The sequence below is a fragment of the Halomonas sp. A3H3 genome (assembly GCF_000982975.1).
Lineage (GTDB): Bacteria > Pseudomonadota > Gammaproteobacteria > Pseudomonadales > Halomonadaceae > Vreelandella > Vreelandella titanicae.
Window position 1 is genome coordinate 1,645,349 of sequence record NZ_HG423343.1, and the last position, 57,671, is coordinate 1,703,019.

Annotated in this window: 47 protein-coding genes (2 of these 47 running past the window's edge); 9 read left to right on the plus strand and 38 right to left on the minus strand. The window is 54.4% G+C overall.

Annotated features, from left to right (window positions below; translation table 11 throughout):
- Both HALA3H3_RS07220 and HALA3H3_RS07225 read right to left on the minus strand, forming a co-directional pair.
- Nucleotides 1–2,735, minus strand: the 5' portion of a protein-coding gene (locus HALA3H3_RS07220; protein ID WP_022520902.1) for an AAA domain-containing protein. It extends 2,251 nt beyond the left edge of the window; only the first 2,735 of its 4,986 coding nucleotides appear in the window; its start codon is at nt 2,733–2,735; the stop codon falls past the left edge of the window.
- 299 nt (nt 2,736–3,034) lie between these two features.
- A complete protein-coding gene (locus HALA3H3_RS07225) occupies nt 3,035–6,502 on the minus strand; it encodes a class I SAM-dependent DNA methyltransferase (protein WP_022520903.1) in 3,468 nt (1,155 codons plus the stop codon).
- Nucleotides 6,503–6,977: 475 nt separating this feature from the next.
- On the opposite strand from HALA3H3_RS07225, the gene HALA3H3_RS07230 reads away from it, so the two are divergent.
- Nucleotides 6,978–7,199: an antitoxin Xre/MbcA/ParS toxin-binding domain-containing protein gene (locus HALA3H3_RS07230; protein WP_022520905.1), complete on the plus strand. Its 222-nt coding sequence runs from the start codon at nt 6,978–6,980 to the stop codon at nt 7,197–7,199.
- 138 nt (nt 7,200–7,337) lie between these two features.
- Here the strand turns inward: HALA3H3_RS07230 and HALA3H3_RS07235 are convergent, their stop codons facing one another.
- From HALA3H3_RS07235 to HALA3H3_RS07260, 6 genes are all read right to left on the minus strand, one after another.
- Nucleotides 7,338–7,751 carry a hypothetical protein gene (locus HALA3H3_RS07235; RefSeq protein ID WP_022520906.1) on the minus strand — a complete coding sequence of 138 codons (414 nt, stop codon included), beginning with the start codon at nt 7,749–7,751 and terminating at the stop codon, nt 7,338–7,340.
- The gene (locus tag HALA3H3_RS07240; protein WP_022520907.1) at nt 7,738–9,789 is read right to left on the minus strand and encodes a hypothetical protein; all 2,052 of its coding nucleotides are present in this window, start codon (nt 9,787–9,789) and stop codon (nt 7,738–7,740) included. The genes HALA3H3_RS07235 and HALA3H3_RS07240 overlap by 14 nt, the downstream gene beginning before the upstream one ends.
- Nucleotides 9,782–11,359, minus strand: coding sequence for a site-specific integrase (locus HALA3H3_RS07245; protein ID WP_022520908.1), 1,578 nt, complete (start codon nt 11,357–11,359; stop codon nt 9,782–9,784). The genes HALA3H3_RS07240 and HALA3H3_RS07245 overlap by 8 nt, the downstream gene beginning before the upstream one ends.
- Nucleotides 11,349–12,668, minus strand: coding sequence for a site-specific integrase (locus HALA3H3_RS07250; protein ID WP_022520909.1), 1,320 nt, complete (start codon nt 12,666–12,668; stop codon nt 11,349–11,351). Before HALA3H3_RS07250 ends, HALA3H3_RS07245 begins: the two co-directional genes overlap by 11 nt.
- Nucleotides 12,669–12,809: 141 nt before the next feature.
- Nucleotides 12,810–13,457, minus strand: coding sequence for a single-stranded DNA-binding protein (locus HALA3H3_RS07255; RefSeq protein ID WP_022520910.1), 648 nt, complete (start codon nt 13,455–13,457; stop codon nt 12,810–12,812).
- 72 nt (nt 13,458–13,529) lie between these two features.
- Complete coding sequence (locus HALA3H3_RS07260) at nt 13,530–14,909, minus strand: MFS transporter (protein ID WP_009288452.1); 1,380 nt, start codon at nt 14,907–14,909, stop codon at nt 13,530–13,532.
- A 193-nt stretch (nt 14,910–15,102) separates the two neighbouring features.
- On the opposite strand from HALA3H3_RS07260, the gene uvrA reads away from it, so the two are divergent.
- Nucleotides 15,103–17,949 (plus strand): excinuclease ABC subunit UvrA, encoded by a 2,847-nt coding sequence (uvrA, locus tag HALA3H3_RS07265; protein ID WP_022520911.1) that lies wholly within the window; start codon nt 15,103–15,105, stop codon nt 17,947–17,949.
- Nucleotides 17,950–18,103: 154 nt separating this feature from the next.
- A complete protein-coding gene (locus HALA3H3_RS07270) occupies nt 18,104–18,847 on the plus strand; it encodes a Crp/Fnr family transcriptional regulator (protein ID WP_022520912.1) in 744 nt (247 codons plus the stop codon).
- Between the two features lie 5 nt (nt 18,848–18,852).
- On the opposite strand, the gene HALA3H3_RS07275 is transcribed toward HALA3H3_RS07270, so the two are convergent.
- Nucleotides 18,853–19,647, minus strand: a complete 795-nt coding sequence (locus HALA3H3_RS07275) for a hypothetical protein (protein ID WP_022520913.1) — start codon at nt 19,645–19,647, stop codon at nt 18,853–18,855.
- A 57-nt stretch (nt 19,648–19,704) separates the two neighbouring features.
- Complete coding sequence (locus HALA3H3_RS07280; RefSeq protein ID WP_022520914.1) at nt 19,705–21,816, minus strand: adenosylcobalamin-dependent ribonucleoside-diphosphate reductase; 2,112 nt, start codon at nt 21,814–21,816, stop codon at nt 19,705–19,707.
- A 197-nt stretch (nt 21,817–22,013) separates the two neighbouring features.
- Between HALA3H3_RS07280 and HALA3H3_RS07285 the strand changes: the two genes are divergently transcribed.
- A complete protein-coding gene (locus tag HALA3H3_RS07285; RefSeq protein ID WP_009288449.1) occupies nt 22,014–22,616 on the plus strand; it encodes a hypothetical protein in 603 nt (200 codons plus the stop codon).
- A gap of 8 nt (nt 22,617–22,624) precedes the next feature.
- On the opposite strand, the gene HALA3H3_RS07290 is transcribed toward HALA3H3_RS07285, so the two are convergent.
- From HALA3H3_RS07290 to HALA3H3_RS07420, 27 genes are all read right to left on the minus strand, one after another.
- Entirely contained in the window at nt 22,625–24,631 is a 2,007-nt protein-coding gene (locus HALA3H3_RS07290; RefSeq protein ID WP_082116828.1) for a sensor domain-containing diguanylate cyclase, read from the minus strand.
- A 23-nt stretch (nt 24,632–24,654) separates the two neighbouring features.
- Nucleotides 24,655–25,329: an OmpA/MotB family protein gene (locus HALA3H3_RS07295; protein WP_022520916.1), complete on the minus strand. Its 675-nt coding sequence runs from the start codon at nt 25,327–25,329 to the stop codon at nt 24,655–24,657.
- 5 nt (nt 25,330–25,334) lie between these two features.
- Nucleotides 25,335–26,156, minus strand: coding sequence for a motility protein A (locus HALA3H3_RS07300; protein WP_022520917.1), 822 nt, complete (start codon nt 26,154–26,156; stop codon nt 25,335–25,337).
- 40 nt (nt 26,157–26,196) lie between these two features.
- Nucleotides 26,197–26,898: an RNA polymerase sigma factor FliA gene (locus HALA3H3_RS07305; protein WP_009288446.1), complete on the minus strand. Its 702-nt coding sequence runs from the start codon at nt 26,896–26,898 to the stop codon at nt 26,197–26,199.
- A 26-nt stretch (nt 26,899–26,924) separates the two neighbouring features.
- A complete protein-coding gene (locus tag HALA3H3_RS07310; RefSeq protein ID WP_022520918.1) occupies nt 26,925–27,356 on the minus strand; it encodes a flagellar protein FlhE in 432 nt (143 codons plus the stop codon).
- A gap of 25 nt (nt 27,357–27,381) precedes the next feature.
- Entirely contained in the window at nt 27,382–27,954 is a 573-nt protein-coding gene (locus HALA3H3_RS07315) for a C15 family peptidase (RefSeq protein WP_022520919.1), read from the minus strand.
- Complete coding sequence (gene flhF, locus HALA3H3_RS07320) at nt 27,951–30,134, minus strand: flagellar biosynthesis protein FlhF (RefSeq protein ID WP_022520920.1); 2,184 nt, start codon at nt 30,132–30,134, stop codon at nt 27,951–27,953. The genes HALA3H3_RS07315 and flhF overlap by 4 nt, the downstream gene beginning before the upstream one ends.
- Before the next feature lie 58 nt (nt 30,135–30,192).
- The gene (gene flhA, locus HALA3H3_RS07325; RefSeq protein WP_022520921.1) at nt 30,193–32,280 is read right to left on the minus strand and encodes a flagellar biosynthesis protein FlhA; all 2,088 of its coding nucleotides are present in this window, start codon (nt 32,278–32,280) and stop codon (nt 30,193–30,195) included.
- Nucleotides 32,277–33,443: a flagellar biosynthesis protein FlhB gene (flhB, locus tag HALA3H3_RS07330; RefSeq protein ID WP_022520922.1), complete on the minus strand. Its 1,167-nt coding sequence runs from the start codon at nt 33,441–33,443 to the stop codon at nt 32,277–32,279. Before flhB ends, flhA begins: the two co-directional genes overlap by 4 nt.
- A 104-nt stretch (nt 33,444–33,547) precedes the next feature.
- Nucleotides 33,548–34,243 carry a protein phosphatase CheZ gene (gene cheZ, locus HALA3H3_RS07335; RefSeq protein ID WP_009288441.1) on the minus strand — a complete coding sequence of 232 codons (696 nt, stop codon included), beginning with the start codon at nt 34,241–34,243 and terminating at the stop codon, nt 33,548–33,550.
- 41 nt (nt 34,244–34,284) lie between these two features.
- Complete coding sequence (gene cheY, locus HALA3H3_RS07340) at nt 34,285–34,674, minus strand: chemotaxis response regulator CheY (protein ID WP_022520923.1); 390 nt, start codon at nt 34,672–34,674, stop codon at nt 34,285–34,287.
- 102 nt (nt 34,675–34,776) lie between these two features.
- Nucleotides 34,777–36,474: a methyl-accepting chemotaxis protein gene (locus HALA3H3_RS07345; RefSeq protein ID WP_022520924.1), complete on the minus strand. Its 1,698-nt coding sequence runs from the start codon at nt 36,472–36,474 to the stop codon at nt 34,777–34,779.
- A gap of 59 nt (nt 36,475–36,533) precedes the next feature.
- The gene (locus HALA3H3_RS07350; RefSeq protein WP_009288439.1) at nt 36,534–37,595 is read right to left on the minus strand and encodes a protein-glutamate methylesterase/protein-glutamine glutaminase; all 1,062 of its coding nucleotides are present in this window, start codon (nt 37,593–37,595) and stop codon (nt 36,534–36,536) included.
- Nucleotides 37,596–37,686: 91 nt separating this feature from the next.
- Complete coding sequence (locus HALA3H3_RS07355) at nt 37,687–38,559, minus strand: CheR family methyltransferase (RefSeq protein WP_022520925.1); 873 nt, start codon at nt 38,557–38,559, stop codon at nt 37,687–37,689.
- The gene (locus HALA3H3_RS07360; RefSeq protein WP_022520926.1) at nt 38,556–40,703 is read right to left on the minus strand and encodes a methyl-accepting chemotaxis protein; all 2,148 of its coding nucleotides are present in this window, start codon (nt 40,701–40,703) and stop codon (nt 38,556–38,558) included. The genes HALA3H3_RS07355 and HALA3H3_RS07360 overlap by 4 nt, the downstream gene beginning before the upstream one ends.
- A gap of 60 nt (nt 40,704–40,763) precedes the next feature.
- Nucleotides 40,764–42,026, minus strand: coding sequence for a methyl-accepting chemotaxis protein (locus HALA3H3_RS07365; RefSeq protein WP_236557216.1), 1,263 nt, complete (start codon nt 42,024–42,026; stop codon nt 40,764–40,766).
- Between the two features lie 132 nt (nt 42,027–42,158).
- Entirely contained in the window at nt 42,159–42,656 is a 498-nt protein-coding gene (gene cheW, locus HALA3H3_RS07370; RefSeq protein WP_009288435.1) for a chemotaxis protein CheW, read from the minus strand.
- Entirely contained in the window at nt 42,653–44,749 is a 2,097-nt protein-coding gene (cheA, locus tag HALA3H3_RS07375; RefSeq protein WP_022520928.1) for a chemotaxis protein CheA, read from the minus strand. Before cheA ends, cheW begins: the two co-directional genes overlap by 4 nt.
- A gap of 42 nt (nt 44,750–44,791) precedes the next feature.
- The gene (gene motB / locus HALA3H3_RS07380; protein WP_022520929.1) at nt 44,792–45,739 is read right to left on the minus strand and encodes a flagellar motor protein MotB; all 948 of its coding nucleotides are present in this window, start codon (nt 45,737–45,739) and stop codon (nt 44,792–44,794) included.
- Nucleotides 45,736–46,605 carry a flagellar motor stator protein MotA gene (gene motA / locus HALA3H3_RS07385; RefSeq protein ID WP_022520930.1) on the minus strand — a complete coding sequence of 290 codons (870 nt, stop codon included), beginning with the start codon at nt 46,603–46,605 and terminating at the stop codon, nt 45,736–45,738. Before motA ends, motB begins: the two co-directional genes overlap by 4 nt.
- Nucleotides 46,606–46,851: 246 nt before the next feature.
- Nucleotides 46,852–47,394: a flagellar transcriptional regulator FlhC gene (gene flhC / locus HALA3H3_RS07390; protein WP_009288432.1), complete on the minus strand. Its 543-nt coding sequence runs from the start codon at nt 47,392–47,394 to the stop codon at nt 46,852–46,854.
- Nucleotides 47,391–47,723 (minus strand): flagellar transcriptional regulator FlhD, encoded by a 333-nt coding sequence (flhD, locus tag HALA3H3_RS07395; RefSeq protein ID WP_022520931.1) that lies wholly within the window; start codon nt 47,721–47,723, stop codon nt 47,391–47,393. The genes flhC and flhD overlap by 4 nt, the downstream gene beginning before the upstream one ends.
- A gap of 106 nt (nt 47,724–47,829) precedes the next feature.
- Nucleotides 47,830–48,123, minus strand: coding sequence for an EscU/YscU/HrcU family type III secretion system export apparatus switch protein (locus HALA3H3_RS07400; RefSeq protein WP_022520932.1), 294 nt, complete (start codon nt 48,121–48,123; stop codon nt 47,830–47,832).
- Nucleotides 48,107–49,522, minus strand: coding sequence for a flagellar hook-length control protein FliK (gene fliK, locus HALA3H3_RS07405; protein ID WP_022520933.1), 1,416 nt, complete (start codon nt 49,520–49,522; stop codon nt 48,107–48,109). The genes HALA3H3_RS07400 and fliK overlap by 17 nt, the downstream gene beginning before the upstream one ends.
- Nucleotides 49,519–49,929 (minus strand): flagellar protein FliT, encoded by a 411-nt coding sequence (gene fliT / locus HALA3H3_RS07410; RefSeq protein ID WP_022520934.1) that lies wholly within the window; start codon nt 49,927–49,929, stop codon nt 49,519–49,521. The genes fliK and fliT overlap by 4 nt, the downstream gene beginning before the upstream one ends.
- A 7-nt stretch (nt 49,930–49,936) precedes the next feature.
- Nucleotides 49,937–50,353 carry a flagellar export chaperone FliS gene (gene fliS, locus HALA3H3_RS07415; RefSeq protein WP_022520935.1) on the minus strand — a complete coding sequence of 139 codons (417 nt, stop codon included), beginning with the start codon at nt 50,351–50,353 and terminating at the stop codon, nt 49,937–49,939.
- Nucleotides 50,354–50,545: 192 nt separating this feature from the next.
- Nucleotides 50,546–52,234 carry an HD domain-containing phosphohydrolase gene (locus HALA3H3_RS07420; RefSeq protein ID WP_022520936.1) on the minus strand — a complete coding sequence of 563 codons (1,689 nt, stop codon included), beginning with the start codon at nt 52,232–52,234 and terminating at the stop codon, nt 50,546–50,548.
- A gap of 332 nt (nt 52,235–52,566) precedes the next feature.
- Between HALA3H3_RS07420 and HALA3H3_RS07425 the strand changes: the two genes are divergently transcribed.
- On the plus strand, nt 52,567–52,950 hold the full coding sequence (locus HALA3H3_RS07425) for a flagellar protein FlaG (protein ID WP_022520938.1): 384 nt from the start codon (nt 52,567–52,569) through the stop codon (nt 52,948–52,950).
- A gap of 31 nt (nt 52,951–52,981) precedes the next feature.
- Here the strand turns inward: HALA3H3_RS07425 and fliE are convergent, their stop codons facing one another.
- On the minus strand, nt 52,982–53,314 hold the full coding sequence (gene fliE, locus HALA3H3_RS07430) for a flagellar hook-basal body complex protein FliE (RefSeq protein WP_022520939.1): 333 nt from the start codon (nt 53,312–53,314) through the stop codon (nt 52,982–52,984).
- Between the two features lie 255 nt (nt 53,315–53,569).
- On the opposite strand from fliE, the gene fliF reads away from it, so the two are divergent.
- The 4 genes in view from fliF to fliI are tightly spaced (at most 11 nt apart) and all read left to right on the plus strand, a layout consistent with a single transcriptional unit that may run on beyond the window.
- Entirely contained in the window at nt 53,570–55,342 is a 1,773-nt protein-coding gene (fliF, locus tag HALA3H3_RS07435) for a flagellar basal-body MS-ring/collar protein FliF (RefSeq protein WP_022520940.1), read from the plus strand.
- Complete coding sequence (fliG, locus tag HALA3H3_RS07440; RefSeq protein WP_022520941.1) at nt 55,335–56,342, plus strand: flagellar motor switch protein FliG; 1,008 nt, start codon at nt 55,335–55,337, stop codon at nt 56,340–56,342. The genes fliF and fliG overlap by 8 nt, the downstream gene beginning before the upstream one ends.
- Nucleotides 56,335–57,108: a flagellar assembly protein FliH gene (locus HALA3H3_RS07445; RefSeq protein ID WP_022520942.1), complete on the plus strand. Its 774-nt coding sequence runs from the start codon at nt 56,335–56,337 to the stop codon at nt 57,106–57,108. Before fliG ends, HALA3H3_RS07445 begins: the two co-directional genes overlap by 8 nt.
- 11 nt (nt 57,109–57,119) lie before the next feature.
- Nucleotides 57,120–57,671: the 5' portion of a flagellar protein export ATPase FliI gene (gene fliI, locus HALA3H3_RS07450; RefSeq protein ID WP_022520943.1), read on the plus strand. It continues 843 nt past the right edge of the window; the window shows 552 of its 1,395 coding nt (coding positions 1–552); its start codon is at nt 57,120–57,122; the stop codon falls past the right edge of the window.

Below are 57,671 nucleotides of genomic sequence, written 5' to 3' on the forward strand. Positions count from 1 at the left end.
TCCATGAGTGCATGCCAGATATGATGAGGCTTGACAGTCTGTTCTACACATTTCTGTAGCGTGTCATCCTCAGCCAGTTCCTTCTCTTCGGTACCGAACATGTCTTCAAGCAGATCCAGAACCGCATCCTGGCTCATCATAAATTCGATGAAGGAATTAGGTTTGTCGGTCGGCATAAAGCCGCGCTCAACGGAGATTGGTGTGGTAAAGCTGTACTGAGCCCGCTGGGCTGCATTGGCGTAATCGTTGAGCCCCGAGTCAGTGATCCAGGCACCTGAGATGTTTCGGTTTTCAGGATTGAGGAGCACGTGCAACTTTTTGTAATGCGCCGTAATAACACAGAACAGCTCGAGCTTATTCTTGGATGAGATGCTGACGCTAAGGTGATACTCCAGCCCCTCCTCCTGCAACAGGCTAGCCTGTGCTGGGAGCTGCATGTCCTGATGGATTAGACGAAGTGGTGGCTCTGATATCTTTGGGGGCGCCGACAGGTGCTCAAGCTCAGCTTTGAGGCAATCACGCAACAGTACGAGATCGACGGGGATGCCCTCTGGCTGTTGGGAGGCGGCCTGGAGCTCTGCTCGTAGCTCGCGTGAGATAGAATCGCCGAATAGTTCTTCCACCATGCGGTACACTGCGAACTTATCGCGACCGAAGCCATCGGTAGAAGCAGGATTAGACGGGCCATATTCGGTGTTGTAGGGGTCAGATGTGTCTCCGTAGTCTAACGCGTCGATCAACAGCATCTGCGGAGCCGGCTTGCTTTCTTGATCAACCTTACCTGCACCATCTCGCACGAGAATATTTCCGGGATGCAGGTCGCCATGGGAAAAATCGCTACTGTGGATCTGGATGATCAGTTCGCAAACTGCAAGAGCACAGTGGAGCTTGTCTTCTCTGGCAATCAGCGTTTTAGCATGCTCATCCCATGTCGTGCCCTCTTCATAGCGAGTCAAAATGAAAAGCCCAGAACCTTCGCCAAACATGCCGTACTGCATCACGCCTGAGATAGGCAGATCAGCATCAATCGAATTTTCAATACGGCGGCGTAAACGCAACAGCCTTCTATTCGTGCCTGGATTCTTAAGGTCTATGGCAGCTTTCTGCCAAAACTTGAGCAACCCTTTCTCACCATTGACCATGCAGGGGTAGACAATTTTTTCTCCGAACAATGGCGGAGCCTCGCCAGGGATAGGGGGGAAATGGCTCATAAGCGCAAATGGGCTCAAATCACGTTTTATGAAATTGCCCTTAGCCAACTCCTGAATGACCGTTTGCGCGTCATCGTAGGGTTCGTCCTTGCCCAGAGAGATTGCGTTGAACTCTGCGTGCATTTCGGCAGCGTTAGCGAAGCGGTTCTGATGTTCTAGATCCATCGCCTTGGAAAAGAAGTCGTTCAGTTTTCCTTCAAAAGGGTCGTTTTCGATTGGCTGCCAGATGGCCACACCTTCATCAACTTCCATTTTATGCTCGGGGAAGCAGATCTTATGGGCAATGATCGCCAGCAAATAGACGTCTTGGGCGAAGGGGTTTCGTATGTCGCCCTCGCTGCCGTAAACGTCCTCTGGAATCATCGAATACGAACTTTTGAGGTGCGTGCTTAGATCCTTAACTGTGCCCTTCTCAGGCAAGAATGACGCATGGAAACCGCTTGCCAGGATGTAGGCACTGTCCTCGGCGTACCAGAGGTTATGTGGCTGGATATCCCGGTGCGCAGCACCCATGCTGTGTAACTCAGCAAACGGAGAGAGTAGTGCACGCACAATATCCAGCTTCTGCTCAGGGCTCCACTTATGGGCATTGAGAGTAATGTAATCGCTTAGGCGACGAGTGTTGTTTTTGACCTCGTACATGGCCACGCAGTCGGCTGCGATGTTGTCCTCGTCAGGTGGGTCGAGAGGACGTAGCATATAGTGCTGCAGGGGGCTATTGGTTGCAGAAGCCATCCTATAAAGATGGTCTTCGCGAGTGACGATCTTTTCCCAGATGCTATCCTCGCGGTTAAGGATGCCCAGTACTGTCAGATCCCAACGGCGAATCATTGCGCGTTGGGCATGGAATTTCTCATGTTTCGCGGGATACTCGGCGAATAGATTGTTCTCATGTTGGTAATCGGGGAGTTCTGACGCCTCGTAGCCCTTCACTTTAAAGCTAGCGGGCTCTACCCGGCTACCTCGAAAGAAGTTGTCGAAGTGCTTTCTATTGGCCTCATCGTTGGGGCGAAGCCGATTAACGGAGTCAAATTTGACATTCTGAGGGCCAGTAATGATGGCATTGTACCCGTCGATATCGCGGATACTCATGAACTCATCTAAGGTATGAACGAAGTTGCGCTCGCCGGCTGGCAAGTTTTTCGGAGTTGCCTCACCACACAACACTACATGGGCTTCGACATAGGGGGTGTAGCCCAAAGAGTGATGTAGATATTCTCGGAGGATGTTTACTAATCGGTATCCCTGGTCTCGTTTAGTATGGTAAGGACTCTTGGAACGGAACCTCCCGTTAATGTACCAATTGCCATCGTAAGAGGTCAGCTCGCCCCGCCAGTTCTTCAGTTCTACAACCAAAACTCGATCATGAGTGATAATGATCAGGTCGAATTCCATCGAGCCTTGGGAGTCTGTAATCAAAACTGAAGCGTAGGCGTACCATGAGTTACGTAGCTCAGCCTCCATTCGACTGACCGCTTTCGTTTCACTGCCGTGCAAACCCAAACCCTTGACAATAATCTTCATACTGCTCCCTCTTACTCTATCTGGAGGCAGGGCGCTTTGAAGCAGCAACCCCTTGCCTGTCGCAACTCAAAGACTTAAGTCTTAAAGGATATTTTCGGCCCTCAGCTTCTTCAGTAATCCATTCCGGTGACCACGGTTGCCCGTCAGACTCCTCTTCAATCACAGTCAGTAGATTCCAGTAATGTTTATCCCTATTACTTTCGAGCCATAGACAAGTAATCTCAGCCCCTTGGGGGACTGGATATGGCCGGAGATAGGAATTTTGGCCGCTGCTCTGTTGTTGTATATCGGACACTAAATCACCCTATGGCAAACCAAGTATCAGTCTCGTGCTCATGCTCAGCGCGTCCCACAGCGGCAAGCGAAAGCAGTCCTTCCTCAACGGACTTCCGCGGTTTCCGCTTGAACAGCTCGGCCAAACTCTCGACAGTATGGGGGCGCACGGCCAAAGCCTCGCGTAGCACTTTAAGCTGTTCGGGCACTGCCTTCGGGAAGGTCGCCTTACCTTTGGCGACCGACGCAGCAGTCTTGGGCGCCTCGGCCTGCTCGGTGGCCAGCTCGACGCCTACCTGGGTGGCACCCGGCGCCTGGTAATCCGGGCGCACCCAGCGCACCTGGCCTTGGGCCTCCTCGGCAGCACGTTGTTTATTGAGTGCCACCAGGCGCATCAGTAGTTCTTCCTCTGCTTCGGCCTGGTCGGTGGGCTTGTCGGGCAGCGGTGTGGTGGCCCCAGGGCGGCCCACCAGCGTATCGGCAAGACTCGCCCATCCGTATGCCTCAAAGACGGCGCGGTCGAGTTCGTCATGAAGCTCGCGCAGCAGAGAGACCAGTCCCTGCTGGTGGATCGTCCTGTCCTTGTCGGCCAGCGCCTCACCAGCACGCAATTTCTCCAACACGTTGTACATGCTAGTCAGCGTCAGGGATGGATGAGCCGCCTGCTGCTTCTTGCGGTGTGCGTCAATTCGCTCGGCTAGTGCTCCTATATTGGAGGACTGTTCAGCGTTGAGGATCGGGAAGGGAAAGGCATCAAAGCAGCTGTTTTTGTTGTATACCGGGCGATCTTCAAGAGTAGCCCCGGCAGCTAAAGCCCAAAGAACATGGACCCGGCTAGACATCACACCAAACCACTGAGCATCATCAAGCGCAATGGCAATCAGCTTGTCATCTGGAACGACATCAGAAGACAGGAAAGTGAAAAACCTATGTTTTGAAGTTTGCACCGTAGCAATATAGCGACGCTTCCCGATAACCCCTTCACGAATATCAGGGCGGGAGCGAGCGAACATCCACCATTTTTCCCTGATAGCTTTGTCTTTCTTTTGTTCGCGTACAGGTTTTACTCTATCAAATAGCCATTGCCAAGTTTCGGGATAGAGGGCCTTTAGTTCGTCCTCTTCCAGTCCAAAAGTATCGAGCACATATATACCACGGGGCTTGCTCGTCAGGTCACGGCCATTCCGATAAGGGCGCATCAAGGCACCACCATCAAGCTTCTCACCCTGTTCACAAGTGACCAGAAAACCTTCACCGTGAGGAATCATGCCACGATTGCTAATCAGGCTATTCGCATTCAAAGCCTGAGCACTGGCTACATTTGCCCCAATGGCGAGGTTGGAGAACAGTTTTCCAAATCGGCTATTCAGCATTACCGAACGGCTACCATCTTCAACCCCTGACTCCGAGACGACCTGGCACAATTCCCCCGAAGCCTCACCGGCAACGCCTACCGTCATCGCGATGCGCACGGCGGCACCGTCGTTACCATCCACCCAAGGGTGATCAGGCACCGCAAAGGCTAGTGAGAGCGGTCTCTTGGCATCGCCCAAGTGGGGCTCCAGGACACGGCGATTGAAGGCCTGTCGCAGGCTGTTGGTGGTGATGAACCCGAAACGTTGTGCCTGGATATGACGTACAGTCTCAGCGGCAATGTGCCACCAGTACATTACGAAGTCGGCGGACTCAGGGACTGCACCTTTGTAGACCGCTCTGACAGCATCAACATAGCCATCACCAAGCGCGATGCGGAGCCGCTTATTCCCAATAAACGGCGGGTTACCGATGATGTAATCAGCCTCCGGCCACTCGGCACGGCGTGGGTTGTGATAGCGGTAGACATTGGTCCGACTAGTCTCGTCAGGGATCAGCTCGCCGGTGGTCTGGCTCACCTTCATGGCAATGCCGTCCCAGATAGTCACTGGCTCGCCATTCTCGTCCAACTCCGGCTCGCGGCAGTCGTACTCAATCAGAGCGTCACGGCACTCGATGTTATGGAAGTCGCGCAGGATCGGTTCAGGCAGGTCGAGGCGGTCGTTTAGGCGGTAGTGCCACTGCAAGTAGCCGATCCACAAGACCAGTTCGGCGATCGCCGCGGCCCTCGGATTGAGCTCCAAACCCAGGAACTGGTGCGGGTCAACGGTCAGGCCCTCGGTCTCAAGCATGCCCTGGCCCTGGCTCTGCTCGGCGATGAAGCCCAACACCTCGCCTTCTAAGCGCTTCATGTGCTCCAGAGAAACGTATAGGAAATTAGCGGAGCCACAGGCCGGGTCGAGCACCCGTATCTGGCACAGCTGATAGTGGAAAGCTCGAAGCTCTTGCAGTGCTTTATCACGCTTTTTCTGACGTAACAGTGTCTCCGCTGCCGCCCGTACGTCGCCCCACTGCTCACGCAGCGGTTCGATCAAGGTTGGCATCACCAGGCGTTCGACGTAAGCACGCGGGGTATAATGAGCGCCCAGCTTGTGGCGCTCCCGTGGATCCAATGCGCGTTCTAGCAAAGTCCCGAAGATCGCTGGCTCTACGAAGCGCCAATCGGCTTTGGCAGCATCGATCAACAACTGAATCTGCTCGACGGTGAGGGGGATGGGGTCGATGCCCTTAAACAGCCCGCCGTTAAAGCGCTTGATGGTTTGCATCAGACGTTCGCTGTAGCCCCCAGCGTTCATGGTCTCCCACAGCCCCTTCACGGCATGGGGAAAAGCCTCGGGGTTTCGATCCTTTATATCGACTAGCAGGTCATGAAATGAACCCTTAGGCAGCAGCTCTACGTCCTCAGCGAACATAGTGAATAGGCAACGCTTGAGGAAGTTAGCTACCCGCTCCACATCAAAACCATCCTGTTCTAGGGACTTGGCCAGTTGGGCCAGAGTTGCACTCACCTGTTTGGTAACCCGCGCCGCGTGCTTGCTGGGGTCCAGGCTATGTGGATCGAGCCACAACCTGCGCAGGCGATCCTGCACCTCGGGTCGATGCAGGTCGTCTAGGCGGATCTCATGGCGCCGTGGATCAGGATAGGCGACGTAGTTGCCACCTGTGCGCGAGAACTCTGAGAACAGGTAGATCGCGTTGCCTACGTCGACCACCACCACGAAGGGTGGGCGGCCGTGCTCCACCTCTTCCAATGGCAGGCCTCGCACATAGCGCTCAGCCTGGCTCACCGCCGCATTGATAGCGTTCTGGTGGCTCTGAGTGGCCAGCGTCTTACCGGTCTGCTTGCCCTCGAGCACGAAGCAGTCGCGGCGGTAGAGGTCGATATACCGCTTCTCGGTAGTGGAGTCTGCACGCTGCGGGGCGATGAAGCGCTCATACACATAGGCATTGTGTGCGTTCTCTGCCTTGCCAGGATCAGGCAGCGGCAGCTGCAGCAGCTCACATAGCTCGCGCATGAACGACTGAAAATTGGCCCGTTCGCTACCGGCATTGCCCTTCCAGCGGGCAACAAACTCGGTCACGACGACGGGATCGGCGATCGGTTTAACAGTGGCATCCATGCGGATAGCTCCCCGGCAAAGCAAATTATCATTTACCGATATGCTACCACCTTGAGCCCTGTAGGTTGGACCTCTATGCGAGCGAATGCTTACTGCAGAGTCCTTTAATCGGCGACAGATACTACCTAGCTGTCACCAGCCTGATTTACAGATTGAAATGGGAATGTTCATTTCTGTCTATAAGTCACGCCATATCAATTACTTGAATGAATATCAACTAAATCACTAAGGCTCTCACATACTTCAAAAGGCAGGTCAACACTTCCCTTTAGGCTTACTTGCTCGCCAATCGGTGACAAATACTACCTGGCTGCCACCAGCATTGAGGTCAGATAAAGACACCCTCGTAATTCGACTTTATCCAGTGTTATTGAGACAGTCGGCATAGAAATTAAGAATTCCCCTCCCCTAACACGTACCTTGCTAAGCTGAACATACTGGCTTCGAGCTATTTCTATGAATTCAAGGTGAAACAATGCCACGCAAACTGAACAAGCTGCAGGAAAGTGCAAAACAGGAGGTGGTATTAAAAGAAATTGAGCTCTGGTCTGGATCCCGACCAGAAGCGCTCAACTGGTATCATACTTATCCTATAGCTGCATTAGGCGGGCTAACTGCCCAGGAGCTAGTGACACAAGGACGTACTCATGAGGTACTGGAATACCTCAGGCATATCCGGGATGGCGGGTACGCATAAACACCTGATTTAATATCTTAAGATTCTTTTTTTAATAGGTATGCTCAAACTCGCCTTCATAAATGCCTTGGAAGTATGTCGAAATATAAAACCATCAAAACTTACGGTTTTTTTAATCTCTCAAAGAGAGGATTTTCACTAGGTACGGTTTACCTTAGGCAATGGAATATCGAAATTAAGTGAATTCATGCGTACATTGTGGGCATATGCATTATATTGCCAACGTCTAAATTGATCCAATAATAGATTATTCGTCTCTTCTAACCGTTTGACCTCTGCTTCAAGTGAGGCAATTCTCTTCATAGCAGCTTCAATATTATAATCGTGTGGCAAACAATCCCTGGCTTCTCTAAGATCCTGTTGACGCTGTTGAAAAGCCTGTTTGATAGCTGGATATTGATACATTGTGTGTTTCGAAATCGACTCAACACCCAGCACCTTCGCCACACGCGCACAAAAAAGCGACCACGTTAGTTTCCCTTCCCAGCGATCAAGCTCACGAAGAATCTTTGGTAACGTGCTACGTGTCACTATTTTCTTAGGCATCTTCATACCCCAATAACGCCTGAAATATCTTGGGTTCAATAACTGGCTCCCTATCAGGGCCCAACTCATCACCTAAAATTCTCAATGTTCGCTCAACGGCGGAAGGATCATGCTCATCTGGGATTCTTGCCAAAGAACCGTCAGCCACTTCTGGATGCTCGAGTGTTATACGCATAGCGCGGACATGAGCTAGCTTCCATTTGTGATTGTCCACCCAACGGTCAGCACCAAAAATACCGTCTTCATGAGCTAGCTGCGCACGATCCAACAGAGATTGTGTCTGTTCTTCAAGTAGTTTTATCCGATCAAGGGTGACATGATCCCCTTTAACACACACATGTTCCTTGCAGGTCATACATTCCATCTGCTTCTGACAAGGGGCCATTGCGTAGTCATGTGTACACATACCATAAAGGGTTGCCTTAGCCGTCCCCAACCGATCCACACCTAATTCTTGATAGGTCACGGGGGCCTTTCCCCTGAACCGCTCGAGAACGCTTGGCTTCTCGCCGTAAAGCAGCTCTTGTGCCGTTTTTAGCTTTTCCTCTGGCGTTCGGTGATCATAGTGTCGATTGTCGCTAACTCGTGCACGTCCTGCCCACTGGGCTAGTGTATAGTCATCCATTCCGGCACGTTCCGACATGGTACTCAACCAATGCCGTAATTGATGGCTCGTTAAACCAATCGGCGAGCCATCGGCTTCTTTGAGTCCAAACCTCTCAAACAAGGAATAACGATCGCGCACCTTCATGCGACTATTAACTTCATTGGCTGTAGGAAGACGCCAGGAAAAAGGTTTCGTCTGAAACCTCTGATGAAGTTCATTTTCACGATGGAGACATAGCATATCCCACACCAAAGTCGTCTTCTGTCCATCAGAATATGGCCAGTCACTACCGCAATAGATCTCAGCCATAAAGTCTGCTAACCGCCCATACGTTACTTCCTCAGATATAACAAGCTTAGAGAGCCACTTCTGAGAGCCAATACAGGACCACCGGGGCGCACCATGTTTATCTCTAATGTTACCTTTAGGCTTGATCGCTATGATGCGACATACTTCCTCTGGTGACAGCCGGACCTCCCTAGAGCGCTCAGGCAACACATCCTGTCCTGTTTCAGCCATGACTCGTCCAGGGTGATCATATGCAAACTTCGCAGCCTTGCGCGCTGGCTCGCCAATCTCTCTGAGACGACCTACTGCCTCCTCAACCACTCCTTGCATGGCTGGCACGACCCACTTCTTCATGGCCCCTTTGCCTTTCGCCGCGTGCCAGCGAAGAAACATCTGTGATGTGCCCTGATCATCTTCTTCCCAACCGATACAATCCACAGGCAGCGCGAGCACCTCAGAAACTCGGTTAGGCGCAACCATGAGAAGCACCATGATGCTGGAAAAGTATCGCGACTCTACATCATCTGCTTTCGAAAATAGGTCAGCCACCATGAGCATTGCCTGATGAGTGGGCAACTTCGATGAACGGTGTTTTCCACCGCCATCATCAAGGGATTCAGTCAGAATCTTAGGTTTCTTGAAAGGAGATTGCCACTGGGGAAAAGAGGGCACCAATCTATGTCGGATACAGAACTCGCAAACATGCTGTATCTTCAGGCCTGTTTTATGCCATACATCAGCATTAGAAAAGAACTCCCGACACTTTTCCGCACTAACATCCAGGACAACTTGACTCAGATGAGAAATATCCGCCTCTCCATGCACTTCAAGTAAAGCTGCTTCAAGGCAGCGAAGCGCATGCAACGAATACATGACGGATACAACTGGCCGATGACTAAAAGTATAACGAATATAGGCTTTGGCAAACTGCTTAAAAGGGTCAGCCATTGGAGTATAGGAATATGTTCCAAGCGGCGCTGTCTTCGTCGCAAACACCGCAACCGTCTTGCCCTGCTTCCAACGATCACTGTCCCATGCCCCCCTCTCGGAAAAGGCGGTTAGTCTCTCCCTTGCCAAACAAATGAAGTCCGCCAGATTTTGCTTCGCATCCACTTCCGCGCGAGGATAAAATTGAAAGACTTCAGCCATCCGCCCTCTCCGTCACTGACTCATTTAATGAACTACTTTGCTGCGACTGATCACACATAGAGACGCAATGCTCAACAGCCAGGATTAGCTGATCGTTTGCCTGTACAATCAGCTCGTCACACCCCGCTTCCCGAGTGCGGTGCTTCTCCTCATAAAGCTCCTTGAGAACTTCTCTATGCGGACCTTCGACCCAAGGCTGAAAATGATGACAGGTATAACAGGCTCGATATCCACTGGCACAAAAACCATAGTGGCCACATGTGCCAACTGCCTGCTGTTGATGATTCGGCACACGACTTCCAGGATCGTTGCCACGAATGGCCTCTCGCTCTGACCAGACCAAGGTTCCCATACACGCCTGAGCGAATGGAGCCAGCTTCGCTCCTACGTACTCATCAATAATGGCGGCCTCTTGCGCAGTGTTCTCACAGTAGACCCGCACATTCTGGATATCCGAATGATCCAATAATTCGGCAATCACGTACGCTCCAAAGCCGTCACGCCGTAGTTTCGTACCTCGGGTATGGCGAAAACGTACCGCCGATAGGCGAATGAACTCACCAGTGCGTTCTGATCGAGCTCGAGACAATCTCGCCAGGCTTTGAAGCCCCCTCGCAAGGGACCCAACGGTCACATGGAGCGCGTCGGGCCGCTCCCCCGTTAGCAGATCAGCAACGTCAGAGGCACAGGTTACGGACGCCAAGGTTTCGTGATTGATAAAAACTGGTATTTCATTCCTCAGATGCGGTTCCAGTTTTCCCCCTACCGCTCTCTCTACGTTCGATAGAGAGAGGTGATATTGGTGATTGAGCACTTGATACAAGTCTTCAATGACCGCCAGCGTCCGATAAGCATGCCGAAACCCACCACCTCGTTGCTTGGCACGCGGAACGCGGATCTTGTACTGAGGTATGCCTCGCGAAGTTTCCTTTAGGAGGTCTTTGCCGCGCAGAGCCGCAATCTGTACTGGCCTCCTTGCTGTCATGGCAAGCGTCAACAAATAGGCATAGTCACGAAAGCTGATCTGCTCACAGGCCGCAGCCATGTTGGCCCAATCCAAGAGAGATTGAATTTCCAGGTCGGTGAGCGGGCCCGTTTCGGGGCAAGCCACCAGTACTGCCTTGCCTTTATCATTGCCTTTGATACGCCACTGCTGCAATAACTCCGCAACTTCTGTAGGGACACCTGGGAAACCATAATCATGCCAGGCCAGCAAAAACCCCTTAAGCCCTCCAAGGTACCATTGTTTTTCCTCCCCTAGGTCCGCACGCCAATTCATAAGCGCTTCAGCCGAAATAGAAAGCGCCCCAGTATCACGAAGAAAACGATTAAATCTGGTAGCCATGTTTACCGTATGTTTAGCCGACAACTCTTCCGCATATCTTTTTAGTGCAGACCGAAAACCATGCTGTGTTGGCTCTGGAAGCTCAGAGGCTCTTCCCAAATAAATAATCACGTCTTTATTCAACTGCCAATGATCATCATCTGGAGAAAACGTATAGCCATCCTTGGATATAGACTTCTTCGCACCTGATATCTCTCGAGGCCAGCCTTCTGCGTTACTCCTCATGCTTACTCCTCGAAAGATCCATCGTATTTAAGCCTGTTTGTAGTTCGCGAATTGCTCTATCGGCTGTTTCTCGAATATGACGCTGATTGTAGGCGGCGCCAGACTCTCGGCTTCGGTGGCCATTCAGGGCTGCGCGAATGTCCAACTCTCGCGCCTCACTGATGGGCTCCAGATTTACATATTTGGCAGCGCCGCTACGCGCCTTTTTGTTGTGATCATCGATTCGCAGCGACAGCTCATAGTTGAAGTGATGCCGAAATGCATGTGGATGGATAGCAACAAAGTCAGGATCGACTCTACGCATCTTGCGCATGATCTGGGTACCGAGGGCAGCGGCAGACAATGGTTTGCCGTATCCCGGTCCTTTCTGATGAGACACTATCAAGTACGGATGTCTTCGAGCCTGCGGAATGCTTGCGCGTACATTCAAGATGTAGTCCTGGATCTGGTCTGCTAGAGCTCTAGGAATCGGTAGGGCCCGTTCTTTAGTCTTCGGCACCCCCTGGTAGGGACGAGAGTCTAGGACATCGTCTTGGTTGCGGCGCAGCCAGACCAGTGGCTCATTCCCGAGCTCAAGGTGGTCGATTCGTAGGCTCAAAAGCTCACCACGCCGCATACCCGTATACCTTAGCAGCCCGAACAGTATGGCGTTGCGCAGCCTGACGCCAGAATCGCGGAAAGGATTATGAGGATGGTCGATTGCCGAGACGGCTATGAATCGCTCGATCAGGTCTGAGGGAGGGGACTTCTCATGTGGGTCCCCGTCAGCGTACCCGATCAAGCCACGAGGCCGATGTTTACGGATGCTCTTGGCCATCTGCTGGATCGCGTCAGTATCGCGAGCACTGTGCTTATGCTGCGTCAGCACGGTAGCCAGAAACTCGAGATACTCGGCCACGGTAGTCATGCGGTTGAAGTGGTGTGAGGCGCAGACAGACGCTTGTGTACCGCTTTGCCCCACGTGCGCTTCAATGAACGCATGAACCGACGCAGAACCATTTCTCGGTTTCGCGGGCCTCAGATCACGTATGTCGCGTTTCATGAAATCACGGAGGGATAGAATATCGGGGAGGGACAAAAAACGAGACTGAGTGAATTCAGCGATCAGATCTCTTTGGCTGTGGGCCTCCCACAGAAGTAGCACGAGGATATCAGCGAGTTTGTTTCTGATCGTATTGACCGCAGCTCCCGCGTTACGCAGACGCACCGTAGCGAACAGCGTGGGATAGAACATCGGGATACCAGAGTCATCTAGCAGGAATGGGACACGTTCTCCCCCTCCAAGTATTCTGATCGTGAGCGTCGGCATGGGGCCCCTATTCTCTACGTTTTTCTCAGTATATGACTAATAAACCTTTTGTCTACTTTTTTATCATTAAAAAAAAGGGCAAACCAATGAAAAATCAGTGGCTTGCCCATCATATTCGCTACCATATTCCAGAGGTATTGGCTAGAACGGGATCTCATCGTCGAAGTCGTCGAAGTTACCCGGATCCGGAGCGCCGTAGCTGCTGTTCTGCTGGTTGGGCGGTGGAGCTTGGTTGCCCTGGTGCGGTGCTGGCTGAGCGGGCCGTGGTGGCTGTTGTGGGCTCTGCCCGCCAGGGTAGTTATTTCCGCCTTGAGGCGCACCACCCTGAGGGGGATAGCCGCCTTGGTGATTAGCAGCAGGATTATTTTGAGCCGGCGCATTCTGGGGGGCGTTCTGAGGAGCGTTCTGGGAATAGTTATTTTGCGGAGCGCCACCGCCCTGGTAATCACCGCTACGGCCATCAAGCATCTGCATATCGTTGGCAACGATTTCCGTCGAGTAGCGATCTTGCCCATTCTGATCCTGCCACTTACGGGTTTGCAGGCGCCCTTCAATATAGACTTTGGAGCCTTTTTTCAGGTACTGCTGGGCGATCTCAGCGGTTTTATTGAACATCACCACGCGGTGCCATTCGGTGCGCTCTTGGCGTTGACCGCTTTGGCGATCCATCCAGGTATCAGTGGTGGCCAGGTTTAGGTTGGCCACAGCGGTGCCGCTGGGAGTGAAACGCACCTCTGGATCCTGCCCGAGGTTGCCAATCAGAATGACTTTGTTAATGCCGCGAGCCATAAGGCGCTCCTTTAATAGCTGTCATGTAGAGTTTATTGCCAACCGCCGCCACACTTCATCGGCACGGCTGGATTAAGATTTGGGGGGTGCCATGAGCTTGTTCAACGCCGCCTGATCGAGCTGCTGGCGATTCACCTTTAAATAGACCAAACGCTCTTCTGGCACCACCATTACGTCTTCGACGCCGACCACATCGGCTAAGTGTTCCATCAACAGGTCGAGCGCATCTGCCTGAGTCTCGTGTAGCGCCACCACTTCGCTGGAGAGCGGGGGCGGCGCGGGCATCCGCCACATGGCGATCCACCAGCATAGCGCAAGCCCAGCACAGCCAATAAAAACCGCGTTGAGGCCACCGTAATGCGCCAGTAAACCGCCTAGCGTACCGCCTAAAAAAGCGCCTAAAAATTGGCTGGTGGAGTAGACCCCCATCGCGGTACCTTTGGCGCCCGCCGGGGCCAACTTACTGAGCATGGAAGGTAGCGTCGCTTCCAGCAAGTTAAAGCCAGTGAAGAACACAAACAGCCATACAAACAACCAGTAGCTTGGCGAGAGTGGCAACCCCAGCCCGGCCAAACTAATCACAATAGCGCCGATCGCAACCAAGCACATCAAACGCATGCGCTGCTGCTTCTCGGCCACAATTATCAGCGGCACCATGGCCACAAACGATAGCGCCATAATGCCAAGATATGCCAGCCCGTGATACTCAATCGCTACACCGGCGTCTAGCAGGCGAAAAGGTACCGCGACAAATATCGCCATCAGCACTAAATGCAGGGCAAAAATCGACATATCCAGCCGCCATAAATCGGGGCGGGTGATGACACTTTTAAACTGCTGGCGATCCATGCCCACATCGCGGTGACGTCGCCGCCGCGGCGCGGCAGGCACCCAGCGCCATAGCACCAGCAGCCCCACCAGCGTTAGTAGCGAGGTAAACCAGAAGACCCCAGCCAGCCCAGCCCAGGCGGCAAGCCATGGCCCCAGCACCATCGCAATCGCAAACGAAACGCCAATAGAGAGCCCAATGGTGGCCATAGCGGCGGTGCGCACTTCTTCACGGGTTTGATCCGCCAGCAGCGCCATAATCGCCGCGGCAACGGCACCGCCACCCTGCAGCGCTCGCCCGGCAATCACACCAATAATGGTATCGGATAGAGCGGCGACCACGCTGCCGAGTGCAAATATCAATAGCCCCATGGCAATCACCCGCTTACGACCAATGCGGTCAGAGAGTAAGCCAAACGGGATTTGCAGCGTTGCCTGGGTTAAACCATAAATCCCCAGCGCCACGCCCACGAGTAGCGGGGTCGAACCCTCAAGGGTGTCGGCATACAGCGCCAACACCGGCAGCACCATAAACAGACCCAGCATGCGCGATGCATAAAGCCCGGCCAAACCACTGATCGCACGTCGTTCAGAGGCCAGCAATAGTGCGGAAACCTTGCGCATAATGCCCTTTTATATGGTGGTTAAGCATGTGGTGAGTCAGTGTGGATTGTGACAATCCTCTATTCTAGCGGTTTGGGCTGGCGCTGGAAACGTCGCGAGTTGCCGCAGGTTATCTTGGGTTATGAAAGCGGTTTTGCCGGGAGGGTGCCGACAAACGTATAATCACGCTTTTGCCGCGCGATTCGAGGTGTTGATGGACAGCATTCTGGTCAGGGGTGCCCGCACCCACAACCTCAAGCAGATCGATGTGGAGCTGCCCCGTAACAAGCTGATTGTGATTACCGGCCTCTCCGGCTCGGGTAAATCGTCGTTAGCATTCGACACCCTTTACGCCGAGGGGCAGCGCCGCTACGTGGAATCGCTCTCCACTTATGCGCGCCAGTTCCTGTCGATGATGGAAAAGCCCGATGTGGATCACATCGAAGGGCTGTCACCTGCGATCTCCATTGAGCAGAAGTCCACTTCCCACAACCCGCGCTCGACCGTGGGCACCATCACCGAAATTTACGACTACCTGCGTCTGCTGTTTGCCCGTGCCGGGACGCCCCGCTGCCCAGAACATGGCGAAGACTTGGAAGCCCAGACCATCTCGCAGATGGTCGACCAAGTCATGAACCTCGCCGAAGGCACCAAGCTGATGCTGCTGGCGCCGGTAGTCAAAGGCCGCAAAGGCGAACATTTACAGTTATTAGCCGAGCTGCGCGCCCAGGGCTTCGTACGCGCCCTGGTCGATGGCCAAGTGCTGGAACTGGACGACATCGCACCACTGGATAAGCGCAAAAAGCACGATATCAGCGTCGTCGTTGACCGCTTCAAAGTGCGCGACGACCTTGCCCAACGTTTGGCGGAGTCCTTTGAAACCGCGCTGAACCTCGCCGACGGCACCGCCATGATTCACTTTATGGACGGTGAACGCGACGATATTGCCTTTTCATCGCGCTTTGCCTGCCCGGTGTGCGGCTACTCGCTGGCGGAACTTGAGCCACGCATGTTCTCGTTCAACAATCCTGCGGGCGCCTGCCCTACCTGCGACGGGCTAGGCGTACAGCAGTACTTCGACCCGGACAAGCTCATCAGCCACCCGGAGCTATCGCTTGCCGAAGGCGTGATCAAAGGCTGGGATCGGCGCAATATTTACTACTTCACCCAGCTCCAGGCACTGGCCAAGCACTACGGCTTTGAGCTGGAAACGCCCTGGCAAGAGCTCGCCCGCCACGAGCGGGAGGTTATCTTAAACGGCAGCGGCGACGAACAGATACCGTTTGTGTACGTGGGTGATCGCGGCCGTAAAGTGACCCGCGAACACGCTTTCGAGGGCGTACTGCCCAATATGCAGCGCCGCTATCGGGAAACCGAATCCAATATGGTGCGCGATGACCTGGTCAAATACATCGCCGTACAGCCCTGCGCCACCTGTAATGGCTCGCGCCTGCGTAAAGAGTCACGCCATGTTTACGTGGATGATCACAATATCGCCGAGATTGTGCGCTTTCCGATTGGTGAGGCGTGGCGCTACTTTGCCGACCTAAGCCTGCCAGGACGCAAAGGTGAGATCGCCGATAAAATCGTCCATGAGATTCACGCCCGGCTAGAGTTTCTGGTCAACGTGGGGCTGGACTATCTCAACCTGGAGCGCAGTGCCGATACCCTTTCCGGCGGTGAAGCCCAGCGTATCCGTTTAGCCAGCCAAATCGGCGCAGGCCTGGTCGGGGTCATGTATATTCTCGATGAGCCGTCGATTGGCTTGCATCAGCGCGACAACGACCGACTGCTGAAAACCCTTGAGCGACTGCGTGACTTAGGCAATACCGTGATTGTGGTAGAGCACGATGAAGACGCTATTCGCGCCGCCGACCACGTGCTGGATATCGGCCCAGGTGCGGGTGTGCACGGCGGTGAAATCGTTGCCCAGGGCACCCCGCAAGACGTGATGGACAACCACAACTCGCTGACCGGCCAATACTTATCTGGCTCCCGGGAAATTGCCGTGCCGCCCTACCGCATACCCGGCAATCCAGAAAAGCAGCTGATTGTGCGCGGCGCTACCGGCAATAACCTGCAGAACGTCACCCTTAGCCTGCCGCTGGGGCTGTTTATCGCCATCACCGGCGTTTCCGGCTCAGGTAAATCGACGTTGATCAACGGCACCTTGATGCCGATTGCGGCGCGCGAATTAAATCGCGCGACAACATTGACCGCCGCGCCCTATGAGAAGATCGAGGGGCTCGACCAGCTTGATAAAGTCATCGATATCGACCAGAGCCCGATTGGTCGCACGCCACGCTCCAACCCGGCCACCTATACGGGTATTTTTACGCCGATTCGCGAGCTGTTTGCGGGCACCCAAGAAGCGCGTTCCCGGGGCTATAAGCCCGGTCGTTTTAGTTTTAACGTCAAGGGTGGGCGCTGCGAGGCGTGCCAGGGCGAAGGCATGATCAAGGTAGAGATGCACTTTCTGCCGGATATCTACGTGCCCTGCGATGTCTGTAAGGGCAAACGCTACAACCGCGAAACCCTGGACATTCATTACAAGGGTAAAACCATCCACGAAGTGCTGGCCATGACGGTGGAAGACGCCCTGGAGTTCTTTAGCCCAGTGCCCGCCATTGCACGTCGCCTGCAAACCTTGCTAGATGTAGGCCTTTCCTACATTCGCTTAGGGCAGAGCGCCACCACCCTTTCCGGTGGCGAAGCGCAGCGGGTTAAACTCGCCCGTGAATTGGCCAAGCGTGATACCGGCAAAACGCTGTATATCTTGGATGAGCCCACCACCGGCCTGCACTTTGAGGATATTCGCCAACTGCTGACGGTACTTCACCGTCTGCGCGATCACGGCAATACCATCGTGGTGATTGAGCACAACCTGGATGTGATCAAAACCGCCGACTGGATTGTCGATCTTGGCCCCGAAGGGGGTTCAGGTGGCGGACAGATCATCGCCGAGGGCACGCCGGAACAGCTCGCCAAACAGGACGTTTCGCATACCGGCCGCTTCTTAGCGCCGCTGCTCGCGCGAGGCAAGCGTGCAACGAAGCGTTGACGCTGGTTTTCGAGGGGTGAGCGCTGCTCACCCCAGGCTAAATAGGTACGCTAGTTAGCCTATTTGGGCGACGCAGTAGATGGCCACATCGTTTATAGTGGCGGGCAGATAATCGTTAGCAGTATTATCCAATCCTGTGCTGGAGGGATACGTCGTGGGTCAGGAAAACAGCTGTATTATTAAGCACTTCAATCACTACTGCTCATTAAGCGATGATGAGAAGGGATTGCTCATGGCGCTAGAGGAGAGCCCAACCAATATTAAGTCGGGCACGCTACTCTGGGAGATGGGCGATGCGGCCAATGAGTTTTGCACGCTAAAAAGTGGTTGGGCCTACTCCTACCGTCACTTAGAGAATGGTGACCGACAGATTCTCGAAGTGTTTTTGCCGGGCGATATCATCGGGTTGCGCGAGTTTGCCTTCTCGCAGCGGCTTGAAAATGTGCGCATGATTGATGATGGCGTGATTTGTCATTTCCCGCATAAACGTATGCTGGAAATATTTCGCCAGTCGCTGCCTCTCACCTCGGTGATGTTTGCCATTGGCAGCCGTCAGCAGGCGCTGCTCACTGAGCGCCTCGTCACTCTGGCCAGACGCAGTGCACGTAAGAAAATGGCGCATTTTCTGTATGAAATGTATTTAAGGCTGCGCCAAACCAACCCGGATATTAGCAACCAGTTCCGCCTGCCGCTCTCACAGGAGCAGTTAGCCGATGTGCTCGGGCTAAGCCCGGTACACGTTAGCCGCACCTTTACGGCGCTTAGTGAAGACGGCCTAGTATTTCGCGACCGCCACCATGTCACCATTCCAGACTTATCCGCGCTATGCACCGAAGGTGAATTTGACGATTGCTACCTCACCGACAATGTCCGGCCACTGTTAGGCGATTCCGCCTGAGAAAACTAACCACACTTTGACCAGCCGCAGCCAGCATAGCAGGTCGGGCAGCCATCCATCATGATCAGCTCACCGCGGCACTCGGGGCAGTTACCCACTATGGCTGGGCCACTGCCTTCAGGCTTTTTTCCCTTCGTCGCCTTATCACCGCCAATCGACTCCACCGCGCCTGTTTCAATGGGTGCATCATTAGCTTCGTCTTCAGCACCGGGCTGCCAAGCGTGGCCGTGAGCCATACGATGAGCATAACGCTCTACCAGCTTTTCAACCGGCACCTGGTTGCCATCCCGATCTAGAAAACCGCGGCGATAAAGAATCTGCTGAATCGACCAGGCAATCGCCGCCACTTCCGAATCGTGGAACATTGGCTTATTCCAACGGTTCATACCACAGCGTACCAAGCCTTTGTCCCAGGCCACTTTGCGTAGATCCGCCACCGCTTGGGTGACGTAACCACCGCGGGCCGCCAGCGAAAGGCTGCGCATGGTCGCGGTGATCCACTGGTGCTCGCTGGAGAGCTGCCCTGACGGAAAAAAGAACTCCACCGGGCGCTCAATCACCACGCGCTTACTGCCAATCACGCCTTCCACTGGCATAAACGACACCAGCAAATAGACTTTTTTACGCCCTTCCGCGCCTACGTATGAAATCTTTTCAGACACGGCTTCCAAAGTGCCTTCCGGACGGGAAGGTATACGTACCGTTAGCGGATCTTCATCTTGTAGCTCAGGAACGGGAACGGCCTGCTCCTGCTGCTTGATACGGTAACCAACAATTTTTGAGGTAATTTCTACAGCCATGGTGTTCTCCACTTAGCAAAGGTGTGCGTTTTTAAACAGATGGCGCTTAACGCGGCATCACCATTTGCCGTAGGTGCCTTCTTTTAAGCCATCAAAGAGGTTGGCAGCGTTATGCTCTTCACCGTCGTAAATCACCTTCTCATCCCCGGCTAGTTCGAGGGTTTCACCGTTTTCCAGTTCAAATACGTAGGTCGTGTTTTTAAGATCATCTTCCCGCACGAGCACGCCCTGGAAAGCTTCGGGATTAAAGCGGAAAGTAGTGCAGCCTTTTAAGCGGCTTTCATAAGCCTGCAAATAGAGGTTCTGGAACTGTTCAAAGGGGAACTCGGTAGGCACATTGACCGTTTTCGAGATCGCTGAATCCACCCAGTGCTGGGCGGCGGCCTGAACGGCAACGTGCTGTTCGGGAGATATCGCATCGGCGGTGACGAAGTAGTCAGGCAGGTCGCTGTCCACCGCATCAGATGCAATAAAGTGACGGTAGGCGGCCAGTTCAAAGGAGACGACTTCGACCTGCTCTTTGGTCTTCTTGCCCGACTGAATAATATTGCGGAAATAGCGGTGCGAGAAGGAGGGTTCGATACCGTTGGAGGCATTGTTACCCATCGACAGGCTGATCGTGCCGGTCGGCGCGATCGAGCTGTGGTGGGTGAAGCGCGCACCGTGCTCGGCTAGCTGTGACACAAGCTCCGGCTCCAGCTCGGCCACTTGGGCCATGTACTGACTATAACGGGCGTGTAGGATACGCCCCGGCACTTGATCGCCCACTTCGTAGCCATCTTTGGCCAACTGAGGCCGCTCGCGCAACATTTTGGGAGTAATGGTGTGCTCCTGCTCAAGCACCGGCGCCATGCCTTTCTCTTGGGAGAGCTCCAGCGCCTGCTTCCAACCCTCTATCGCTAAGTGCCGGCTCACCTCATCAGTGAACACCAACGACTGCTTAGAACCGTAAGGGATTTTGAGCATGGTGAGCGTTGAGCCTAAGCCCAAAAAGCCCATACCGTGACGGCGCTTGGCTTCTATTTCACGCTGCTGCTGGGGCAGCGGCAAACCGGCAATCTCGACCACGTTATCGAGCATACGCGTGAAGATCGCGACCACTTTGCGGTAGCGTTCCCAATCAAAGCGCGGCTCGGCGCCGAAGGGGTCGATCACGAACTTGGTTAGGTTGACAGAACCTAGCAGGCAGGCGCCTTCTGGCGGCAAGGGTTGTTCGCCACAGGGATTCGTCGCACGGATATCTTCGCAGAACCAGTTATTGTTCATGCGGTTAACCTGGTCGATCAGGATAAAGCCAGGCTCGGCGTAGTCATAGGTGGAGGACATAATGGTGTCCCACAACTCCCGCGCTTTAATCACTTCGACAATGCGGCAGGCGACGCGGCCTTCGGCATCGACCGTGTAGCCCTCTTCAACTACCGGCCAGTCACGGTAGATCAAGTCTTCCGCTTTGACATCCTCTTTCTCACCGGGGTGCAGCGGAAAAGCCAGCGGCCAGTCAGCATTGTTCTTGACCGCTTCCATAAATTCGTCGGTGATCAGCAAGCTGAGGTTAAACTGTCGTAGGCGCCCCGCTTCGCGCTTGGCCTGAATAAACTCGCGCACATCTGGGTGGCCCACATCGAAAGTACCCATCTGAGCACCACGCCGACCACCAGCAGAGGCGACGGTGAAGCACATCTTGTCGTAGATATCCATAAACGCCAGTGGGCCGTTGGTGCCCGCGCCAGCGCCGAATACGAACGCGCCCTTATGACGCAGCGTCGAGAAGTCGTAGCCGATACCCGCCCCGGATTTCAGCGTCATACCCGCATCAACCACTGAGTCGAGGATATCGCGCATGGAGTCACGAATGGTGCGGGAGACAGTGCAGTTAATCAGGCTCACCGCAGGCTTGTAGGCCTCAGCCCCCGCGTTGGAGAGAATACGACCGGCAGGAATCGCGCCGTTTTCCAACGCCCAGCGAAATTTGGGCAACCACTCTTCCGCTTTATCTCCCTCCACCGCTGCCAGGGCACGAGCAACCCGTTCAAACGTAGCACCAACGTCCTGATCAACGGGTTGGCTATGACGATCCTTAAGACGGTATTTGGCGTCCCATATTTCCCGCGAGGGGGCCTGCATAGGGACATCGTTAGAGGTCTTCATAGCCTTGGCAGCGGTGCTCATGTCGCAAAACTCCTTCACAGCGAGGGTGAATTATAGCGCTCAAATAGGGCGATTATACGTAGCATCGAAGTGAAGTATAGACGTGACCTCCCACCATATGAGGCACTTTTTTTAATTTTTTCTACCATATATAGGAAAATCAGCGCGTTACTATTTTGCCAATCCCAAACACGATATAGACTGGGGTTTTGGGTTAAATGGCTTTGATCATGTCCGCAACTCACTTCCTGCGCTCTCCATCCCAGTATCTTTGCACGCTCACGTTTACCGTTGTGGCGATAGCGACCATGTGGATGGTCGCTACGCCCGTCGCTAACGCGACCACCTTCAATACTGACGATGTGGCCACCCACGACCATTGGCAGTCAATGACGCTCTCACTGGGGGGCGAACGCCACTATCGGGCGGTAGAAACCCACAGCTACTCGGATGCGACGCTGAGCTTGAATGCCACCTCGGGCGTTTGCGATTTACCCTGGCTGGAGATGCGCGTCACCCTTGAGCAGCAGCAGGGAGAGAGCCGTACAGTAAACCTGGTGCCCACTCGGCTGCGCATCGATGAGCGGCCCGTTATCGACACCATGGCGGAATTTATCACTGAGCGCGGCGATGACGGGTTTTATGCTCACTTTTATTTAAGTGACTTGGCATCACTGATGGCCGACATGCGCCAGGGGGAGCAGCTATTTCTCGGCTTCGACCAGGACGAGCGCGAGCCGTGGTATATGACCTTTAGCCTAAAAGGCGCCGATGCGGCGATCAACCGGATGCTCACCCAGTGTGAAGGTAGTGGCACCTAAAGGTTTGCTTAAATCAGCACCACAGGCTCAAGCGCCATTTCAACGCGGTTGCGTCCGCCATGCTTAGCGCGGTACATGGCGTCATCAGCCCGGGAGATAAGGGTTTTACAGCTGTCACCCGGCTGCCAAACGGCGACACCGATACTCACTGTAACCGTTTGCTCAACGCCCTCTATACGCAGCTCTTCTACCAGCGAGCGCAGCCGCTCAGCCAGGCCAGTGGCGGCATCAACATCGGAATGAGTCGCCAGCACAATAAACTCTTCGCCTCCCCAACGGCCCAGGTGGTCGCAGCCACGCAGCGAGCTTTCCACTAAGCGCGCCAGGGCCACCAGCACATCGTCACCCACGCTATGGCCGTGAGCATCGTTGATCTGCTTAAAGTTATCCACATCGAACAGTAGCAAGGCAAAAGCGGCCGCATAGCGCCTGGCAGCCACCAGCTCTGCATTGATCGCTTCTTCGATGCGGTAACGGTTCCACACCTTGGTTAGAGGATCGAAATGGGCTAATTGCTCAAGACGTTGGTTGGCTTCGGCAAGGGCTTTGCGTTCGTGCTCCAGGTGCATATTCAGTGAGCTAATTTCATAGGCAGAAATCGCCAGCGTCAGGTCTTCCCCCAAGTCTACCGCCGCTAAGCGCTCTACCCGCAGCCACGCTTCACTTCTGCCGACTACCTCTTCAGACCAAGCAACCGATGGAGCCAATATCACGGCCGGTTTAGGGTTGGTTGTAGGCTGCATCGCCCAATACAGCGTTTCCACCTGCTCGGGGCGAAAAAAAATCAGCCAGGCGCGCTGGGTCGAACTCATTGGCAGCGGCACTGCTAGAGCCCCACACTGCTCGGGCATGGCTAGCGAAGCGGTTAACGTCTCTTTGCCGATTTCGCGCGTGCACCAAGGGCCGCTATGTACATGAGTTCTTTCCAGGCGCAGCACAAACTGGCTTATCGCTTCTGGAGTCGGCGTCACACCCGCTTGATAAGCGCCACCATTCACCCACAGCACCACGCCATGGGCGCGAAACAGCTTCATCCAGATAGCCGCCTGCTCATGAAGTAATTGTTGGGGACTTTGCGGCTCGCTGCGCGCTCGCGCACTGAGCACCAGACTATCCTGAACCCGTTGTAGGTAGCGGGCTTCTTGACGCGCCCGTAGCAGCAGCATGCGTTGGGTGGCCATTTGTACGAGGGTGCGAACAGCATCACGCACGGGGGGCTCAACCGAATGCGGCACAGGTGAGTGGCAAAACACTAGCCCCCATAAGCCGGTATCCCCCTGAATGGCTAAACTGAATGAGCCCCGCACGCCCAGACGGTTTAAATAGCGCTGCCGTTCTGGCGCAGGTGCGCGTAAAAAACTACCGTTAAGGCTCGCTCCCGGGACGGCGGGGATCAGCGTTTCAGTAGGAGCATTAACGTCTTCAATTAACCGTACAGGGGAGTGTTGGTAACTTTTGCGCAAGGCGACAGGGAAGTCGCTGGCAGGAAAGCGTTGACCCAACAGCGAGGGCAGCCGTTTTCCCAATGCTTCTGCGACCATCAAACCATGCCAATCGCTATCGAAATGGCACACGGTGACACGATCATGACCGGTGAGCTGTTGAACAGCGTTAACCAGGCAGTCGAGGAGTTCTTGCTGATGCGTCGCTTCAACCAAATGCCTCAGCCGCTCAGTCACCGTACCCAGCAGACGACGCTTACTACGGGGGTTGAGTGGCTCAATCTCGACAATGACCTGCTCACCCGCTCGATAAGCGTGGATTTGAAAACGTGCGTGTCGGTGCTTGGAACGCATAAACACTAAAGGGCCAGGGAGCCGCTGCTGCCCCTGCAATTCACGACGCACCCGCTGACTTAGCCGTTTCCCCAACACGCAGGCTAGCGTAAGCTGCCCATGTTCAGGGCGCTCAAAACCAATTAAGCGGGTTAAGTTAGTACTAGTAGTTTGGATGCAGCGACAATCGGCATCGACTACCAGCAGGGCTCCAAACGACTGCAATCGCGGGTGGTACATGGACACAAACGTGGCCTCGCAATCTATTCACCCTCGACCTGCTGCCTTAGCAACAACTCTACGCGACGGTTGGCAGCTCGGCCCTCCGCCGTTGCGTTCGGTTCCATGGGTTGGGTGTCGGCATAACCGACGGCCCGCATACGAGAGATATTGAATCCTTGGCGCTCTAAATGCCTCACCACAGCGATAGCCCGCGCTGATGAAAGCTCCCAATTAGAGGGGAAGCGGGCCGTTGAAATAGGCACGCTGTCGGTGTGGCCTTCTACCGAAATCTGACCGTCAAAACGGGTCAGCACATCGATAAGGCTTTCTACCACCTCTTGCCCACGGGAAGTCAGTACAGCTTGACCGCTGGGAAATAAAAGGCTGGTATCAATACGTAACGTGACCCCTTCACTCCCTTGCGAAACACTGACACCGGGGATGTCGAGCCCATCAAACTGCGGCTGAACCCCTGAATGGCGGGGCTGAATACCAGTGGCTAGAGACGCCAGCGGCAATGATGATACAGCGCTAGCCGAGCGCATGAAAGCAGTATCAGCCGCCTCACCGCCTCCCGGCGGTGTCAGTGAAAGCAGCAGCACAAAGAGCGTGATTAGCAGCGTCAGCACATCCAAATAGCTGGTTAGCCAACCCTCGTCACCATCGCCTGGCGACGGCGTCATTTCCAGTGCGTGGCGCGTATCACGGTCAAGCATCTGGCCTACCCCTTCGCCGCCGCACTAACCGACGAATCAGGCCTTGGTTTGACGCTGTTATCACGGATCTCATCGTGATAGTTAGCTACAAACGAGTTGAGGGTCTCTTCAATAAACGACGGCAGGCGGCGCTTGGTAATCAGCGAAATACCTTCCAGCACCATGTTCATGGTAATCAGCCGCTCTTCGGTGCGGCGCTCGAGTTTCACCGCAATCGGCTTAAACACCAAGTTGGCGAGTAAAATGCCGTAGAAGGTGGTGAGCAGGGCCACCGCCATGCGCGGGCCGATCACCTGCAGGTCGCCTGCGTCCATGACTTCCAGCATATTGACCAGCCCCACCAGGGTGCCGATCATGCCAAATGCGGGTGCGTAGGTGGCCATGGTACGGAATATTTGTGCCTCGGCATGCTCACGCGCTTTAAGACGGGCAATGCGCCAACGCAGCATGTCAAAAATTTCATCCTCTTTGGTGTTGGCAATGACCAGTTGGATCCCGGTACGCAAAAACGGGTTTCGGGTATGCTCCAACTCGCGCTCGACCGCACGTACATCGCCCTTAAACCAGAGTCGCGACATATCCACCAATTCGCGGATATCGTCACGCATATAGGTATTTTCGCGCCGGAATACCAAGCCCACCAACCGTACGACGCGGAGCACCTCTTTCAGCGGATAGCTGATAAAGGTTGCCGCTAGGGTACCGGTCACCACAATGGCCAAACCCGGCAAATTGATAAAACTTTCAGGGGACTCTGCGGTGAAAAACAGCACGCTCACCAACAGTAGTATGCTGGCAAATATGCCTATCAGCGTCGAAGGGTTCATCCACGGCTCCTTGCCGGTCACAAGTGAGTAAAAAGAGGTGTTATGCCGAGTCGTGTAAACGCGCGCGTAAGCGGCTGACGGCTTGGCTGTGCAGTTGTGAAACGCGTGACTCCGTGACGCCCAACACAGCCCCTACTTCCTTAAGGTTGAGTTCTTCTTGGTAGTACAGCGCCATTAGCAGCTTTTCACGCTCTGGCAGCGCTTCAATTGCCTCAATCAACGTTTGTCGTTGCTGGCCGTCTAGCAACTGCTCGAACGGTGAATTAGCCAATTCATTATTGCTAGGCTCGCCACCGTCGGCCACCAGCTCTTCAAACGGCAACAGTTGACCACTGTTGGTGTCGTTGAGGAGCTGCTGATACTCACTCAACGGCATTTCAAGGTGTTGGGCGATTTCGTTCTCTTCTGGTGCCCGTCCGAGCTGTTGCTCTAATTGACGAACGGCACTGTCAACCGCTCGCGCTGAGCGGCGCACGCTGCGGGGCAACCAGTCGCGGGTACGTAATTCATCCATCATTGCACCGCGAATACGCTGACTGGCAAACGTCGCGAACGTTGCCCCCTGGGTGGCATCGAAGCGCCCCAGCGCTTCCAGCAGCCCTACCATCCCGGCTTGAATAAGGTCGTCGAGCTCAATACTGGCTGGCAAACGGACCTGAAGCGTCAAGGCCTGACGTCGTACCAGTGGCATGTATTGCGTCAACAGCTCACTCTGTTTGATCCTGCCTTGTGCTGTGTACATCCTCTCGCCTCGCGTCTATCCAGCCTTCACTGATAGTTCACAATCATTTGCAGCCCCTGGACACGAACAGGCCGCTGCCCCGGACGTAAAGCGAAGCGAAAATGCAACGGCGCATCCGCGGCAAACCCCGCCAGGGCAGTGGTAGTCCCCCGCATGCCAGCTAACGCAACGCACTGCTCAGGATGGCACAGCCAAGCGTTTAATAACGCACCAGGGGGATATTGAAACTGCCAATGAATACGCCCGAGCTGTGCTGACTCCACATTGTTAGCAGCAGCAGGTGGGGTAGCGTTTTGGCTAGCGCTTGACCGATCACTCATCGCTACCATCAGACCTGGTATCTGGCTGCTCCAGCTACCGGGTGTCGCCTGGGCGTTTCCCGTTACCCCTGCTAGTAGACACCCTGTCAGCAGTACTGGGCTCAGTAGCAGTCTCCCTCTTAATAGCCAGCTTAGCATGCTTGGTCTCCTCGGCAGAGTGCGCTCATCGTGCAAGTACCAACAGCTCCATATTTAAGTAGTAATCAGCTGCCTCACGCAAGTTATTGAGCAACCCTTGACGCGGCAAGTGCGGCTCGTGGAGCGCCAGCAAACGGCGCGGCCCGCCACGCTCATGTAGTTGACGCAAGGTACGGAACATGGAAGCAAAGGTATCGGCATCGCTACTGATCCACAGTGCCCAACGGCTGTATTGATCGCAAAGTTGGGCTAGGTCGGCCGTTTCGGCCATGACGATATGAATATCCCAATCCTCAGGATCACCGGCCCAGCTTCGACCTAACGTCGACCACTGCCCTAATCGTGCTTTAACCTTGTTCACCTGGGCTGCACCACTACCCGGTAGTCCGACCACAATAAGCGGAATTTTGGGCCGGTGCGCTACCACCGTTGCTGGCTCTTCCACCGCTGCAGCTGTCGGCTTTAACAGAGAGCTAGGCTGTTCAGATTCCGGCACGTGTTCTGCCGCCGCAACATCAACTGTACCCTCAGCTTGCTGCTGTTGGCGCTGCAGGTTTGCCCACTTGCGTAGACCCGATGCTTGATCCTGTTCGCTCACGCCACGCCCTCTCGACTAACACTGCCCATTTGACGAATCGCATCTCGTGCCATAAAGGCGTAGACCAGTGCATCAAGCATGCCGGTATCGCGGCGGCGACGGCTGTTGCCTAATAGGTTGAGCAGATCGCCACGCAGCGTCTGCGCCTCCTCATCATCAGCAACATCGAGATGCCCGGCGACCGATGCCACACCGCTGGCCATCAATAGGCGAACTTCAGCATTTAGATCCCCGCTATCGGCCTCTTTTAACTGCTGCCACGCGCGACGCGTCAAGGCGGCCAAGCCTTCGCTTTGCAGCTGGGTTAACAGCAGTGAGAGCACCTCTGCTCCTAGCCGAGCGGGGGTAAGCCAGTAGCGGCGCGCCACTACTTTGGCGCTTTCCGGATCGCGAACTTCACCGAACCAGGCGAGTAGCGCCGTGCCGCTGGCGTCCTCGACTTCGGCGTAGGCAGTCCACAGTTGCACCGATTGGCCACGAAAACGCACGCCCACATGGTGCGTTAGCACACTGTCACTAAATAGCTGGCGGATAGATTGACGTTCGTGGTGAAAGCGTAACCGATGACTGGGGGCCACTTGGCTGACCCAGGTCAAGTGCTCGGCTTCCAGCCACGCTAGTGCATCCGGTTCAGGGAAGCGCGGTAGTAAGTGCACCGCAACGCCGCTCGATGCCGACAGAGCGGCTAAGCGTGGCTGCCACCCTGCGGCGTGGCGATGCTGCAGCCAGGGTAGCGCCAGCCAGGCACCATCCGTGTCCAGGCCAATGTCCGGCATTGCCCAGTCGCAGCCGCGCTCATTGCGCCGCGGAAACCACGCCATCCCTAAGGTGGTCTTTGCCGCTGGATAACCGGCAAGTAATGCATCCAAATGTGTTTCCTGCAAACGACTAGGCAGCGAAGCTAGGTTCCAGATCTCTTCTAATTCCGCAAACCCCGTGACGCGTTGGCGCAACCTCGCCAGTAGCGACGACAAACGACGCCCTTGGCCCAGGACATCCCGCGACCAGCGCGGCATTCCCATCGGCGCATCGGCACTTTGCACCCGTTCACGCTGAGGTGTCGCGGTACTCAGCGCTTGATCCACTAGCGCATCGGGGGCGGCAAGGGCCATATCTTCGGGCACCTGCTGGCCATTAGAGCCAAACAGTACGCGCATCCCGTGACGCATAATAATATCTAACACTGGAGCCAGACGTCCCGCCTCATCCTGTTTGGTGATAATACAGTCATCTAACTCTGCGCCCGCCGCCCGCGCGGCCTGACGGTAGCGCAGCACCACTTCTTCGAGGGTTTCCGGTTGGCTGGCAGCATTGAGTAGCAGCACCAAACGTACCCGCGAGCGTCCGCCTTGCAGGTGGGCAATCTGCTCTATCACCCGCTGGTCACGCTGACTCATGCCTACGGTGTCGATAATTACCCACTGCTTGCCCTGCAGGCGGCCCAGCAAATCGTCGATGGGCTGTTCGGCATCCAAGGCGTACATCGGGGTATCCAGCAGGCGCGCATAAATGCGCAACTGCTCATGGGCACCGATCCGGAAGCTGTCGGTGGTAACCAGCGCTACCGGGCGCGTGCCGTGGCGCATCACAAAACGAGCGGCCAGCTTGGCGGTGGTGGTGGTTTTACCTACCCCCGTTGGCCCCACCAGGGCAACAATGCCGGTTTGGTCGAAAAAGCTTGCTTCATCGTTGAGTACGTAAAGGCGATCCATTAACTGCTGTCGCAGCCACTGCAGTGGGGCTTCGCTATCGCCGTCTAACCTGGTTAGCGATGCAGGCAACCCAGCCAGCAGTTCATCGGCAATTTCGCTGCTAAAACCCACATTCCACAGCAGTTGACGCAGCCGTGCAGCCGTTCCGGTGGGCGCTGCTGGCGATGGTGAAGCAGTATGGGTTGACTGGCTGTTTGCCAGCAGCGCTCGCATATCCTGCATTTCGCGCAGTAAGCGCTCGCTCATCGCCTGCATGGGGTCTTGCGCTGAAGGTGCTGTCGGCGTTTCGGGTGGTGCAGGTTCTGGTGAGGGTTCAAAGTGGTCAATGGCTTCATCCGCCATCGCTAAAATTTCAACGCCCCCTTCGGTACGCCGATTTGCGACAATCAAGGCGTCTTCACCGAGCGTTTCACGCACTTGGCGCATCACATCACGACTATTGGCTCCCACGAAACGTCTAACGCTCATGATTTACCCTTGCCTGTTCTGAAAATGGACGACGCTAGCCTATCACGGCGTGCCATCTTTAACGTCCGCCGACCACTGTGGTCACTCTTAATGTGCGATCGTCGGGAATTTCAGCCTGGGACAGTACCGACATATGGCGTAACCGGCGGCGTAAGAAGCGCGATAGCACCGCCCTTAGCGAATGTTGCACGACCAGCACCGGCGGCTCGCCGGAACTTTCGTGACGCTCCAGCGCCTGCTGGGCCTGGGTCATCAGCGTTTCTGCCAACCCGGGCTCCATGGCGCCGTTGCCATTCATGGCCTGTACCAGCACTTGTTCCAGTTGAGCATCCAGCCCCATGACATTGAGTGTCTCCTGCCCCGCAAACCACTGCTGGACAATGGCGCGCCCCAGCGAGACTCGCACCAGCGCCGTCAGCTCATTAGGATCTTTTTGCTGTGTGGCGTACTCGGCCAGGGTATCGAGAATAGTGCGCATGTCGCGGATAGAGACATCTTCGTCGAGCAGGTTTTGCAAGATACGCTGCAGTACCGTCAAGGAAATAGCTTTGGGGATCACCTCTTCGACCAACGCTTTTTGATCATCGCCCATTTTATCCAGCAACTTCTGTACTTCCTGACGGCCCAGCATCTCGGGTGAATGGCGGTGCAACAAGTGGTTCAAGTGGGTCGCTATGACGGTACTGGCATCCACAACGGTGTAGCCATACACCTGGGCATGCTCACGCTGGTTGCTATCAATCCAGACAGCGGGCAAGCCAAAGGCGGGATCCTGAGTATGGGTGCCCTGCAGCTCGCCCGATACCTGCCCAGGGTTAATCGCTAGCCATTTGCCCGGCTGTGCCTCAGCGCGACCAATCTCGGCGCCTTTCATGGAGAGCACATAGGCGTTCGGCGGCAGCTCCAAATTATCGCGGATATGCACCACTGGCGGCAGGAAACCCACTTCTTGGGCAAACTTCTTACGCACGCTCTTAATGCGCCCAAGCAGCTCGCCTTTTTGACGCGAGTCCACCAGCGGGATTAAGCGATGGCCCACTTCCAGGCCGAGGGTATCGACCAGTTGCACATCTTCCCAGCTCGCTTCGGGTGTCTCTTGTACAGGTACAGGCGCAGTCGCAATTTCCTCCTTGACCAACGCCTGTTCTTTTTGGCGCATAATAAACCACGCCAAACCCGCCAATAGTGCGGTAAAGAGCAGAAATACGACATTGGGCATGCCGGGCACCATGCCCAGTAGCCCCATCACTATGGCGGCTAATATCAGCACCTGGGGATTAACGAATAGTTGGCTGAGCATTTGCTGGCCAATATCTTCGTTCGTATCCATGCTGACCCGGGATACCGTGACACCCGCGGCGGTGGAGATCACCAAAGCAGGGATTTGCGCCACCAGGCCATCACCAATCGCCAGCAGCATATAGGTTTGGCCTGCCGCACCAAAGCTCATATCGTGCTGCAGCATACCAATCATCAACCCGCCGATGATATTGACCACCATAATCACCAAACCGGCAATGGCATCACCACGGACAAATTTACTCGCGCCGTCCATCGAACCAAAGAAATCAGCCTCTTGTGAGACCTCTGCGCGGCGCTTTTTGGCATCGTCTTCGCCGATTAAGCCGGCATTCAGATCGGCATCGATGGCCATCTGCTTACCCGGCATCGCATCCAACGTAAAGCGCGCACCCACTTCGGCAATACGGCCAGCACCTTTGGTGATAACCATAAAGTTGATGATGACAAGAATCAGGAAGACCACTAGGCCGACAGCGAAATTGCCGCCGACCAGGAACGCCCCGAACGCTTCAATGACCTTACCCGCAGAGGCGCCGCCTTGGTGGCCCTCCATGAGCACCACACGGGTAGAGGCCACATTGAGCGACAGGCGCAGCAGCGTAGTAAATAGCAACACGGCAGGGAATGCCGCAAAGTCCAGCGGCTTCTGGGTAAACATGCTGACCAATAACACCATAATGGCCAGAGCGATATTGAAGGTGAAGAGTAAATCCAGGGCGAAGGGAGGCAAGGGCACAATCATCATGCCCAAAATCATTAGGATGAGCAGCGGCCCGACCAGCAGCTTCATGCGCACATCACCCATCCAGTCGCGCCGACCTACTAGTTGACTCAAGCCTTTCATGGTTGCGCCTCATTACCACCGGCGCCATGCCCGGGGCTTTCCATCTCCGGCGGAACCGGCAGGTTATCGGGGGTTGGGGGCACCTCGCCTCCTTGTTGTGATACTTGCTTGAGGCGGTAGGCCCAGGCCATTACTTCCGCCACCGCGGTATACAGTTCGGCAGGTACTTCTGCATCTAGATCGACGTGATGATACAGGGCCCGCGCCAATGGTGCTGCCTGCAAGCGTGGCACGCCTGCCTCTTCAGCGATTTCGCGAATGCGTGCAGCCACTGCGTCGGCGCCTTTTGCCACCAGCCGCGGGGCGCCCATACTGCCTTCCTGATAAGTCAGTGCTATCGCATAGTGCGTGGGGTTGGTAATGATGACGTCCGCCTCGGGCACTTTGCTCATCATCCTGCCCCGCGCCATGGCCTGCTGCTGCTGGCGAATGCGCGCCTTCACATGCGGGTCGCCTTCGGACTCTTTGTGCTCACGCTTAATCTCTTCCTGACTCATGCGCAGCTTCTTAGCATTGTCCCAGAGCTGGAAAGGGACATCGATCAAAATGACCACGATCAACACCAACACCATTAGCCCAGCTGCCTGAGCCGCCATGCTTAGGGCATTGGTCAGCGCTTGCTGGATAGGCTGATCCATTAGCGCCATAAATTTGCCGATGTTGAAATACAAAAACGTCGCAGCCACGCCCCCCACCAGAAACGATTTGGCAATCGCTTTTGCCAATTCGATCAGTGCCTGGGTGGAGAAGATACGCTTTACGCCCTTAATAGGGTCTAACTTGGAAAACTTGGGCTGCATCGATTTACCCGATATCAGCCAGCCCCCCATCAGCCCAGGGGCTACTAACGCAATGATGGCTAACAGTAAAAACAGCGGCATCATGGCAAATAGCGTGCGCTGACCAAGATCCAGCGCATTGACCAGCATCGGCGTACTTTCCATTGCCTGGCGGCGCTCAAACAAGAAAGCTTGTTCCATCACCGCACCCAACTGGTCGTAGAGCATGTTGCCCATGCTATAGAGGCCAATCACACCACCCAGCAAAAGTAAAAACGTATTTAACTCGCGGGAACGGGCAACTTGGCCCTCTTCACGGGCTTTCTCTTTCCGCCTGGGCGTGGCCTCTTCGGTCTTTTCCTGGTCGCTATCGTTATCTGCCATACGGGTATCCGGCCAGGTGAAGCAAAGCTTATCACGTATTCAGCCGTCCATAGGGACGGCTGAATGGCGTACTTGCGTGCCCAGAGGGCGTTTAATAACGCATCTTAGAAGCCTAATTCGTCCAATAAGTCGTCTACTTGATCTTGCCCAGAGACGGTATCAGGGACATTATCCTTCACTTGCGGCCCATTCAAAAGCTCTTCGTTACGCCGTGCACTGTCGCTTTTCCACTGATCCTCGGCCTTGCGCTGCAGCGTTTCTCGTGCATGGGCGCCCGGCGCGTTATCGATCAACACTTGCACCAACTGATGTTCGATCTCATGGATCACGTCCATCATCTTCTTAATCACTTGGCCGGTCAGGTCCTGAAAGTCCTGAGCCATCATGATTTCCATCAGTTCTTTGTTAGTCGCTGAAACCACATCGGGTACTTCGCTAAGATAAGTGCGTGTCTCGACAACGAGCGCTTTCGCCTCATCCAGCTCTTTCGGTGCTTCAAACCACTCGGCCCAGCGCTTATCCAGCGCTTCCGCCCGGTCTGACAACTGATCCTGCAGCGGCTGCGCACGGTCAACGGCATTGAGCGCTCGATCTGCTGCCTGCTCCGTCATGGTGGCGACATAGTGCAAGCGGTCGCGTGCATCGGGGATGGCTTCGGCCGCCTTCTCAATCTCTTTATCAAGCCCCAGTTCACGCATGTTTTCGCGCAGCATACGCGTCAACTTACCGATGCGATGAATTAAGTCTTCGGCGGCTTGTTCGGACGATTGGGCAGAATCGGACTGCTCATTCTGGCTCATAACGTTGTCTCCTCGTTAACCAAGCACATAGGCCCAGTTGCTCACATACCCAGTTTGTCGAAGATCTTATTGAGCTTCTCTTCGAGGGTAGCGGCAGTGAACGGCTTGACGACATAGCCGTTAGCGCCCGCCTGAGCAGCCGCTATAATGTTCTCTTTCTTCGCTTCTGCGGTCACCATCAACACAGGAAGGTCTTTCAAGGCGTCATCCTGACGGATCTCCTTGAGCATCTCCAGGCCATCAAGGTTCGGCATGTTCCAATCGGAAACGACGAACTCAAACTTGCCGGCACGCAGCTTATTGAGCGCATCTTGTCCATCTTCGGCTTCATCCACGTTGGTGAAGCCCAACTCCTTAAGCAGACTACGTACGATCCGACGCATGGTGGGAAAGTCGTCTACAACCAGGAAACTCATATTCTTATCTGCCATGGGTCATCCTCTAATCAATCAGTATATGGCACAAGGGCGACTGAAAAGTACAGTCAGGGGTTTAAAACGGCTACTTTGAAACGGCTCTTTCAAAACGGTTCTTCAGAATTCCTCCCACTCTTCGTGGTCGCTGCGCTGCGAGGCTGGAGCTGGGCAACGAGCTTGCTGGTCGGCCCTAGGCGCAGGCATAACGTCCGTTGCTGGCGATGAGGAAGGCAGCGCCTGATGGGACGCCCCCTGCATACCTAACAGCTTAAACACGGCTACGGCTTGCTCCAACCGGTTGGCCTGTTCCTCAAGGGAGGCCGCCGCCGCAGAGGCTTGCTGTACCAGCGCGGCATTTTGTTGGGTGACTTGATCCATCTGGCCCACGGCTTGGCTGACTTGCTCAATACCGTCACTCTGCTCTTGGGAGGCAGCGGAGATTTCATCCATGATGTCGGTAACACGGCGTACTGCAGTAACCACATCCGACATCGTGGTACCGGCCTGCTCGACCAGAGTGGAGCCTTGCTGAATTTGTGTTACCGAGGCATCAATCAGGGTTTTAATCTCTTTGGCCGCATCCGCACTGCGGCTGGCCAAATTACGCACTTCCCCCGCCACCACCGCAAATCCGCGACCTTGCTCGCCGGCGCGGGCGGCCTCTACCGAGGCGTTGAGAGCCAGAATATTGGTTTGAAAAGCAATTGAGTCAATAACGCTGGTGATATCGGCGACTTTTTTCGAGCTGGTGGAGATACCGTGCATAGTTTGCACCACTTGCTCCACCACTTGTCCACCGCGCTCAGCCGTGGTGGAAGCGTCTGCTGCCAGGGTGCTGGCTTGACGAGCATTGTCGGCGTTCTGTTTTACCGTCGCGGTCATCTCTTCCATGCTGGCCGCGGTTTGTTGAATCGATGCCGCCTGCTGCTCTGTACGTGAGGAGAGATCAGCGTTGCCGCTGGCAATCTCACGGGTGCCGTGGTGAATTTCGTTACTGCCTTCACGCACCCGGCCAACGATATTGGTGAGGTTTTGCTGCATGGTGCCCATAGCACCAAACAAACGGCCAATTTCATTTTTACCTGCTTCCGGCAGCGGGTTAGTCAAGTCCGCCTCAGCAATCGCATCCAGCCGTTGGATTGCGCCTCTTAGCGGCGCAATCACTGTACGGCGTAAACCTAGGTAGATTACCAAAGTCATCAGTAAGGCAAAAATCACCGCTCCAGCATTGATCATGGCAAACAGATTGCCTTGGGCATCCGCGTCAGCGCGAATGGTATCTACCCGCTGGAAGCCGTAGGCGACAAACGCCGTCATACTTTCAGATAAGCTATTTATCGGCTCTACCAGCTCATCGCGCAGGTTGTTGTAGCTGGTTAAATCCATATATTCAAAGGTGTCGTGCTGTTGTTTAACTAGCCCCATTACGGTATTAAAATCTTCAATTAGGGTGTTCGCCAATGCCTCGCCTTGCGGTGAAAATGAGTTTGCCGCAAAGCGCTCGAAACGCTTTTCAGAACGCTCAATGCGATCAGCGGCAACGGCAACCTGCTCATTGGATTGCTGGGTCTGTCCTACCATCAGGTAGTTGGAGGCAGTTTCCATAGCCAACATGGCTTGGTTAAGCAACGAATCGGCACGGTTAACCTCATTTAACTGCGCATCGCTGATACCGCTTAGCGTGGCTAAGTTATTTTGTGAATTGCGATCGGCCACCACACTCAAGCCCGAAATCATTAAAATCAGCACGACAAAGCAGCAAAGCGATGTGACCACGGCGGCGTGAATACTCAAGTTGCGCAGTAAACGGTTCATTGTGATTTCCCTTGCGAGCTTATTTAGTTTTTATGATTACTAACTTTTTATGAATTGCACTACACACGCTGGGCGCGGCCGGAGGCGGCGATCAGCGCCATCATTCGCGAGGGAATGTCATCTAACGCCACCACTTCCACAGCCCCCCCGACAGCAATAGCTTCACGGGGCATACCGAAGACCACACAGGTCTGCTCATTCTGGGCAATGGTGGGCGCACCCGCCTGGCGCATCTCTAGCAGCCCTGCCGCACCGTCCTTACCCATGCCGGTCAAAATAACACCGATGGAGTTCTTGCCCGCATGCTGAGCCGCTGAATGGAACAGCACGTCTACCGAGGGGCGGTGGCGATTAACCGGTGGGCCGCTATCTAACCGCGCTACGTAGTTGGCACCGCTACGCGCTAACTTAAGGTGTTGATCCCCTGGGGCGATATAAGCGTGCCCAGGTAGAATCCGCTCGCCGTCGGCGGCCTCTTTCACCGTAATCCGGCACAGCCGGTCTAAGCGTTCCGCAAACGAACGGGTAAAACCGCCAGGCATATGCTGGGTAATCAAAATCGCCGGGGCGTTGGCGGGCAGCGGCTCAAGTACCGCACGAATCGCTTCGGTGCCCCCCGTAGACGCGCCAATAATGATCAGCTTTTCACTCGACACTAAAGGGGCTTTCAGGGCTTCCGGTGGCGGAGTGTTTTTATGCCGCGCCTGACGGGGCCGCGAGCGCGCAGCGGCGCGCAGTTTTTCGGCAATCTCGTCAGCATACTCCATCATCCCATTGCGGATGCCCAGACTCGGCTTGGCGACAAAATCCAGCGCGCCAAGCTCTAGCGCACGCAGGGTAATCTCCGAACCGCTTTGGGTGAGCGACGACACCATCAATACCGGCATAGGACGCAGGCGCATCAAACGCTCAAGAAAATCCAAGCCATCCATACGTGGCATTTCCACATCAAGGGTGAGCACATCAGGATTGTGCTGCTTGATCAAATCCCTGGCGGCAATGGGGTCAGGCGCTACCGCAACGACTTCCATATCGGGCTGGGAATTAATAATTTCCGTTAACAAATCGCGAATTAGCGCCGAATCATCGACACACAACACTTTGATCTTGGCTGCGCTCAAAGCACGCCTCCTCTTGCTGTAGACGCCTGATGTGTTATTGCAACCGCCGGAGCCACAGCGCCTAAAGCGATTATAAAGACACGATAGTTATTCATTTTTTGGCCAGGTTATAAACGGTTTGACCACGCAGCTTGAATGCGTCGCTGATATACGAGAAGTTTTCCGAGTGGCCTGCAAACAGCAAGCCATCGGGCTTCATCAGTGGTGCAAAGCGCTTAAGAATTTTTGATTGAGTATCTTTATCAAAATAAATCATGATGTTTCGGCAGAACACGGCATCAAAAGGGCCTTTAATTGGCCATTGCGGCGCTAGCAGGTTCAGTGGCAAAAACTCCACCAGTGCGGATACTTCTGGGCGAATCCGTGCAAAGCCCGCATGGTTACCCGTTCCTTTCTGAAAAAACCGCTTTACCCGTGCCTCATCGATCTTGCGCACCTGTTCCAGGGGATAAACGCCAGCGCGAGCCCTGGCCAACGCATCCGTATCAATATCGGTGGCGATCACTTTGGCCTGCGACGCTTTAGCGCCCAACGTTTCTAACAATGTCATTGCCAGCGAGTAAGGCTCCTCCCCGGTGGAGGCGGCCGAACACCAAATAGTGACCGGGTCTTGTTTATTCTTTATATGCTCAGCCAACAGCGGAAAATGGTGCGCCTCACGAAAAAAGGCCGTGAGGTTAGTGGTCAGTGCATTGGTAAACGCTTCCCACTCCTTGGCTTCTGGCTGACGCTCCAAGCGCACCAAATAGTCGGTAAAGCGTGTCATGCCATGGTGGCGTAGCCGCTTTGCTAGGCGGCTATAGACCATTTCACGTTTATGCTCAGCCAGCACAATGCCGGCGCGCTGATAAATCAGCTCGCGAATCCGTGTAAAATCCGCATCCGTCAGTACTAGATCGCGCTCAATCTGACTGCTCGATGTCCACTGACCTGCGTCTACCACCCGTTCACGTTGTTCGGTCAAAACGCTTCCCACTCCTCTGCTGAGGCTGCCTGCCGTTTAACGGGCGAATTCGGCGACGATGTGCTAGGCAACTGAGCAGTGTGCTTAGTCGCTGTCACTGCTGGCGGACGTAGCGCCCCCTGACTGTTTAATCGAAACGCTTCCACCGATAGCGCTAATAGCCCCGCCTGCTTCTCAAGCGAGACCGCCGCGCGTGCAGTTTCCTGTACCCGCACCGCATTACGCTGGGTACCTTGATCCATCTCTGCTACTGCTTGATTAACCTGGGCAATACCATGGCTCTGCTCTTCGGAGGCGGCTGAAATCTCGTGCATGATCTGCGTCACACTGCGCGCGGCTTCCGCCACTTCGCTAATCGCAGCTTCGGCTTTGGTGACCATACTGGCACCCGCACTTACCTCACGGTTAGAGCCATCAATCAGACCGCGAATTTCTTGGGCGGCACCAGCGCTACGGCCAGCCAGGTTACGCACTTCTTCGGCCACCACCGCAAAACCACGCCCATGCTCGCCGGCCCGAGCCGCTTCTACCGATGCATTCAGCGCCAGAATATTGGTCTGAAACGCGATCGAATCGATAACATTGATAATATCGGCCATCTGCTGGGAGCTTTGGGTAATCCGCTGCATGTTGTCGACTAACTGTGTCATCAACTCGCCAGTATTCGTTACCTGGATAGCATTGTTATCGGCTAGACGACGGGCTTCTTGAGCGTTCTCACTGTTTTGCCGCACAGTGGCAGTCATTTCTTCCATGCTGGAGGCGGTTTGTTGCAAAGAGGCCGCCTGCTGTTCAGTACGCGACGACAGCTCTTCGTTGCCGCTGGCAATGTCCTGGGCAGCCGGAGTGACCACATCAATACCGCTTTTGACATCGGAGATGATACTGCTGAGGCTTTTGCGCATAGTATTCAGCGAGTCCATCAATTGGCCCACTTCATCGCGTCTCTGGGTGGGGACTTTAGCGGCCAAATTACCGCCAGCAATTTGCAGCGTAAAACCTGCAGCACTTTTTAGCGGCCTGGTAATCGCCCTCAGAGTAACCATGCCGATCAAAATAAGTAGCAGTAAACCAATTCCAAGTACTATGGCTTGAGCGCTCAGCATCGTAGTTTGACCTTGCTGAGCATCAACGGCCATGGCCTCAGCTGCCTGCTGTTTCTGGGAAATCAGTTGATTAACCATGCCTGACAGGATGCGGCCCTCGCTGGTCATGACGCTAATCACAGCATCGAGACCGGTAAAGGCTTGGTAGGTCTCTTCTGCCTGAAGCACGCTGGCCGCCTGGCCCATGCCGTTCTGCAGGAAGGTCTGTAGCTGCTGGTCAAACTCGGTGGCAAGCTCAGTCGCATTGACCTCACGGGAATAATACTCCTGCCACACCTCAGCAACCTCTGCGGCGCTCTCCTCAATGCTTTCACCCATCTCGAAGCGTTGATTGATCAGTTCCATACGCTCTGGCTCAATCATCGCCTGGCGGGTTTGGGCAATGGTTTGATCGATTTTCTGCAGGCGAATAACATCACGCAGACCGTCATTATTCAGTTGCCCCAAGCGCTCGCCGGAGACATTCAAACCATACAGACCAAGCCCACCGCTGATTAATAACAACAGCCCTGCAACGACAATCATGCCTACCAATTTGGCACGAATGGTGTCGAGGCGTACCCGGGCCAAACGCTTAATCACACCTTTCTGGCGTAACCGGCCTTTATCTAAGTAAAGCCGCTTGTTGCGGCCTTCGCGTATTTCAGCGTAGGCCCGCTCGGCCTGCTCAATGGCTGCGCGGCTGGCCTGTACACGTACCGAGGTGTAGCCCACGACTTGCCCATCTTCAATAATCGGCGTAACGCTGGCATTTACCCAGTAGTGGTCGCCATTTTTGCAGCGGTTTTTGACCAGCCCTCGCCACGTTTCCCCCGTTTTGACGGTTTTCCAGAGGTTTTCAAAGGCTGCCGGCGGCATATCCGGGTGGCGTATCAGGTTATGCGGCGCACCTATCAGCTCTGCGTGTTCAAAGCCGCTAATATCGATAAACGCAGGGTTGGCATAGGTGATGCGTCCCTTGGTATCGGTACGCGAGACTAGGAAGTCGTCTTCTTTTAGTTCGATTTCACGCTGAGAGACTGGTTGGTTATTACGCATGGTGTGCCTTTTTTTAATGTTTTATTTTTCAAAAAGAGTGCGCCTGCCCTACCAAGCAAATTAAAACGATGACCACTCTTCTGTTTCTGCTACTGGCTGTGGACGCCTTGTTGCGGGTTTTGACGCTGCCGCTGGCAATACAGCCGGAGTGCACGGGGCAGATAATTCAGTGACCCGAAAGCGCTCAACCGCCTCGCGTAAGCGTGCGGCTTCGCTTTCAAGTTCATTGGCGCTGCGCGCGGCTTGCTGCACCAGTTGAGCATTTTGTTGCACAACCTGATCCATTTGCGCCACGGCCTGATTCACTTGGCCAATGCCGCTACTCTGCTGCTCAGAAGCGGCGGCGATTTCATCCATGATATCGCTGACGCGCTGCACAGCACCCACGAGATCCTGCATGGTTTGTCCAGCTTGATTGACCCGCTGAGTGCCGGTATCTACCTTGCTGAGCGATGTATCAATCAGCGTGCGAATCTCTTTGGCGGCAGCGGCGCTGCGACTGGCTAAGCTACGTACTTCCTGTGCCACCACGGCGAACCCTCTGCCATGCTCGCCAGCACGCGCCGCTTCCACCGAAGCATTCAGCGCCAGAATATTGGTCTGAAACGCAATATTATCGATAACGGTAATAATATCAGCGACTTGATGAGAACTTGCGCTTATGTCTTGCATGGTGCTGACGATCTCACCAACCTCTTCTCCACTACGGCGGGCTGTCAGGGTCGCGCTCCCGGCCAATTGGCTGGCTTGGCGGGCATTTTCAGCATTATGACCCACCGTTGAGGCTAACTGCTCCATGCTGGAAGCCGTCTCCTCTAACGAGGTGGCCTGCTGCTCGGTGCGCGAAGAAAGGTCGTTATTGCCGCTGGCTATTTGCTGAGAGCGCTCATAAATCGATGTACCGCTGGTGCGCACGGTACCTACCGTTTGCGAGAGTGAGCTCTGCATATGGGCCATGGCGCTATAAAGCCGCCCTATTTCGTTATTACCCGGAGAGGTAATGGCCTGGCTTAGATCCCCCTGGGCCATACGCTCAAAATAGCCCACCAAGCGATCTAGCGGGCGCAACACATTGGCCGTCACCCCCCAGATAACCACGATTACCGTGGCGATAGTCATTACGACTATCCCGAGTAGTGCCCAGCGAATTGTCGCGGCAAAAGCACTGAAAGCGGCCTGTTGTGCCTGCACATCGTCAGAGGCCTGCACGATTGCTGCACCATGGTGCAGGGCATAAAGACCAATACCACTGGCAATTAAAACAAGCACCGAAAGTGTCGCTAGCACTAAGCCCCAACTCAAGCGCACCGTCATATTATTCATTAATTGCCGCATTCGCTGTGTCACGCCCTTTTCTCCACGCACAACCGGCACTCGCTGGCACTTTCCGTAGCGCGAGAATGCATCATTGAGTAGAACTGATTTGGCACGCTCCCTGTGCCATGTTTTTTAGTCTTACTGGTTGCTGGTGCTTTCCACCAGTGCCATCTCGTCGCTGGTGAGCAACTTATCGATATCCACGAGTACCAGCATGCGGTCATCCAGACTACCCAAACCGCTCAGGAAGTCAGACGAGAGCGTGACACCAAATTCTGGCGCCGGTTTAATCTGATCAGGGGTCAGTGTCATCACGTCGGAAACGCCGTCCACTACGATGCCGACCACCCGGTCTGCAACATTGACCACGATCACCACTGTTTGGCCACCGTATTCGACTTTATCAAAGTGAAACTTAATGCGGAGATCTACGATTGGCACAATGACGCCGCGCAGATTAGTGACCCCTTTGATAAATTCAGGTGCATTGGCAATCCGGGTTACGTTTTCGTAGCCACGAATTTCCTGCACTTTCAAAATATCAATGGCGTACTCTTCATCGCCTAATGAGAACACTAGGAATTCGCGGTTTTCGGCTTCTGCGGCTAGTACCGCACCATTGTTGGCTTGACTCATGACGGCTCAGCCTCCTTAAAAGATGAAAGGTTTTGATTGTTTACTACTTTTTTGCCTGCCTCTTTTTTATATCGGCTCAGGCGGTGTAAACCAGTAATATCCAGAATCAACGCTACACTACCGTCACCTAAGATGGTCGCGGCCGAGATCCCTGGTACTTTGCGGTAATTGTCTTCCAGATTTTTGACCACGACCTGCTGCTGTCCGATCAACTCATCGACCAACATGGCGTAACGACGGCCTTCGCCCTGCACAATGACAGCGATGCTTTTGGTCGGGTCGGTAATCGCATTCTCGACGTTCAGCACTTCGTGAATGGCAATCACGGGCAGATATTCGTCGCGGACTTTGATCACCACGTCGTCACCGGCCATGGCGTACATATCGTCTTTGGCGGGCTGCAGTGATTCAAGTACGGTAGAGAGCGGAAGAATAAACGTCTCGCCGCCGACCTTGATCGACATACCGTCCAGAATGGCCAACGTAAGCGGCAACACGATACGGGTGTTGGTGCCTTCACCTAGCTTCGACTGGATTTCAACCCGACCGCCCATGCTCTGAATGTTGCGCTTCACTACATCCATGCCCACGCCACGCCCAGATACGTCGGTCACTTCATTCGCCGTTGAGAAGCCGGGAGCAAAAATGAGCTGGAAGACCTCTTCGTCCGACATGGTGTCCGACACATTGAGGCCGTTTTCGCGCGCCTTGGCTAGCAGGCGTTCACGATCCATGCCGGCACCATCATCGCGCACTTCAATCAAGATATTGCCACCCTGGTGACGTGCGGAGAGGGTTAATTTGCCAACACGCGGCTTGCCAATGGCTTCGCGCACATCGGGCATTTCCACGCCATGATCGAGGCTATTGCGCACCAGGTGCGTTAACGGATCAGTGATCCGTTCGACCAAACTCTTATCCAGCTCGGTCGACTTGCCTTCGGTAATTAATTCGATCTCTTTACCCAGCTTACCGGCGGTGTCGCGCACCACGCGGGGGAAGCGACTGAATACAAACTCCATGGGAATCATGCGAATAGACATGACCGCTTCTTGGAGATCACGGGCGTTGCGCTGCAGTAGGCTCATGCCATTTTGCAGTGAGGCATTGCCCACCGACTGATCTTCTAAATCGCTAACCGTTTGATCGAGCATCGACTGGGTGATAATCAGCTCACCCACCAAGTTGATAATTTGGTCGACTTTATCTACCGATACGCGGATTGACGAAGACTCGGCGGCAGCTTTTTTGGGCTTCTCTTTGGCAGCAGGCTTTGGCGCGCTTGCCTTAGAGGCCGTGCTTTCTGCCGGCGCTTGCGGCGCTGGGGCTGCAGGCGTCGAGGCTTCTGGCTCGGCTGGGGCTGGCTCAGTAGCGACGCCCTCAACAGCCGTAATCTCAATCTGATCAGGTTCGATAATAAAGCACATGACCGCTTCAATATCGTCAGCACTGTCGCTGCTTTTGAGCACTACCTCGTAACGCTTTGCGTCGCCTGACTGGGACTGCACTTCACCGAGCTGCTCTAACTCTTCAACCAGCAAAATGCGGTCTTTATCTTCAACGTTGAGCAGTGCCACTAGCAGATGGCCGTTCGAGGACGCCTCTGCATTATTACTGTTTGCTTCCGCGTCGTTTTCACTTGGCACAGGCGTCGGCGCAGCCTTGGGCTCAGCAGCAGGAATAGTCGGCCCATCGAGCTGTTGGCCAATTTCGTCCAAGGCAATTTGCTGCAGCGTTTGGCAAATGCGTTCAAATGCCTCTTGATTAGGCTCCTCTTCGCTGCGGTAGGCATCGAGTTGCTCATGCATGATGTCTTTAGCCTCTAAAAAGGTATCCACGAGGTCGGCTCGCAGCGTCAGTTCGCCTTTACGTGCGTAATCGAGGAGGTTTTCCAAAATGTGCGTGGTTTTCTGTAGCACGGTAAAACCAAAGGTTCCCGCCCCCCCCTTGATCGAGTGGGCGGCACGGAAAATAGCATTGAGCTGCTCACTGTCTGGATCATCAACATCCAGCTCCAGTAAATGCTGTTCCATATCCGACAGCAGCTCTTCAGCCTCTTCAAAAAAGGTGTCAAAAAAATCCGCTATATCCATACACCGCTCCACCTTAACGTCGTCTTTTATGACAGGCTCAGATCACTCTTGCGCTTGAACCTGAGGCTCGTCTTGTTGTGTTGATTCAATTTGCGCTTCGGCTGAAGCTTCTAGTGCTTCGATTGAAGCTTCTGGCGATGCATCTCCCGACTCCATTACAGTAGGATTGCGAATCGCATCAGCAATTTCCGGAAACAACACCACCAGCTCTATGCGTCGATTGATAGGATCGGTTGGCTCAGTCTCGGGCAATAACACACGATCTGCAAAGCCAGACACGCGAAGTAACTGACCTGGATCAAAGCCACCCGCAATAAGCTCGCGGCGCGACGCATTAGCGCGATCATTGGAAAGTTCCCAGTTACTGTAACCACGATAGCCTCCCGCATAGGGGACGCTATCGGTATGCCCGCTGATACTTAGCTCATTGGGAAGCTCATTTAGCAGCGGTGCGATGGTACGTAACAAGCTGCGCATATAAGGCGCCACTTGGTCGCTACCCAGCTCAAACATGGGGCGCTGGTCGGTATCGAGTAGCTGTATGCGCAGCCCTTCGCGGGTCAAGTCAAACCGCATTTGATTGCGCAACTGGCGCAGCTCGGGATCTCGCTCAATGGCCCGTTCAATACGCTCTTGTAAATCCCGGAAAAAGTTTCGTTCCTGCATGCTTGGACGAGTGCGCTGAAGGCTATCAATGCGCGCCCGCTCCCCATCGCTATGAGTGGGATCGGGCCCGCCGCCGGGAATCGCGCTGGTGCTGCCCGAACGATCGCCACCGGTTATCGCCGTCACCAGGGGGGTGCTAAAGTACTCTGCCACCCCCTTGCGCGTCTCTTCACTGGAAACGCTCAAAAGCCATAGCACCAAAAAAAAGGCCATCAGAGCAGTCATAAAATCCGCTAGGGCAATTTTCCAGGCACCACCGTGATGGGCATGGACGACTTTTTTGCGTCGAATGACAATCGGACGCTTGTCACCACCCTTACTCATGCGTTACCGGCCTTTTTTGCATCCCTTACATACTCTTCAAGCTCCGTAAAACTAGGACGCTCGGCGGCAAACAGTGCCTTGCGACCAAATTCAACAGCCAACTGCGGCGCATAACCGTGCAAGCTAGCGAGCAGCGTAATGCGAATACACTGGAGCATTTTTTCGGCTTCTTTCGCCTGCCGTTCGATGTAACTTGCCAGCGGACTAACAAAACCATAGCCCAGCAAAATACCCAAGAAGGTGCCCACTAGCGCTTGGCCGATCATCACACCCATCTGAGTCGGCGTAGCATCGGCGTAGGTGAGTGTTTTAACGACCCCCATTACTGCCGCCACGATGCCGAAGGCAGGCATGGCATCGCCGACTTTGGCAATGGCATCGACAGGAATATGAGCTTCCTGCTCAAAGACCTCAATCTCGTGCAGCATCAGCTCATCAATTTCCATGGGTTCCATACCACCGCTTACCATTAAGCGCAGATAGTCCGTTAGAAAATCCATGATATGAGGATCAGCCAATACCGTAGGATGCTCTTGAAACAGCGGGCTCTCCTCGGGATTATCAATATCCCGTTCAATGCCTAACATGCCTTCACGGCGAATTTTGGAGAGTAATTTATACTGCAGCGCCATCAGCTCCATATAAAGTTCTTTGTTATATTTTTTGGCGCGCTTGAGCCGGGGCAAAATTTTAAAGGTCGCTTTAATCGCTTTGCCATTGTTCGCTGCGATAAATGCACCAACCCCGGCTCCGCCAATAATCAGCAGCTCAAGAGGTTGATACAAGGGGCCTAAGCTGCCACCTGCCAGCACATAGCCACCAAACACAGATAGCAATACGATTACATAACCTAGAGGTATCAGCACAAGCAGGATCCTTGCGGTATTCAGTATTAAATTAGGGAACCAAAACTTAGCCACCTGATCTGATGTTTAAGCAATGTTCCATTCCAAGCATGTCTTAGCCCTATTATACTAGGGTCAGACGTCTGTTTAATGAAAAAGCACCACTGGCTTTTAGGCCTATCTAAGCCAATACACTTATTTCTTGTTAGTACTCATTACTGTCTTATACCCTACTTCACACCATCAGTGATGTAATCGCAGAGATTGTTACATTTTTTCACTATTCTCCCGCTGTGCTTTGCGCGTTTTACCCGCTCTTGAGGGGGGCTGACAAATACCGCACACATAGTGTTGAGCGGGACTATGAGCGTGCGCCACAAACTGCCCAGTGCAACGCGTACACTGATTAAGCTGGAGCAAATCACTCTCGAAAAAGCGTATCAGCGTCCACGCACGGGTTAACCCGAGAACCGGCTCCACCTTTTCCAGCGACATTTGCTCGTCATAGAGCCGATATGCTTTGACAAAGGCATCGATGCGATCACAGCCTGCCGCCTCCTTCAGGCTTAAATAAATGTTGTAAAACAGCGACGAATGAACATTGGGAAGCCAAGTAATAAACCAGTCGGTGGAAAAAGGCAGCATGCCCTTAGGCGGTGACATGCCACGCACTTCCTTATACAGCTTGATCAAACGCGTGCGGCTTAATTCCGTTTCTGTTTCCAGCACCTGAAGGCGCGCACCCAGCTCAATCAATTCGATTGCCAGCTGCACTTGGTGCATTTCATCGACCAAGCTTTTCTGGCTCACTTCTCGCCTCCCGATGGCATTGGCTCAAATGCATCGCTTGCCAACAGCAGTGATGCATGAAGCCCTGCCAACCCCTGATCGCGGGGATTATCTGTAAGCTGTCGAAGCCGCTCGGCACTCGTTTGGCTAAACCGGCACAATAATTGGCTGGTTCGCGCCAACTTGGTAAGCTGGCGAGCATTAAGCGAGACAATCAGCTCGGCAACATCGCTGTCTATTTTTAAGCGAAACATAGCAGCCTCACGATCTTCATCAAGCAAGCGCTGCGCCAGAAGCAAATAAGCTAAATTAATTTCCTGAATTTCATCGAGAAAGTTGGTTTGACTCATAATGTCCCATTAAACGACTCAGGCGCGGTGTTGTGACCATTATACTGGCGCCATTAATGACTTTTTATTACCTACCCTCATGGTTGCATACAATGTCTGTAAATGGCTACTCAGGCGTTTCACGATGAGTTAGCCCTTCCTCTGATAGTTCGAACACCCACACCAGCAGTTCTGCGACAATTTGATAGAGACTTGCCGGAATTTCCGCATCCAGATCTAGCTGCATTAAAAGCGCTACCAACTCAGGCGCATCGTGCACATAAATACCCTGACGCTGAGCTTCAGCCATAATACGTTCGGCCAGATCACCATAGCCTTTCGCCACTACCCGTGGAGCACGGTCATTATCCTGGTAAGCCAGAGCAACAGCTTGACGGCGTCGCTCACCCGGCGTAGCCATGGGGTGCCTCCGCTTCGATATGGCGCGCGCGAAGCTGCACTTTTTGTAAGTCCAAGGCGCTAAGGCGCTTCTCTAACGCGGGCAGTCCAGCGTCAATACGCTGATAAACGTGCGTACTTTCGGTGGTGAAATCGATGCTTAACACGTTTCGATAGAGCCATAGCGACGCGCTGAATGCCCCTAAACTGGGAACATCGAGCTGCATATCAGAACGCCATCCACCGTCTGGCTCTCCCCCCTGCTGTTTTCCTTCCTGGCCCTCTTCACGAGTAGGCAAATTGATTACTAAAGCCATAAAAATGCCTGCCCAGACATCACCTTCCCAGCGAATAGACGGCATCACCAACATTTCAAGCTGGTGGCGCACCAGGCTCTGCAGGCTTTCGTGAACGACCTCGCGAGCCGGTCGATTGGCCATCAGATCGCTCATCTCCCTAGCCTGGCTATACTCCGCCCTTGCTTGATGGCTGTCGCGCGCCTCGCCAGGCATAGGGGCCGGCTGGGCAGGATTAGTCGACACCTGCGAAGCAGCCCCTTGAGCGGGGGTAGTGGGGGCAGCAGCCGTCGAGCCAGTTGCTAAAAAATGGGACGCGCTCGCCAACCGAACCGCTAAGCCTTGTTCATGAGTAACAGGCACTAGCGGCACGTTGGGTAAAATAGCCATGCCTCCCTGCCCTACCGGGGGAGCTGCCAAAGGCGCCCCCGCCCCCACCTGCATAAGCGCCTGTGCTGTCAGGGGCGTTCCAGCTGACTGCGTAGGCATTTGTGGGGTCAGTGGCACCCCAACTGAGACAGCTGTAGACAAAGCAGACGCCGTCGAAGGCGCTGCAGCTGGGAGCGACACATTCGGGCCTGCCGATAAAAGAGGAGTAAGCGGGCGAGGGCCGGGCTGCATTTGCGGTTGGTTCATTAGCTGCTGGCGGGTTCCCTCACCTTGAAACCAGCGCTTTAGATGCGACTCATAAAACAAACCACTATCGCGAATACTTGCCTCTAAGCGTGTTGCCACTGTACTCGCTGCTGGCGCGTCCTGACTGGTGATAAGAGGTGCTTCGGGCCGCATTACCGAGGGAGGGGCTGGAAAGCGCAGCAGCACGTCGGCGATTGTTCGCGCTGCAGGACTAAAATGGGTCTGTGTTGAACCTGTCGTCGAAGGCTGCGCCTCACCTCGGGGTAACGTTCGCCCCCCATCAAGAGGATGCGGTAAACGCTTTAGGTCGCCTAGCGGCGATGTCGACGCACGGCCATCCAGATTGGCATCACCCATTACGGCACGCGGCCCCTCGCCGGGTGAAACGGGCTTCACAGGCTGACTCAATGCTCGCTGCAGCGACAACTCGCCTTGGCGCCCAAGCACTTGGTGCAAGAGCGTATCAATCAGAGGGGTAATACCACTCACGATGACCTCGTGGAATCAGCATCATCGGCGTCATAAGCTACCGGAGCCCCTTGCTGTGGTGCGTAGGCCCTATGTAAATTCCGCTGACGCTGGGATACCCCTATGAGCTTACCCAGCTCATCACGGCGCGCCACCAAACGACGCCGTATTTCCACATCGTGCTCAAGGATGCGCTCCAGCAGTTCTGCCTTACGCTGCTGAGCAGCGGCATCAAGCACAACGGTGGTATCCAGCTCACGCAACTGATCCACCAGCATTACATAGTTGGTACGCTGATCAATTAGCTCTGCCCACTGTTCGCCATTAGCCAGTTCGTGCATGTGCTCAACGCGGCTCAATAGCGTTTCATAGCTAGTGAGCAGCGTCTGTTGAGCATTTTTATCACGAGCGGATATAGGAGCTGACATTATTGCCTCACGCGCTCTGCTGTTGACCAATATCACGCCAGGCTGAGGCGATATCTTCGAGCAGGCGTTCGGCCTGATTTAAGCTCTCTTCATCGTTACGCAGATTCGCCGCCAACAGTAGGCGCGAAATATAGTCATAAAGCGACGCTAAGCGCTCAGCAATCTCGCCGCCCTGCTCTTGATCAAGAGCCGCTGCGAGGCCATTATTCACAATATCCAACGCCTTCGTTATCGACTTGCCTTTTTCGGCTGTATTACCCGCCTGGATATGGATGCGTGCAGCACGAATAGCGGCCTGGGCGCCGTCAAACAACATCACAATAAGCTGATGAGGATCTGCCGACATCACTCCGCTTTCTACGCCAACACGCGCATAAGCGTTAGCTCCCCGCCCATAGGCGGCGCCACCGCGAGAGTAAGTCATAAGCGGAACTCCTGTGCGTGATTTTATGCTCACCCTCGATTGGGTGAGACCACGATTATTAAAAGGTAAAAATAAACGGCACTACTAGTAACTATCGGCGTGAGTCTGGGGGACTTTAACGGCTTACAACGCTTTTTTCAGCGCAGCCCATGACATCGACCAACTGCCATCACGCATTCACTTCATTGCCACTCAAGTAGACACTGCGATCTCACCGACGGTTCGCCCAAGTCGCTCAGCGATATTGCTCTGCACGACCACTCCCACATTGTCACGCATTGGCGGCTCGACCTGTGGCGCAAGCAATACCTCCGTGGGGTTACCTTTAGCATCAAGACGTAAGATCCACCCCTTCTGCTGGCTAGAGAAGTGCGCCAGCGAACCTATTGGCAATCCCTTGAAATGATCGATATAGCGTTTAACCCAGCGCATATCAAAATGGTGTGGGTGCTGCAATAAATGCCGGTAAATTTGCTGTGCTGTTTTAGCCGGACGATCTGCACGATCACGCCGCATAGCCTCTACTACGTCGACAACGGCACTCGCCTTAGCCAGCTCACTGAGGTCAGCCCCACTCAACCCACTTGGATACCCACTACCATCCATACGCTCGTTAACCCCCCCAATCACCGCCTGGACAATACCCGCCGACAGCCATTGGCAGTTATGTAAACGGTCTAGCAACAGCTGGACATGCTCACTGATCGCCTCTCGATGCTTAGCTTCAAAGTGCGGCGCCTTGAACAGCACCTGAGGCACAAGCGCCTTGCCAAGATCGTGAATAAGACCGCTGGCCACTATCGCCTTGCGCAACTCGCGAGGCATGCTGGCTCCCACAAAATCGAGCAAATGCACAGCCACAGCAATACCGTGGCGCACTATTAAAGGCTCGGGAGATAAGCAACGTGAAGCGAACAGCAACGCCTCACGATCCTCTTCATGAAGACCCAATATGCGATCAGCATAGCGGGAGAGCTGACGCCCATCGATATCGCTACCTTGTTGTAACGACAGCAACTGTGTATCCAGATAGGCAGCGACCTTGACAAGCCGACGCGCCATAGGGGTCGCGTAGCGCTTGACATCACGCCGCCCAAGCAACTCTCCTGCACCCGGTCGCTTGCTTGGCAGCGCGAACAGCGGTGAGGGCTGACGCTCGTTTTGCTCTTCTTTTTTATAGCGTGCCGCTTCGCGCTCTATTTCGCACACGAAATACCAAATTTGCCGCTCTTGCTCCGCACTACACTCAACGAAGTTAAAACCGACGCGCAGTAGATGACGCTCAGCGTCGGTTTTTTGATGACGAGCCTCTCCAAGCACTTCAAAGTAGGTGCCGTCGGGAAAGGTAAACGCCAACTTTAGGGGGCTAGCGGCTCCCGCCAGCAGCCCGCTAGCGGCCAATGGCAATTCAAGCTGGCAGCCATCCTGGGACAAATCCCTCAACTCACCCTCTATCTCGGCATCACCACCATACAAACCTGTCGACACCACCATCCCCATGCGCAGCTCAGCACGGAAGGACTCACGACGCTGCAGCACTTCCAACGATGCAGGATAATCACTGCAACACAAAAAGCGCCCCCCGGCCTGACGCGTCTCCGTCAGTTGCAGGAGCGGCGTTTGCAGCACTTTCCCCTGCGCCTGCCCGCGCAAGTAAAACGCAGCACCACCCTGTAAATGGTGAAGTAAATAGTCAACAGAGGAAAGATCCATCACCAATGCTTGGCCCTGGTGCTGCTCCATCAAGACAATGGGCTCTGGACGAGCTCCCGTCGCAGCAAGACAGAGCGAAACGCCACCGGTTTCGATCAAGGTATTCAGCAGAGACTCGATCACTGTTGTACTTACTATTGTTTCAAACTCATCCTGCTGCGCCACCATTCTCGCCTCGCTTACTCTTATGCGTTAATTAGTTCACCGCAAACTCGAGAAGCATATCAGATGCCCACAGCATGGCGTATGCACAAAAAGCCATCTTTCTCATGCTTATTAGGCGGGCTATAGAAAAGCAAAGAGACAGAGCGTGTAGTGTCGACGCTACCAATAACAAGCAAACACAATGCCATGCCAGTAAGCGTAAAGTTTTTCAGCATCCTGCCGATACCAATGTAGAAACGCTTACTAACTAGCAAAAAACCGAGCTATGGCTGCCGTTTCACGCTATCGCACCACTAACTGGCTGCCAAAGCTGACATTAAAAAGGAACGTGCCCCATGAGCTCACTACCCACCGAAGTAATAACACCACTGTCATCGCCCCTAACTCACTTAAATCCCCGCCAGCGGCTAGAAAACACACTGGCTCAGCTAGCGACAACCAACACTCAGCTTATAAGCGCAGATACCACCGAACAGGAAACTTCTGTCAAACAGAAAACTTCTGCCAACGAACTCGTCGCACCCATTCAACGCATCAACGAGATAATGCGCCCACATGGCTTAGAATTCGAATTAAGCGAAGAAACATCACGCGTGATCACGCGAGTCGTAGACAGGGAGTCTGGCGACGTCATACGCCAGATCCCAGCAGAAGAAGTACTCAAGATTGCCGAGCGACTAGAAGAAATGCAAGGACGAATAATCTCAATCGAAGCCTGAAGCTCGAAGCTCGAAGCTCGAAGCCGAAACTCTATACTTGCATGTTCATAACATCACGATATGCAGAAACTAAGCGGTTGCGAACCTGAAGACCCATTTGAAACGCAACGCTAGCCTTCTGCATGTCAACCATCACATCATTGAGCTGCAAATTAGGATCACCTGCCTGAAAAGCCATCGCCTGACTATTGGCCGTTTGCTGAAGCCGGTTAATGCGCTGAATCGAGGCCTGCAGCTCACCACCGAAACCTCCTTGCCCAACAGCAGCTGACGCCTGAGCACCACTAAGAGGCTGCGTGGATGCCGCCTGAGTCGCCATGCCTTGCATCTGTTGTAGCGCAGCCTGTATTGCGGGAGTACTCATACGCTCACCTCAATTCGCAAAAAATATCTAATACGAAAAGCCTAACACCAATGCAACCCGCCTCATACGGACAAATGCGCATAAAAAGCGAAGCTTATCGTTCCTTTAGGCTCGACTAGCCACCGGATAATGGCGGTCATCACAATTCCGCCTCATCTTTTAGGCGGATAACCGCGATTGACGGATATAGCCTATGCCTTCTTTGGTGATGAGCCTGGGCCGACGCCAGCTTTGCCTGCCCCTTTGGAGGGTCGCATGAGCGAAACTGGTGCAACGGCAGGCCGTCAAAACAGTACGAATCAAGCCGCTCCCCGTAGTGGAAGTTCAGGTAGTGGAAATACAGAACGCGATACCGCCAGCGGTTCGGCTTTCGAGCGAACGCTTAAGCAGTTGCGTGGCAATCCACTAGTCGCACTGCTCATAGCGGGTGCCGCCTCAATTGCTATTGTGGCGGCTCTCTTTATGTGGGCCAGCAGCCCTGAGTACCGCGTGCTTTACAGCAACCTCAGCGAAGCTGATGGTGGCAGCATCATCAATGAGCTCGATACACGCGGTATCCCTTACCAGTTCAGTGAAGGTGGCCAGGCGCTAATGGTTCCTAGCGACCAAGTCCACACACTACGCCTACAGCTTGCTGAGCAGGGCTTGCCCCGCGGCGGCAATCTTGGCCTGGAGTTAATGGATAGCCAGGCGTTTGGGATTAGCCAGTTTGCTGAGCAGATTAATTATCAGCGGGGCTTGGAAGGCGAGCTTGCGCGTTCAATTGAATCGCTTGGGCCGGTGGAAGGCGTGAGGGTTCACCTCTCCATGGCCAAACCATCGGTCTTTATTCGTGATCGTGAGCCAGCTAAAGCATCCGTTGTGCTGACTCTTTTACCTGGCCGCGTGTTGGGTGAAGGCCAAGTCAGCGCAATCGTCCATATGGTCTCGGGCAGTGTGCCTGAGCTTGCCGCTGAAGATGTCACCGTGGTGAATCAGGATGGCCGACTGCTATCTGCCGAGACAAGCAATGGAAACGACCTGGATGGATCGCAGCTTGATTATATTGCCCAGGTTGAGCGCTCTTACCAGCAGCGCATTGAGCATATTTTAACGCCCATTTTGGGTCGCGATAATGTGCGCGCCCAAGTTGCAGCGCAAATCGATTTCTCACGGCGTGAGCAAACTTCGGAACGTTATGGCCCCAATCAACCGCCTAATGAAGCAGCGGTACGCAGTCGTCAGCTAAGCCTGGCGTTTGACGGGGAAGACCCTCTGGCCACAGGCATCCCAGGCGCCCTAAGCAATACACCACCAGGTGCCATGCCCTCCCCTATTAACCAACAGGAAGGAGAGGAAGATGGCGACCAACAAGAGGATGTACCCCCAGAAGCTCTGCGCAACTTGCGCCAAGACGATGTTATCAACTACGAAGTTGATCGTAGCATTGAGCACGTCCAGCACCGTCTCGGCCAGATTGAGCGACTATCCGCTGCGGTAGTCGTGAACTTCCGCTCGGAAATGAACGACGAAGGCGAATGGGTCGATGTTGCCCTAACGGATAATGAAGTGGCTCAAATTGAGCGTCTGGTTCGTCAAGCAATGGGCTTCTCACAACTGCGCGGCGATGAAGTTGAAGTCGTCAACTCTCCCTTCGCGCGGAGTGCCGATGAAACCGCAGAGGTCGAGTGGTGGAAAGACCCCAGCGTTCTTTCACTTGCTGGCAAGGTGGGTCGCTACCTTCTGGTTGCGCTAGCGATTCTATTGTTGTACCTGCTGATTTTGCGCCCTTTAATCAAACGTTACACCCAGCCACCGGTGATGGCGACCGCAACGCCTGGCGGTACGCTGTCTGCTAGCGTAGGCGAGGAAGACGAAGAAGAGGGTCAAGAGTCGTCAGACGAAACCGATGAGACCTACGCCAAGCCCAAGCGTCGGCGTAAAACCTCACTCTACGAGCATAACCTCAACGACCTGCGCGAAATGGCGCAGGAAGATCCCCGCATGGTCGCGATGATCATTCGTAGCTGGATGAATGCCAATGAGTAGTTTAATTGCTGAAATGAGTGGAGCCCGCAAGAGCGCTATCCTATTGCTTGCACTTGATGAAGACAGTGCCGCCGAGGTGTTTAAATACCTCGGTGCCACTGAGGTACAAGAAATTAGTATGGAGATGGCCAAGCTGAATCAGGTCTCCCATGAAGACATGAAAGCGGTGCTCGAAGCGTTCCATAAAGAAACCGAAGAGTTTGTCGCGCTTAATCTTAACTCCAGCGACCATATCCGCTCGGTGTTGACCAAAGCACTGGGTAGCGAGCGCGCGACTAGCTTAATTGAAGATATTCTTGAGACCACAGGCAGTAACTCGGGCATTGACGCACTCAACCTTATGGAAGCGTCCATGGTCTCCGAGCTAATCCGCGACGAGCACCCGCAAATTATTGCCACGATTCTGGTTCACCTGGATCGCCATCAAGCATCGGATATCCTCGAGCTATTTGAAGAAAAATTGCGTAATGATGTGGTACTGCGTATCGCCACCTTTAGCGGCGTTCAGCCCGCCGCGCTACAAGAGCTGACCGAAGTACTCACCAGCATGCTGGATGGTCAGAACCTCAAGCGCAGCAAAATGGGCGGCGTAAGAACGGCTGCCGAGATTCTCAACCTGATGAACTCCTCCCAAGAGGAGACCGCAATCGAAACAGTGCGTGCGCACAGCGAAGACCTGGCCCAGAAGATTATCGACGAAATGTTTCTGTTCGAGAATCTATTGGATCTCGACAACCGCGCTATTCAAATGGTTCTCCAGGAAGTCGATACCAACTCGCTGGTGGTGGCACTCAAAGGGGCTCAGGACGCATTGGTCGACAAGTTCCTACGCAACATGTCACAGCGCGCCGCCGATTTAGTCCGCGAAGATATGGAAGCCCGTGGCCCTATCCGCGTCTCTCAAGTTGAAACAGAGCAGAAAGCTATCTTGCAGGTTGTACGACGGTTAGCTGATTCAGGGGAAATCGTCTTGGCAGGCGGAGACGACGAGTATGTCTAATACTCACTCACCTAAGTTTGATCGCCATGGGGATTGGCGTCGTTGGCAAATGGATGAGCTGGCGACCACGCCGAGCAGCCACGCCTCTGATGGCGAGGTACCAACAGCTCACCAGCGCAAAGTACAGGCGGCACAAAAAGCTGCCGAGCTGGCACGCCAGCGTGAAGAGAGTGAACGCCAGGCACTTCATGAGCGTATTCGTCAGCAAGCCGAAAAAGAGGGCTATGACGCAGGCTTTGAACAGGGACACAAAGAGGGGCTTGAAAAGGGTTTAGAGGAAGCTGCCGAACAGGCAAAAACTGAGTTAGAAGCACAAATTCGCAAGACCGTTGCGCCGCTGGAAACGCTGGGCAAACAGTTTTCGGATGCGCTTGAGCGCCTTGATGAGACTATCGCCTATGACTTGGTCGAGTTAGCACTAGCCACCGGAAAACAGCTTGCTAGCGATGCTCTACAGGACACACCTGAACAAATTTTGACCATTGTCCGCGAGCTCCTGCACACCGAGCCCCCCCTGGTAGGCCAGCAGCGTCTTTGGCTCAACCCCGATGATCACGTTCTAGTAGAAGAGCATCTAGGCAATGAGCTCAGGGCCGCCAACTGGAAACTACAGCCGGATGATCAGCTTGCCCGTGGCGGCTGCCGGGTTACCAGTGCCCAGGGTGAAATTGACGCTACCTTCGAAAGCCGTTGGCATTCCATCCAAGCCCAATCGCGCAAACGAGGCCTCAATTCCCCACCCTCATCGAATGTTCCTTCATCGTAGGCGGATACGTTATGGCAGATACCACCTGTCCCCATCAACATCGCTGGAATAAGGCATTGCGACGCACGCAGCAGCGTGTCAGCCATCTGCCTCGCTACCGCAATAGCGGCCGCGTTATTCGCGCGACGGGTATGGTGATTGAGGTGGTTGGACTGCGCGTAGCCGTGGGGAGCGCCTGCCGGATTGAATTGCCGGGCAGTGACGGTCGCTTGACCGACAGTGATCGGCATGCCGAAGCGGAGGTCGTCGGCTTTTCCGGTGACAAGCTCTTCCTGATGCCACTGGAAGAGGTCATTGGGCTAATGCCTGGCGCTCGCGTCGCGCCTCTTGATGACAGCGGCAACAACAGTGCCCGCCGCTTCCCTATGGGCGATAGCCTGCTGGGCCGAGTACTGGATGGCAACGGCAATCCGCTGGATGACCGGGAGGGCATCGATGAGATACCCCGGGCAACACTTAGTTCACCGCCGCTCAACCCGCTTTCTCGCGCGCCAATTGATGCACAAATTGACGTCGGTATTCGCGCCATTAATGCTCTGCTCTGCGTAGGACGAGGCCAGCGA

Coding starts and splice junctions, on each gene's coding strand:
- HALA3H3_RS07225 (WP_022520903.1), bottom strand. CDS start 6,502: ATGGATGCCACTGTTAAACCGATCGCCGATCCCGTCGTCGTGACCGAG.
- HALA3H3_RS07230 (WP_022520905.1), top strand. CDS start 6,978: ATGCCACGCAAACTGAACAAGCTGCAGGAAAGTGCAAAACAGGAGGTG.
- HALA3H3_RS07235 (WP_022520906.1), bottom strand. CDS start 7,751: ATGAAGATGCCTAAGAAAATAGTGACACGTAGCACGTTACCAAAGATT.
- HALA3H3_RS07240 (WP_022520907.1), bottom strand. CDS start 9,789: ATGGCTGAAGTCTTTCAATTTTATCCTCGCGCGGAAGTGGATGCGAAG.
- HALA3H3_RS07245 (WP_022520908.1), bottom strand. CDS start 11,359: ATGAGGAGTAACGCAGAAGGCTGGCCTCGAGAGATATCAGGTGCGAAG.
- HALA3H3_RS07250 (WP_022520909.1), bottom strand. CDS start 12,668: ATGCCGACGCTCACGATCAGAATACTTGGAGGGGGAGAACGTGTCCCA.
- HALA3H3_RS07255 (WP_022520910.1), bottom strand. CDS start 13,457: ATGGCTCGCGGCATTAACAAAGTCATTCTGATTGGCAACCTCGGGCAG.
- HALA3H3_RS07260 (WP_009288452.1), bottom strand. CDS start 14,909: ATGCGCAAGGTTTCCGCACTATTGCTGGCCTCTGAACGACGTGCGATC.
- uvrA (WP_022520911.1), top strand. CDS start 15,103: ATGGACAGCATTCTGGTCAGGGGTGCCCGCACCCACAACCTCAAGCAG.
- HALA3H3_RS07275 (WP_022520913.1), bottom strand. CDS start 19,647: ATGGCTGTAGAAATTACCTCAAAAATTGTTGGTTACCGTATCAAGCAG.
- HALA3H3_RS07280 (WP_022520914.1), bottom strand. CDS start 21,816: ATGAGCACCGCTGCCAAGGCTATGAAGACCTCTAACGATGTCCCTATG.
- HALA3H3_RS07285 (WP_009288449.1), top strand. CDS start 22,014: ATGGCTTTGATCATGTCCGCAACTCACTTCCTGCGCTCTCCATCCCAG.
- HALA3H3_RS07290 (WP_082116828.1), bottom strand. CDS start 24,631: ATGTACCACCCGCGATTGCAGTCGTTTGGAGCCCTGCTGGTAGTCGAT.
- HALA3H3_RS07295 (WP_022520916.1), bottom strand. CDS start 25,329: ATGCTTGACCGTGATACGCGCCACGCACTGGAAATGACGCCGTCGCCA.
- HALA3H3_RS07300 (WP_022520917.1), bottom strand. CDS start 26,156: ATGAACCCTTCGACGCTGATAGGCATATTTGCCAGCATACTACTGTTG.
- HALA3H3_RS07305 (WP_009288446.1), bottom strand. CDS start 26,898: ATGTACACAGCACAAGGCAGGATCAAACAGAGTGAGCTGTTGACGCAA.
- HALA3H3_RS07310 (WP_022520918.1), bottom strand. CDS start 27,356: ATGCTAAGCTGGCTATTAAGAGGGAGACTGCTACTGAGCCCAGTACTG.
- flhF (WP_022520920.1), bottom strand. CDS start 30,134: ATGAGCGTTAGACGTTTCGTGGGAGCCAATAGTCGTGATGTGATGCGC.
- flhA (WP_022520921.1), bottom strand. CDS start 32,280: ATGAAAGGCTTGAGTCAACTAGTAGGTCGGCGCGACTGGATGGGTGAT.
- flhB (WP_022520922.1), bottom strand. CDS start 33,443: ATGGCAGATAACGATAGCGACCAGGAAAAGACCGAAGAGGCCACGCCC.
- cheZ (WP_009288441.1), bottom strand. CDS start 34,243: ATGAGCCAGAATGAGCAGTCCGATTCTGCCCAATCGTCCGAACAAGCC.
- cheY (WP_022520923.1), bottom strand. CDS start 34,674: ATGGCAGATAAGAATATGAGTTTCCTGGTTGTAGACGACTTTCCCACC.
- HALA3H3_RS07345 (WP_022520924.1), bottom strand. CDS start 36,474: ATGAACCGTTTACTGCGCAACTTGAGTATTCACGCCGCCGTGGTCACA.
- HALA3H3_RS07360 (WP_022520926.1), bottom strand. CDS start 40,703: ATGCGTAATAACCAACCAGTCTCTCAGCGTGAAATCGAACTAAAAGAA.
- HALA3H3_RS07365 (WP_236557216.1), bottom strand. CDS start 42,026: ATGAATAATATGACGGTGCGCTTGAGTTGGGGCTTAGTGCTAGCGACA.
- cheW (WP_009288435.1), bottom strand. CDS start 42,656: ATGAGTCAAGCCAACAATGGTGCGGTACTAGCCGCAGAAGCCGAAAAC.
- cheA (WP_022520928.1), bottom strand. CDS start 44,749: ATGGATATAGCGGATTTTTTTGACACCTTTTTTGAAGAGGCTGAAGAG.
- motB (WP_022520929.1), bottom strand. CDS start 45,739: ATGAGTAAGGGTGGTGACAAGCGTCCGATTGTCATTCGACGCAAAAAA.
- flhD (WP_022520931.1), bottom strand. CDS start 47,723: ATGAGTCAAACCAACTTTCTCGATGAAATTCAGGAAATTAATTTAGCT.
- HALA3H3_RS07400 (WP_022520932.1), bottom strand. CDS start 48,123: ATGGCTACGCCGGGTGAGCGACGCCGTCAAGCTGTTGCTCTGGCTTAC.
- fliT (WP_022520934.1), bottom strand. CDS start 49,929: ATGTCAGCTCCTATATCCGCTCGTGATAAAAATGCTCAACAGACGCTG.
- fliS (WP_022520935.1), bottom strand. CDS start 50,353: ATGACTTACTCTCGCGGTGGCGCCGCCTATGGGCGGGGAGCTAACGCT.
- HALA3H3_RS07420 (WP_022520936.1), bottom strand. CDS start 52,234: ATGGTGGCGCAGCAGGATGAGTTTGAAACAATAGTAAGTACAACAGTG.
- HALA3H3_RS07425 (WP_022520938.1), top strand. CDS start 52,567: ATGAGCTCACTACCCACCGAAGTAATAACACCACTGTCATCGCCCCTA.
- fliE (WP_022520939.1), bottom strand. CDS start 53,314: ATGAGTACTCCCGCAATACAGGCTGCGCTACAACAGATGCAAGGCATG.
- fliF (WP_022520940.1), top strand. CDS start 53,570: ATGAGCGAAACTGGTGCAACGGCAGGCCGTCAAAACAGTACGAATCAA.
- fliG (WP_022520941.1), top strand. CDS start 55,335: ATGAGTAGTTTAATTGCTGAAATGAGTGGAGCCCGCAAGAGCGCTATC.
- HALA3H3_RS07445 (WP_022520942.1), top strand. CDS start 56,335: ATGTCTAATACTCACTCACCTAAGTTTGATCGCCATGGGGATTGGCGT.